Origin of the sequence: Okeania sp. (genome assembly GCF_035285525.1) — a bacterium.
Taxonomy (GTDB): domain Bacteria; phylum Cyanobacteriota; class Cyanobacteriia; order Cyanobacteriales; family Microcoleaceae; genus Trichodesmium.
Map to the genome: position 1 here is coordinate 1 of NZ_JAYKGW010000028.1, position 44,882 is coordinate 44,882.

Sequence of the window (44,882 nt, forward strand, 5' to 3'; positions counted from 1 at the left end):
TTCAAGTTGAATGCCATTGTACTGATTCCTAATGCTGTGAACCAGATTCCTACTACTGGCCATGCTCCTAAGAAGAAGTGTAAGGAACGGCTGTTGTTGAAGGAAGCATATTGGAAGATTAAACGACCGAAGTAGCCGTGAGCTGCTACTATGTTATAAGTTTCTTCTTCTTGACCGAACTTGTAACCATAGTTCTGAGATTCAGACTCGGTTGTTTCACGTACTAAGGAAGATGTTACTAAGCTTCCGTGCATGGCACTGAATAATGAACCACCGAATACACCTGCTACACCTAACATGTGGAATGGGTGCATTAAGATATTGTGCTCTGCTTGGAACACTAACATGAAGTTGAATGTTCCAGATATTCCTAATGGCATACCATCGGAGAAGGAACCTTGTCCGATTGGATAGATTAAGAATACTGCTGTTGCTGCTGCTACTGGAGCAGAGTAAGCTACACATATCCAAGGACGCATACCTAAACGGTAAGATAGTTCCCACTCACGACCCATGTAGCAAAATACACCTATTAAGAAGTGGAAAATTACTAACTGGTATGGACCGCCATTGTATAACCATTCGTCTAAGCTAGCTGCTTCCCAGATTGGGTAGAAGTGAAGACCAATCGCGTTGGAGGAAGGTACTACTGCACCAGATACGATGTTGTTACCGTATAGTAAGGAACCAGCTACTGGTTCACGGATACCATCAATATCTACTGGAGGTGCTGCTACGAAAGCGATAATATAGCAGATAGTAGCAGTTAAGAGGGTAGGGATCATTAATACACCGAACCAGCCGATGTAAAGACGGTTATTAGTGCTAGTTACCCAAGCACAGAACCTTTCCCATACGTTAGCGCTTTGGCGCTGTTGTAAAGTAGTGGTCATAATTTATGATTGCTATGTATTTTTCAAGGTTCTCGGCAGCTTTTTTGCTACCTTGTTTACTATATTAATCATCTAATTTAGTTTTGTAAAGGGTTTTCATAAAAGTTTATTGGAATTTTTGAATAAGTTAGACTTATGCTTTGGAGGTAGAAGGCATTTCAATGATCAGTATTGTTTGAGGGAACAGGGAATAGGGAATAGGGAATAGGGAACAAGAAAAATAACTGTACTTCAAATAGTGCGGAAACTGCTGTAAGTCGATTTAGTATCATTATTTACCTTGAGGGTGGTTACCCAAGACAGGATTTTTTTATTAGAAAAAAACTGAATCTAGGTTTAGATATCATTTGAAAAGGCTATATAGCAACCCTATTTGATTCGTGTAAAAGTTTCCGTTTTTTTTTATTTACTTTTTAATTTGTCACAACCTATTTAGGATTGCTATAAGTAATTGAAAGTTAAATTAAGATAGAAAATGCTATTAGACTTTTCAACCTAAAAACCTAGACTATTGAATATTAATATCTTCAAGCACTCTATCAAATAAATGTTGACTATTTAACCCAAATAAAGGATAATTAAATAATAAATAGATTAAATAGATTAAATAGATTAAATACATTCATCTAAAGCTTTTTTTAAATCCCTAAATAATATATGAAAAAACCATGCTAGAAAATCTAATTAAGTTTTTTGTTTACGAGACAAAAGGACATATTACAAAGATACAGTTAATTAAGTTCTTATATCTTGCAGATATTTACTCCGTTAAGTGGACAGGAAAACAACTAACTGAATTAGATTGGTATTATTATAAACACGGTCCTTGCCATGAAGATATAGATACTGTTCTATAGCCCATGAATGGTAAAGAGATTTGTCAAGAATTAGAAGGACGGGTAAAATTTATTAGACTTGGCGCTGAAGCAGGAAAAACAGAGGACTTAAACTTACCTAGAAGTCTAATGTTAATGCTAGATAATATTAGGATAGAATGGGCAAGTTCAGGTTCAGATCAACTTAAGCAATTACTCGATTATGTTTATGAAACTGCTCCAATGGTAGTGGTGAAAGATATTCATAAACAAGAAAAAATTAAACTTAACTTGCCAAAAGAAAGAGAAAAGCTAATTGAGGAGTTAGCTCTTTAAAGTAGTTGAACAAAAACCCCAAAAATCTAGAAAAGGAATGAATAATTAATAATTAATAATATCTCAGACTATATCTAATTATTAATTGAAAAGGAGAGGCTTTAAATCTCTGACAATTAATTATCAATTATCCATTTAAGAAGATGAATTTACTTCTGAATTACCGTTAAAATATTATAAATGCTATACATTAAAAACCTAAACTATCATCCACCAGCTAGTGTCACCCCTATCCTCAACAATATTAATATGGAACTAGCACCTCAACAGATGGGCTTAATTATTGGTCGTAGTGGTTCCGGCAAAAGTACATTATTAGAAATATTAGCTGGTTTAGCTCAATTTTCCAAAGGAGAAATATACTGGAGAGAGCAACAATTAACTTCTGAACATTTACAACAATTGGGTGGTTTAGTATTTCAATTTCCAGAAAGACATTTTTGTGGTGCTAGTATTCTAGAAGAATTACGATTAGGTCATCCAGAATTAAGACCAGAACAAATATCTTCTGCTTTGGAAGAAGTAGCACTTCAGCACTTACCATTAAATACGTCGCCCCAAGCATTAAGTGGTGGTCAGCAACGTCGTCTCGCTTTGGCAGTACAATTAATTAGACAACCTCATTTATTAATGTTAGATGAACCAACTGCTGGATTAGATTGGTCAATAAGGAAACAATTGGTAAATTTATTAGCTAAACTAAAAAATCATTGGAGTTTATTGGTTGTCACCCATGATTCTAGTGACCTTTTACCTATAGCTGATCAATGTTGGACTTTAGATAAAGGTAATTTAGAGAAGTCAGAAATTAGGACTGATAATTAATAACTGATAACTGATTTTAGGGTACTAAATTTGTGACTGAAACTGTATATATCAAAACCAGTATAAGTATAATTGGCTATTACCAAACAATTAATAATTAATAGTTAATAATTAATCATCAAGAGTTTATAGTTAATAATTATTCATTCAACAATTCAGATTGAAAGCCTCCCTTTTGAGGGGATAAATAAAAAATTTTCTTTTTACTCAATCCCCTTCTTAAAAGAAGGGGTAATTTTTAATTGTTAATTGCTGAACAACTATTTGTACTCCTTTGGAGCTAACAGGAGATTAAATAAATATGTGGCATGATGAAGTATTAGCAGAAATTTATAAATACCGACAAGAATATGCTAAATCTTTTAATTATAACTTACACGCTATGGTTGAAGATTTAGAAAAAAACAAGTTGCTCGTGGCAGAAAAATCATTGCTACACCAGTCAAACCTGCCCAACAAAAAAAACAAATCTTTAGTTGAAACTTAAAATTATGTACATCTTAAATGTTATATTATAAAAAAAGGAGGATAAAAATGAGTCTAAATATTCAAAGTATAGTTAGTTCCATTAATCAAGAACTATCTCCTCAGTTCGAGGAAAAATTACGCAGTTATTTAATAGAACAAGATCAGGAATGGTTGATAGAGCAAATTGTACGTTTAACTTTAGATTCTTTCTATATAAAAAAGAAAGATATTAAAGCTATTCAAGAGCAAAAAGCTCAAGAGCGACTTTCAAGAATAGAACGCCTAAAAAACATGGCATTAGACAGAGAAAAATTAAATGATTTTATCAAAAAGTATGACAAAATAGATCGCAATCAATTAATTGAAGTTGGATATTTAATTAATAATTCTCCAGCAAAAGGAACTGACTTAATAACAGAAAAATATAGGAGCGAAAAGGGAAATGAATTACTGATTCTAGCTAAAGATATGCTTTTTGCACTACTATTTGGAGATGAAAGTAATCATGTTAAATTTACTAGAATTGAACAGGAGTTATTAACATTAACTTTGCCTAGATTCAAGTCCGAATCATTAAATTTTATGAAAGCAACAACAGAAATGAGTGGTTTAGGAACTTGGCAAGATCCAGATAGTGTATCTAATGATTCACGGGCAGATAATATTATTTTGCAGGTCGAGTATGGAGAGATAGAAGGAGAATTAATAGGTGATGGTATTGTAACTTCCTTGAGCTTAATTAATAATCTAGAAATTAATGAGCAAATTCTCTATGCAAGAATGATAAATGTCGAACAAAGTACCTTAATTACTTAGGGCTTCCTGATTAAATATCAAATAATTTAACAGATAAAGGTTTGAGTTTTTTTAGGGATTTAAAAAGTATTTAATTTTCAACTATTCATGCTCAAAAAATTAGTATTTTTGGCAAGAGTTAGAAAAAAAAATACTTCCCTACTCTTTCACTCCCAACTCCTTAAAAAAGACTTTTTCAGCCAACCCTAATTAATATTACTACTCTCCAATAATTTTTAGTTCTTCAACAGTCAACTCATGCAAACTTTTAACCGTTTTCTTCCGGCAAATCAGTCAACCTCATAAACTACTTTTCCCTCAATATTTCTCAACGTCACATTCATTACCTCTGTACTACGATCAATTTTCACCGTACCAAAAAATTGTCAACCCTTGCTTGGAGAAAAATTGCTCGCCTTATCCTCAACCTTAACACTTTGATACTTCACCACCAGACCAAAAGTTTCAGAATTTAACAGTCCACTCACAAATTCCCAGATTGGAACACTATAAATTTTAGTATCTGATAAATCTTGGAAACTTACACGATAAAATATTTGTTCAGAAGTGGGTAGAATAGAAAGGTTGACCTTAGCAGTAAAATCGTTAGTCTCCAAAGCAGCAAGTCCAATAATTTTTGGGGCATTTTAGGAAGATTCATGATATGGCATATTCCACTATCATTCGAGTTGGGCGATCGCTCCGACTCCAAATGACCACCTTTCCTAAACCAGAAATATCCCCACTAGCAAAGCAACTCCGTAGGGAACTTGGACGTATCTTGTCTGAAGTAATAATCTCTGGTGTAGATGATTGGTTTGCTTTTGATTTTAGTATTGAATTATTAGTAATTAACTGACCACTAACTAAAGCAGAAGTAAGTAAAAATTGAGGACGGTTGACCATTTCTATTATTAGTTGAAGTCAAGTATAGTTGACCAAAAAGTAAGGTTAATAGACTCCTTTTTAGCTGTATCTTATTAAAGAACTCCTAAAATATTGTGGGGAGCAGGGGAGAAGGCAGTAAAGAGTTATAGTAGCCTGGCAAAACTACTTAAATTATCAAAAACAGGACTTACGCCAAGGTACTATATATAGAGTTAAAAAACTATTGCGTATGGGGTTTTCAGCACTATATCCAAGGTCGTTGCGTAAGTCCTGAAAAAAATGTATTTTTTCAATACATTACATTTTTCTCCTGAGAAAACCTTTTCAAGGCTAATACATAACTTTTCTATTTTGTCAAGTTTTATTTTAAATAAAGATGTTGATAAAGCATAGTATTTTAAAAGAATCAAGAAAATCAACTTCAGTATTTTCAACCCAATGCTTTCGCCAAAGCTACTAATAACTGATAACTGATAACTGATAGAGGTACTTAAGAGCCAAAAACTGAAAACTGGCAACTAACCACTGATAACTGATAACTGAAGACAGGGGAATAATTTAATATGGAATGGCACATCACAGATGCTCAAAGCTTAGGAATTATTGATAGGGAAATTGGTCTTCATGCCTTATCTCCTGCTGAGTATGAAATAGTTCGGCGGGTAATATATGCTACGGCAGACTTTCAATATAAGTCTCTAATTAGTTTTTCTGAACACGCTTTACAGTCTGGAGCTGCTGCTTTAGCTGCTCGTACAACTATTGTAGTCGATGTGCCAATGGTACAGGTGGGTATTACACCAGTTATTCAAAATACTTTCGCTAACCCTGTTTACTGTTCGATGGATGCTATAACTAGGCCCCAGAAGGAAAAAACTACTGCTGCTTGGGGACTTGAAACTTTGGCTAAACGTTATCCAGAAGGAATTTTTGTGATTGGTGAAGCTCAGACTGCTCTCTCTACAATTGTTGATTTAATTGAAGCGGAAGAAATTAGGCCAGCTTTGGTTGTTGGGACTCCTTCTGGTTTTGTCGGGGTGGATGTAGCTAAGTCACGTTTAAATGATTCAATGGTTCCCCACATTAGAATTGATGGCCGTAAGGGTAGTGCTGTTGTCGCAGTTGCTATTGTTAATGGTTTAGTAGATTTGGCCTGGCAAGCTTATGGACAACAAGAACAAGGTAATTAATGGATAATTGATAATGGATAATTGATAATTAGGGTTTTTGGAAAAAAAGTAGACTGTGAGGAGGTTGGGAAGTATGGAGAAAATTAGTAAAAGCATCTTGCTCACGACTCAGTAAAAAACATGGTTTCAAGCATAATATAAAAAATATAAAAACAAGTTAATATAAGTATATTGCTAATAGATGAGTAATAAAGATAGTCGAAAGAATTATCTCTTGATTTTTGTACAGTTATTATGCTAAGAGTTAAATGCTTACTTGCCGTATCATATTATTTACTCAAATTTTAGATTATATCATATCCAGATTCAGTTATAAAAAACCTTTTCCCTTTCAACCAATATTCCCTTCTGCCTTCTGCTTTCTGCCTTCATTTCTCCAAAGTGTTTAACTACTCAAAAGAACTATTAGATGTTTGCTGTTGTTTATTACTTTTACGAGATGAACGGACTTGATTAATAACATCAATAAACGCATCTCTTCTAAGATATGGATAATCACTAACCCATAAATTTGCCGTAGGAAGATAAACATCTGAATATTTAGCAATTGTTTCTAAATTTTGCTGATAAGACATTACTAACATTACAGCAACTTGACCTCTAGAAATACCTTGATGATGACGACGTAAAGGAGCTTGCATTTCAACTGTAAATCCTGTTTTATCTCCCAATTCTAAATTGATTCGTTGTTCTAAATTTTCTACTATTATTAACTCTCCTTTTTTATTAACTTTTTCTTCTTGACCAACTACTTCTTCAGTAAGATATACATCAAAAACTTTTCCTTGCCATAAACCACTATATGGATAGCGTCTAAATTCTGCATTACGAAAACTAGCTAATAAAACAGGTCCCCAAAACCAATAAAGACCTGCGGCAATACCAATGGGTAAAAATAAAGGATCTCCATCATCGTGAATAAATACGTTAATTAAAATAAGTGCGAGGACTGAAATAGCAGAAATTAAAGCTCGTTTCAAAACATCAGATAATTTGCCCCAATAATAATTATATTGATTTGCTGTAGCTACAATTGGAATTAATTCTTCAAACGTTTTACGAGTTAAAGGAACTAGCATTTATTAGTTTAAAATTTGAGGTTAATTGATTTATAAGTAAGGCAAAGAGTAGGGAGTTTTAGAGAAGTTGCAAAAGAAGGAAAAACCTTACATAAGTAAGGTAGATATTTCCCCTGATTTTACACAAATGATACCAATGGATATTATAATAACAAAAATGAATAAATGATAGAAATAACTGTCTAAAATTAATTGGAGTAGCTATTTTTCAGCATTTGCGATCAACATCTACTTTTAACAACGGAAAGTGCTGTATTATTTACTTGCCGTCATTTTGATTTTTGTAGTTATTCATATTGTTATAATTGTTAGTTAAATATTATTATGCAAAATTAATGCAAAAATTCATACCGCCAATTATAATTAGTTTGATTATAGCACTTTGGGTAAGTAGTATTGCCATTCTTTCAATTCAGAATGCTACCCCAGTATCTTTAAAATTTATTGGTTTTCAGTCGATAAATATTCCTATAGGAATTATCTTATCTTTCAGTGTGAGTATTGGCATTATAATTAGTTCTCTAGTTATGCCACCTCTTTTTTATTTGAAAGATATGAAAGATAATCAAGAAGATTTTTAATTTACTCAAAGACAGAATATCTCTGAGTAAAGTCATAATCATTTATAATTATAATTTGTACACCTGACCATCAATAAGTAGTCGAGTAATTCCTTTCGCTTGCAAATAAACTGTAGTTTTCTGTAAAATTCTACCATCAGGAACTTTCAGTACCTTTTGATTATGGGTAGAAAATCTGTGAGCTACTCGGTGATTATCAAAAACTGGTAAAGTTATTTCCTGAGACTCTTCCGCAGGTATTTGTCCTAATTCTCCAAAAGCTATTAAAGGTTTAGTAACTAATTCTGTAAACTTATCTACTACTAAGTAACAAGTTTTTGGCAAAACCGACGCAGTGAGAGTGTGAATTTTAATTTCAGACTGGCTAAAATTATTGTATATAGATAAATCATAAGAGTTGTCTATATCTTCCTCTCCATCGAAATTATCTTCATCATCGAACTCTTCCTCAAAATCTTCTAAATCATCATTTTCAAACTCATCTAAATTTTGAGGTTGCTCCTCTAAATCTACTGCTAAAATCTCTTCTATCTCTTCAGTCTGCGAGTAATTATTTTCTAATTCATCATTTGATTTCTGATGATTTTGAGGAGCTAAAGATAACTCAGCAAGTTCTGTGGGTTGCTGTTGCTCTGTCTCATCATTATTAAATGCAGAAGAACGTCGGCGTCGTCTTTTGACAACCCCATCTGTTTCAACTTCTTTATTGTCTGATTTTTCTGCTTCTAAACTTTCTCTAACTACTGGTTCATCTAAATCTTTAGTATCGTCATTTATTATATTATTATTATTTTTTTTTTGGGAACGAGATGGACGTTTTTGCTTTTGTTGAACTAGCTCTTTATACTTATCTTCTGGTATGCTACTTTGTAATAACCGTCTAATTGTAGAACTACTGACTCCATAGCGGTCTGCTAAAGTAATAGTATTCTCTTCTGTAGTTTGATACAGTTCAATAATTTCTAATTTTTCTGAATCTGACAGCTTTGTAGGTGTCATACCACCTTCCCTAAAAAATATTTAACTAATTAATAAGATATACGCTATTTTCCAGCTTATACTAATATCTACGTTATAAAAATGCTAATTATAATGTTTTACTAAAAAAATTTTTGACAGTAAAGCTTATTTTAATTTATTCTTAAGTATTTTAGGAAATGCTTTAGCAATCTTGATTAGATGTTAAGAGAGAACATAATCAAGCTAGAAAAAGAATCCTTTTTTTCAATTTATTTACTCTTCGGGAAGCCCGTGACGAGGATTGAACTCGTGACCTCACCCTTACCAAGGGTGTGCTCTACCACTGAGCCACACGGGCATTTATAGTCATTCTGGTTTAGACTAAGACAATAATTTATTACTATCAAAGAGTTTCAGCTAAAAAAATTTCTCATTCTGATTCAGAATAACTATATTTTCCAATCCTTTGAATTTTAGTGAGTGGGCCGAGCTGGATTTGAACCAGCGTAGGCGTAGCCAGCGGATTTACAGTCCGCCCCCATTAACCACTCGGGCATCGACCCTTGCTACTCACATTTATATATAGTAACACAATAAATATTTTTGGCAATAGTTTTGTGAAAAAAAATTTAGAACCCGGGTTGATGGCCATGATTAGGGTTTACTGAAAAAGTCTTTTAGTAGCGGGGAGGATCCAGAATCCAGCCATCCAGCCATCCAGAAATCCAGGAGGAATGAGAGCTATAGAAGAGTAGGGAAGTTCCATGGAACTTCCCTACAGAATAATCATCAGAGTGATTTTCTTCCCTATCTTGCCCAAAATCCTAGATTTTTGATTTTTCACCGATTTTTCGGGAACCGTACCGTATCGAAATTACCTAAAAGCTGATACTTTATTAGTACCAAAAAGGTTTAAAACCTTTACCTGTCAATGCTTTGATATTTAATCAGCAAACCCTGATTATGGTTTTTCAAATGAGGAAATTTCCTTGGAACACCCGGTTTCTGGATAAGTTCTGACGAGGTTCAACCTATCATCTTGCTATTAGTTTCTTGCAATGAATGTAGTCGTTGATAAATACCCTTTTGGCCTAATAACTCTTCATGGCTACCGAGTTCCACAATTTTCCCTTGGTCAAGTACGACAATTTTATCGGCCTCTCGGACTGTACTGAGTCTGTGGGCAATAATAATTGTGGTGCGAGTCCCAAAAATATTGTGCATTGCTAACTGAATAGAACGCTCACTTTCATAGTCTAAACTAGAAGTTGCTTCATCAAAAATTAGTACATCTGGATCTACTAATAAAGCTCTAGCTATTCCGATTCGTTGTCGTTGACCGCCGGATAATCGCACTCCTCTTTCTCCAACAATTGTATAATAATTTTGAGGCATTTGTTGAATAAATTCATCGGCTTTAGCAATTTTACAAGCTTCTTTTACTTGCTCAAAATTTGCTTGAAGATTACCGTAAGTTAGGTTGCTTAATAAGGTACCATTGAATATATCTACTTCTTGATGAACAATTGCTAAACGACGTCGATAACCTGTAATATCCAGACTATTAATATCTTCTCCATCTATTAAAATTCTGCCTTGGTCTGGTGAAAAATATCTGAATAATAATTTGACTAAAGTTGATTTTCCTGACCCAGATTTTCCGACTAAAGCAATAGTCTGACAAGGTGTAATTAAGAGGTTGATATTTTTTAAAACTGGTTTTTCTGGATTGTAACCAAATGTCAATTTTTCAAACTCTATTTTGCCTGTGAATTTATAGGAATTAATATTTGGCGATTTAGTAGTTACTTTTGTTAAATTAGCAGCATCATCACCTATTGGTAACTGCATAAATTCATGGAAACGAATCATCGAAGCATAGCGACGGACAAATTCTTCAGTTAGTTGACTAATAGGAGTAATCTCTGCATAAGCCATACTTGCTAAAGTGTATATAGTCACAAAATATCCTAGAGAAATTTCACCAGATAATGTGGCAAATAATGTCAAACCAAGAATAAAAAATAGGCAAAATTCAACAATACTTGTCTGATACATTGATAGCCAAACATAGCTTTTATGAATTTTACCGATAATAATTTTTAGGGAACGGTTAATTCTAGTAGTTTGTCTTTCCAATTCTTGAGTTTCTGTGGCAAATGCTTTGACCGTTTTTATATTAGTAATAATTTCTGAGTTGCGACTTTCTGTGTTTTCGTCATATTTATCAAAAGCTATTTCTTTTTTGGCAATATTTTGCAGGGTTTTGATAGTAAAAGTCAGGATAAAAATAAATGAACTAAGGAATAAAAGAGCAATTGGTGTTTCTATTAAAAATATGACAATAAAAATGCCGAATACTCGCACTAATTTGGGGATCAAAATACCTGCAATTTCTGGGTAAGTCCAGGTGTGGTTTAAGACTCCTTTAGAAATACGATTGGCAATACGTCCTGGATTATTTTCGTCGTAAAATTCTAGAGGTAGGGTAAGAATTTTTTGGACGGCCTTTTGGGAATGGTCTCGACGTGCTTTGAGGGGGACAAACCAATGATACCAGTGGCCTAGCCAAGCTATACTTGGACCTTTGGTGATGGTGACTAAAAATATTAGTCCTAATGGCACTGATAAGGATAATTGTTGATTAGTGGGTAGTCCAGTTAAGTTGGAAATTGTCCCAATTAATTTTTCCATTGGCCAGTCTGTCGAACGTCCTGAGAGTACATTCAAAATTTGGCCGATGGCATAAGGAACTATGAGGTCTGTTAATTCTAGGACGCTTGATGCTGTAATGGTGAAGATGGACAGTGGCAGATATGCCTGGTAATATTTAATGATGTCCCGGAAGGTGGCCATAATTCTATTTCATTTTTAGAACTACGGCTATTTATATTAATACAAAAATATTACTATTGTAGTGCAAAGGTGAAAATTTCCCGGTTTAGATTTTAGATGATAAAAGTAGATCGTTATAGTTGAGGAGTTGCGATCGCGAAAGTAACTTTATGCTGAGTTACAACTATAAATTAGGACTTACCCAAAGAAACCCGGTTTCTAGGAGAAACCGGGTTTCTGGGTTCACCTGTGTAAGTCCTGTATATAGAAATCTTAAATGATTTGTGGAAAAAAAACGATCATTTCAGTTATCAGTTATCAGTACCTCTTCTTATCAAGAGATAATTATTAATTATTGAATAGTTTGTAGTAATTTTATATGCAAAGCTAATTAATCTTAAAACTAATTAGAGTTTGCGTTAATTAATCTAATATTCACTTGAATACTAGCAATCGTTATTAGCGAAATAAAGCTAGAAGATTATTACTTTCTAGAAAAGCAAAAATTGCTGATTATTTTAACCAAGAATTGATTAAAGAATGGTTGAATTATCAAGGAGATGTTTGGGGGCGTTATGGTTGGAAATTATGGTTATTGGTTAGTTTATAAATCTGGTTAAAAGTTAATCAAAAATAAATCAGCATTTAGCTATTAGCTCTTAGCTATCAACTATTAATTTTGGATCAAGTAAAAGCAATCCTTGAAATTGAGAAAGAATAAAAAGTTACTATAGAAGTTTCCTTCCTAAAGCTCAGAAGTAATGAATAATTACTAATAACTGTTTGCGCAGCATTCCGCAGTAAATGCTGACATAAAGTTTAACCGAAACTATCATCATTCAAAACAATTATAGTTTTAGTGTCAACACCATAATCTAGTCTATATTTTTGCCAAGTTTATGATGATTATTCTTGATTTCATGGAGTTTTAATTGTTTGATTAATTCCTTGTTTAACTAATCTTAATAAAAACTTTAGACTAAAAGATTCTAATTCTAGATAATATCCATTTTCTAACCATTCAACTGCTAATGATGATAAATATTGACGCACTTCAAAAAGTAATTCTCTCTTTTGAGAATCACTATCTTTTCTGATAAAAAGATTCTCCATGTTCATAGGTTGCTGATAGGATAACCCTAAATCATAAATTTGTACTTGATGATTTAAAAACCAATTAGGTTGAGTTTTAAGGTTGTATACTAAGTTCATTCCTACATAACTATAATTATGTAAAGTATAAACTTTTAAATTAGAGTTTTGTTTAGCCATATCTAAAATTGTTGGAAAGGTGTTTTCAGGATAACCAGTAATACTAAGAATGGCGCAGTTATTTTCGAGGTGAAAATTATTGGCAATCATAAAATAAGCAATTTCATCTTTATTGACAGACAACTAAGCAGTCAAAACTATAATTATTTAACTCAAAATCAAGGATTAAATTTTGATTTGATGTCAGAGGCGGTAATAATTTTTCTGGTGTACCATTAACAGATTTCCATTGACATTGCCATTCTCTTAATTTAGATTCTTTAACTAAAAATTCTTGAACCACTGGTTCCTTATTTAAAAGTCTAATTCCACCAAAAGAAATAGATATTATTCCTAATATAGTTGTGCAAACAAATGCCCAAAATATATTTAGTAAAAATAATGCGATCGCTCCCTCCAAAGTTAAAATGATACTTCCAATCAAAGTTAATTATAAACCACATTTATAAAGGGCTTTATTATCGTTTTTTTATCTATAATGTATAACGTATTCAGTAACAAGTTAGGAAGAATAAATCTATATTGTTCCGTTGATTCAGTAATTAAAATAAAACCCAAATGATCGATAATTATACCTATTATCAAAATCATAAAATAACCTAACAGAAACTACTTTCGTTAAAAGTTTGCCACATTCAGTACTCGTTGCTCTACCTGGTTCAATAATTAGTTTAATTTTAGATTCTAATTTATTTTATCTAAAGCTGCCGTTAATTGTTCTCCAAATTTTTGCCAGTCAAAAGCAACTTTATTGTGTTGATAAGGATAACCAAAACCTCCACCAAAATCTAAATATTTCCAGTCTGGTAATTGTTTACCAATTTCTAATAATTGATTAATAACTTGAGTAAAAGCTTGAGTTGCATTAGTACCCGTTCCTCGATAAAAATGCAAACCTGTTAACTTTAAACCATATTGTTTAGTTAACTCAATTGCTAGAGGAAATTCTTGGGGATTAACTCCGATACGACTTTCTCCAGTTAATTCTGGTAAATTTAATCGTAAACCTAATGCAGGAGGAGTTATTTTTTCTGCTAATTCCTGATAAATTTGACAACATAATTCTAGTTGAGAAATACTATCTAAATTCAAGGTTTTCAGACCCCAAATTAAAACTTGTCGCATTTATTCTTGATTTAGATTACTGCCACTATAAACAATCTGTTTAGGTTCAAATCCAGCTTTTAAACCTAAATAAATATCCCCAGGAGTATTAGCATGAATTCCCCAACCATAATCTTTAAATATTTTCAGTAAATTAATATTACCATTAGTCACTAAAGCAAACTTAAATTCTGCAAGAGAATAGCTTATAGATTGAGTAATTTTAGCAATTGTTTGAGCTAAAATATTTTTCTTATAAACATACAAAGGAGAACCATAAAAACTGAGTAATTCTTGAGCTAAATCTAAGCTAAAAGGAGGATTTATTTTACTATGATTACTGGTGGTTTGATTGAGAATTTGATTGTTCATAATTAATAAGACTTATCTAGATTTAATGAATTTATCCTAATAGAATTTCCTGCGGAAGGCTCGGCAAAAAAACACAGCATTTTCCGAATTTATGAGGTACAAATATTAATGATAAATCTTTGTAGTGCCCACATTTTGCCAGCACGAGAAAAATTTCATTATTAATTATTCATTATTAATTATTTATGAGGTACAAATATTAATGATAAATCTTTGTAGTGCCGACATTTTGCCAGCGCGAGAAAAATTTCATTATTAATTATTAATTATTAATTGTTGAACTTTATTCTACTTGAAAAGTCTGTTCTCTTAAGAGGCGATCGCCAGAAAAAATTTCAACTTTCCAAGTACCAGGAATTGAACTATTACCTATACGATAACGACAACGACTATGCCAAATTTCTTTTTCTACAGTCCGAGTTTGATAACGATTTTGATGGATAATTTCTCCTTGAGGATTAATCCAATCACAACCTAAAGATAAAGGTTTACCAACCGGAGTATCTTTAAAAGTTACTCGAAAATGTAATCTTGGTGAACCGTCACGATTAATAATTTCTAAATTATGTTTATTGTCTTCTTCCAAAGTAATTCTACTATCAATAGCCATCATTTTAGCCAAAGCTTGTTGATACTTTTGCCAACTAAATACCGAATAGAAAATACCAGCAACTACCAAAACACTAATAAAAGTAGAAACAAGCATAATTATTTTTCTTTATTATGGCTAATTTTTTCTGATTTTATACTGCTAAAATAGCCTCATCTAACAATTCAAAAGGCAAATTTAATTCGGTGATAATTTAGATTAATTGTTGGCGGTAATCCTGGGAATTTTTGTAGGAAGATAATCTTTCAATCTCTGAAATAATTAACTTTAATTCTTCATCATTTATCTGATTCATATAGCAGGGAATAGGGAACAATTAACTGGGAACAGTTTCAATAATATTTTCCTTGTCTAAGATTAATTAGGGCTTGCTGATTTACTTTGTACAAATTAACAATATTAAAGTTATGAAAAGCATTTTTCTTGTGCTACAAAGGTTATAAAACCTGATTCAATATTTTCTTGTGTTCTTCAACAATATTGTCAGGAATATAATCAAAAAATTGAATTTTTTCTCCCTCTTCATTTTCTGAAGGAAGAGGAGAATTTGGAGTACATAAAAACACCAATCCCACCGACCAACCAAAACCTCGTTGTTTAACTTCACTAGGATATTCCAAATATCCTAAAAACTCTTGTTTTGTAACCGAAATATTCAACTCTTCTTTAGCAATTCTCTGAATAGCATCTTCAGTATATTCTTGATAAAAAACTGTACCTCCAGGAATATGCCAAAGATTATTCCAAGAGGCATCTTTTCTGAGGGTTAAAACGACACCCATTTCAGTTTTTACAACTACTTCTACAACCAGTCTAGGAACACGAGAATATAAATATTGAAATTCTTCTGGAGAAAAAGGTTTTTTGCGACTCATTTCAGTTATTAGTTATCAGTTATAAGTTATCAGTATTAGGACTTACGCAAAGATATTATATATAGAGTTTTTTTAACTATTGCGCATGGGGTTTTAAGCACTATATCTAGGGTCGCTGCGTAAGTCCTGAATATCTCTGATTTCATCCAGAGGGTTGAAATACTGACAATAATTAATATTAATCAGGACTTACGCAAAGCCAGGAAATTTTGTCGTTCCGCGACTCGGAGCGCCAGCGACAGCATTTGCGGAGCATTCCAGACCGAAAGCAATCTCAAATGCCTAAAACTTGTTGCTCATGGGTAAATCCTGTTAATTTTATTTATCGGGAAATTACAAAATTAATTACAGCATTTTTCAGGTTAATGAACCACATACAGAAGATTCGAGGTAAATAAAGTATAGATATTCAGAATTAATCAAGACTTACGCAAAGGTACTATCTATAGAGTTAAAAAACTATAGCGCCATAGTTTGAAGCGCTATATGTAGCGTCACTATGTAAGTCCTATTAATTAAATGTCTTTAGTGTAATTTTGCCCGCGAGCGGAATCCGCTATTAAAAAATAGAGTGGTTTGGAAATAAAAATTTAAAATGCTCAATTACTAGGACTTACACGGGAGGCACTATATATAGAGTATGGCTCAGTTACGAGATACGCTTTTTCGTATAGGGAATGCTCCGCTTTCCATGTCGCGTAGCGTTTCGGCGCTTGAGCCGACATATAAAGGGGAGCTTTGCGGAACGCAAAACGCGCCCTACGGATAGCGTCCATGGGTAAGTCCTATATATAAAGCTTTCAAGATTTTAGGTTAAAAAAACACTATAAACCTTTATTTGTCAGGGTTTTAGCCATTTTCTTAGGCTTAATTCCCAACAACTATAATGATAATCTTGTAGAGACGTTGCATGCAACGTCCCTACTTTGGTCTACCCAAATCAAAACCGCTGTAAGGTTTGGTGAATAAGTGAAAACAGCCTTAGAGAGGGGGAAGTTTTGAATTGACTGTTTGGAAGTTTCTTGGTTCCCAAACTTCCCAGACTCTAATTAGCAGGTGTCAAAATAATCTCTGTGCGCTGGTTGACATCAGCAGTGGGATCGCTACCAGGGACTGGTTGAGAATAACCCTTTCCTTCGCCAACAACCTGATATGGTATATTCTGTTCTCTTAAATATTTAACCACAGCATTTGCTCGGTCTTGAGAAATTTCGTTATTTATCTGAGGATCACCAACTTTTGATGTATGACCTTCAACTCTAATAGCAACTTGATTAGGATCGTATTCCTTGATTTCTGAGATGAAGTTCTTTATAGTTTGTTCTGCTGCAGGAGATAAGTCAACTTCGTTGATACCAAATTTGATTTGACCTAAAGTTTTGGCTGTAGTCAAATCTTTTTCTTGTGACTCAGATGTTGTCGTTGTATCTGTTCTAGCAACAGGAGTCTCAGGTTCTAGAGTTTCAGTATTAGTTTCAGTATTAGTTCCTGCATCCACTGTTTCCCCAGTTGCTAGTTCTGTGGTAGTTCCTGCATCCACTGTTTCCCCAGTTGCTGGTTCTGTAGCAGTTGTTGTATCTGTTGTTTCCCCAGTTGCTGGTTCTGTGGTAGTTGTTGTATCCGTTGTTTCCCCAGTTGCTGGTTCTGTAGTAGTTGCAGTTATCTCAGTATCTTCTGTTTCTATAATTGTAGTTGAAGATTCTGGGTCAGTGGTAATTGTAGTTGTCTCAGTATCTATTGTTTCTGTTATAATGTCCTCTGCTTGAGAATCTGCATTTTCACTTAATTGAACTTCAATAGTAGGACGTTTAAAAGCATTAGGACTAGCAAAAGCCCAAGCACAAATTACCATAAAGCCCGTCAAACCTGCTAAGATGGCAGGACTTACAATACCTTGGTCATTTACTTCTTCTTGTTCTGTACTCATATCAATATAGCTCCAAATTTTAGATATTATAATACCAATTCACTTTAAAGATGTTACCAATAGTTTCAGAGCTTAAATGTCTAATAATTGCCTGAAAATATCGTCTTCAGGACTTACGCATTGAGAACGAGTATTAGGTATCTGAGATTGCTTTCGGTCCGGAATGCTGCACAAACCAAAACGCTGTCGCTTGCGCTTCGCAAAGCTGCGAGTCGCGCAATGACAGAAACACGTTATTTTGCGTAAGTCCTAGTCTTGTCAAAGTTTTGAGTAGATAAAATCTGACTTCTAACTTCTGACTTTTGTGAAAGGGTATAACTTTTATTGAAGAGTATATCCTAAATAACTTTAAAATTAAGGATTTTTTTGGGCAGTTCAATAACAAATGTGCAAATTAAATTTTCTAGCTCAGGAAATAGAAGAGAAGATTAGTAATTTTGTATAGTACAACACTTATCCAGGAACACTCATAAATTTGTAATTAATTTTGTTCCCCTACTTAATAAGACTTTAATTTTAAATTTTATCGATGAACCACATCGTCACAACCAAAATTTTGTAGGGACGTTGCATAAGGGCGTCCCTACAGTTGTCTACTCGAATAATAGTTATAGTTAGAGACGTTCCACAGGAACACCTCTAGAAAATTTTGATTAGTATTAACAGGACTAAAGCCATGTGAACCCAGAAACCCGGTACGAGGGTAGATTATTACCGCTCAAAACAACGATTTATCCTAGAAACCGGGTTCCTCCCGTGTAAGTCCTAATTAACTAACCAACTTGATAAGCGGTACTAAGTCCCCAAAAAAGAAGAAAGACTATACTACCCAAAATAATAATGGCAGAAATACTGATCGCTTTGGGGGTATCTGCTCCCTTAAATTTCATTATTCCACGGTCGAGGTCTGACATTGTATTTCTCCTAAACTTTACTATTGATTTTAACCGAGAATTTCTCGAAATATATTTACCTATTACTGTATTTTCTAATAGTTTGGTGACAGATTCCTCTGGAATTTTAAAATAATAATAAAGATTAACAATAGTCATTTAGGGAGTAGGGAGTAGTTAGGGTTTGCGCTTCTTAAGTCTTTTTTTTAGGAGTAGGGGAGCGCTTGAGTAGGGGAGCAGGAAAGTAATTTTTTTGCCCAACGATGTGCCTAAAATAGTAACTTGAGGAGCATTAAGCAGCTCAAAATCAGGTACTTTTTCCCGACCTAAAATGACTAAAACCTTTATATCTAAATGCTTTTATATTTCATCAGCAAATCCTACTTATGGGCGATTACATAATAACGCCAAGGAGCAGGATAACCTTCAATAGTTAGTGAGGGATCGTGAGGATGAAGAAATTCTGGTAAACTATCAATATTTGCCCAAGTAGTGCGTCGTTGCTCTTGAATGGACAAAGGTTCGGCAAAAAAACAATGGATATCGCTAAACCCTGCTCTCCCTATCCAATTTTCCAAGCAAGACTTAGTAGGAAGAAACCAAATACCCCGCGCTTGAGCATAACGTTTTTGGGGTGTGAGTGCCACTGGTAAATCTCCAGGAATACCCTGACAGTCAATAATAATTTCACCTTTAGGTGTTAATGCTTCTCGCATTTTGCGTAATAAACTAATAGGGTCGGTGTGATGATAGAGAATACCCAGGCAAAAAATGGTGTCAAAAAATTGGGGGTAGTAGTGAATGTGTTCAACTCCTAAAAGTTCAAATACTAGCATTTTTTGTTTGACAATATTTTGGATAAGTTGAAAATTCCAGAAATGTTTGGTGTAGGGTTCAAAACCGATGACTAATTCTGGTTGTTGCTCTGCCATCCGAAACATAAAATAACCGTTGTGACAACCAATATCAGCAACTTTACGATTTTTCAGAGAACTAATATGGGGTAAAATGCGTTCCCATTTCCAGTCGGAACGCCATTCTGCATCTATGGTTATGCCAAATAGTTCAAAAGGACCTTTTTTCCAAGGGCAAAATAATTGCAAGGAGTTGTGAAATATTTGTTTTTGCTCTGTGGAAAGTTCGTCAGGGCGACCAACTTTGATGACTGCACTGGAAAAGTCAAAAAAGTCACTTTGAATATCTGTTATTGTTTGTACTGCTTCGTAATATTTTTGAGTAGAAGGTTCAAATAATTTTGTTTTTCTTTCTTGACGAATTTTTAATATTTCTTCTGTGTTGATGGGGATGTTATATTTATATAAATAATCTGGGGAAATATAGTCAATATTTTTGTTAAACATAAGTTCAGAGAGGGAACAGGTAATTTCAGTTATCAGTTATCAGTTATCACTGGAGTTTAGACTAACAGTCAGAGGCTTGAAATACTGAGTTAAATATTTTTTCATCCCCGAATAAGGCGAGGCTTTATACCTCATTTTTTGGTAAGAGTTCCAGTTTTTTTTATTAGGACTTACGCAGAAACCGGGTTTATTTAGGGAAATTTATATAATTGATAATTTATGGATAAGATGAGAAATTTAGAGTAGAATATATAATTAATTTTGCATAAGCATTTAGTGATTAAATATGAAGTTTTTATATATAAGCATTCAGCTATTAGCATTCAGCTAGCTTCCTGGGGAAGAACTGCGTTAACAGCTTTTTAAAGAATCAAGCAAAGACTAAGGTTAGCTGACAAAAATGTTTCATTCATAACTTTTAATTCTCCTTGACTACTAATTCCTTCTTCCAAGATAATATGTTAATAACTCATAGCTGACGACTGAATGCTTACGTTTTTATTTGTCAATATCAATGGTTTTATATTTAATCACCAAACCCCAATTTATTCTAAAATTTTAATCAATCAAATTACCATATTTATTCATAAAATCTAAGAGAATTTTTTGATGAAACTCACCAAGCGATCGCTCCATTCCTGCATTTTCAGAATAAGCTTTACCTGCCTTAATTTCTCCGGTTGTTAATAACCCCATATCCCAACCTTCTCCCAAAACTAAATCTTTTAATTCTACAGTTAAAGGAGCATAAAATACATGACGAACAACATGAGTATCATAGTAAACACCAAACTCCCAAACTGTATCAGGAGCATAACTTATTTCTTCAATTAATTCTCGTTTCATAGCCACTTCTGGTGTTTCTCTTGGTTCAATATGACCCCCAAAAAAAGCCCATTTACCAGGATGAGCAATACCAGAAATATCATCTCGTAATTGTAAGAGAAATTTTCCTTGTCGGTAAAGAATAGCGATCGCCACATGAGGTAAATTATTGTTATTCATAATTCTGATTTTTCTATTCTTTCTAATTCTTGTATGTAAAAATCTCCAACATCTTGATTCCCCATTTCGGGAACTACAATACTTTGATAATGTACTTTTCCTTTAACTGTAATTTCTGTTCCTATTTTTGGTAAATTTGTTTTAGTAAGTATCCAAATACTCCCGGTATTATCTTTAAGTTCATAAGCACCTGTTTCTATAAACGGAGCAATACTTTCTACAGTACCTTTTAAATGTACTTGATTATCAATTTTACCTTTGCTTTTAATTTTCTCAATTCGACTGACATTAAGATTCAATTTTATAGCAGTTTGTTCAATTTGACTGCAACTAATTACTCCCATCACCAAAAACATAATCAAAATAGTTCTAAATTTATCAAATGATGAATTTAATAAACTAGAATTAAGCAACGAAAAGCTGAAGGAAAATTTATCTAATATTTTGATATAATTCATCTCAAAAGCTTTTTTCTTGGGCGGTCTAGTCATCATCAAAACTTTTTCCTTATTTACATCATAATTTTCTATTTCTTACTATAGGAATTAGCAATTATTACATCATATCAATATCAAGATTAAATTCCTGCATCTAATTTATTTGTCAAAATACAAAATACTTCTTTTCTCCATACCTATTCCCAGTTAAATCTTCCCTATTTAATATAATTCATCTCGAAAGCTTTTTTCTTGGGCGGTCTAGTCATCATCAAAACTTTTTCCTTATTTACATCATAATTTTCTATTTCTTACTATAGGAATGAGCAATTATTACATCATATCAATATCAAGATTAAACTCCTGCATCTAATTTATTTGTCAAAATACTTTTTTTCTCCATACCTATTCCCAGTTAAATCTTCCCTGTTCCCTAAAAGCGATCAATTTTTGGCTTTCTTCACCCATTGAGAACCACCCGACTAAACTCAACTTAAACCCTAAAAATTAAACATTATTTTTATTTACTTAAAACATCACAAAAACTACTTTTATATCTTGATAATTATAATATTATTATTCTGTTGATAATATACAGCATATTACCAGCTTATAACTTACCAATACTAACATTCAAACCTCTCTAGTCCAGAAATTTTGCTTCCTAGTAATGTACCCGACTAAAAAATCCAATTTTAAAAAATCAAAACCGAAAATAACAATGACAAATAAATTAGATGGTAAAGCACTGGCCAAAAAAATCAAAGCAGAACTCCAACAAAAAATTCAATCTCTACAAAATCGAATAGGTCGCCCTCCTGGTTTAGCAGTATTAATGGTTGGAGATAACCCTGGGAGTGCAGTCTATGTCCGTAACAAAGAAAAAGCTTGCACCAAGGTAGGTATTACCTCCTTCGGAAAACATTTTCCAGAGCAAACATCTCAAGCTGAACTAACCCAAGTCATTCAACAATTAAACCAAAACCGACAAGTAGACGGTATTCTGGTACAACTACCCCTGCCAAAACATTTAGATTCTACCTCATTACTTTACCAAACTGACCCTAGCAAAGATGTAGATGGACTCCATCCCATGAACCTTGGACAACTGATCCGTGGCGAAAAAGGTTTACGCAGTTGTACTCCCGCAGGAGTAATGCGCTTGCTACAAGAATACAACATTGAATTACAAGGAAAACAGGCCGTTGTATTGGGGCGAAGTATTTTAGTAGGCAAACCAATGGCATTAATGTTATTGGAGGCCAATAGTACCGTAACTATCGCTCATTCTCGGTCTCATAATTTGGCAGCCATAACTAAAAATGCAGATATACTCGTAACTGCGGTAGGTAGACCAGAAATGATTAGTGCTGAGATGGTCAAACCAGGAGCAGTAGTAATAGATGTAGGAATTAACCGAGTTACAGATGAAGCGGGTAATAGTCGATTAGTAGGGGATGTTGAATTTGAATCTGTAGCAGAGATAGCAGAATATATCACCCCTGTACCTGGCGGAATAGGTCCGATGACTGTAGCAATGTTATTACAAAATACTGTAGAACGTTGGAGCAGTTTGGTGGAATAATCTGATTTACACTAATTTTGATAAAAACAAAATCAAACCTGGAGTAAAACTTTACTTTCAACGTTATTCTCCAGGCATTATTTTTTACCTTTTCTTTGACTAATATCACCCCCAAAGAAACCGGGTTTCTAACTTTCCCCACTACCTACCCTAATAAAAAGACTACCTCCTACCCCCAAAGAAACTGATTTTCTAGCTTAGTCCCTACTCCCTACTACCTGCCCTAACAAAAAGACTTTTTTCAGCAAATCCTATTTAGGATTGAAACAATAAAGTGTATAATTTATGGTGCTAATGCCAAATAATGGCCACCAACTTAATCCTATGGTCTCTCAATTACAAATAGATACAACTTTTGACCTATCTACCTATTTAAAAGAGCAAAAAGCTCTAGTGGAAAAAGCTCTTGACAATTCTATTACTATAATATATCCAGAAAAAATCTATGAGGCAATGCGCTACTCTCTCCTAGCAGGTGGTAAGCGCTTACGTCCAATTCTCTGTTTAGCTACCTGTGAATTAGTAGGTGGAAATATAGAAATGGCAATGCCTACTGCTTGTGCATTAGAAATGATCCACACCATGTCCTTGATCCATGATGATTTACCCGCAATGGATGATGATGACTATCGCCGAGGCAAATTAACTAATCATAAAGTCTATGGTGAAGATATTGCAATTTTGGCAGGAGATGGTTTACTAGCTTATGCTTTTGAATTTGTGGCTGCTCAAACTAAAAATGTATTACCACAAAAAGTCTTAGAAGTCATTGCTAAGTTAGGAAAAGCTGTTGGAGCAGCAGGTTTAGTGGGAGGCCAAGTAGTGGACTTAGATTCCGAAGGTCTTGCAGAAGTATCTGAAGAAACCCTAAGTTTTATTCATACTCATAAAACAGGGGCTCTTTTAGAAGCTAGTGTGCTTTGCGGAGCTATACTGGCAAGTGCTTCTCAAGATAGTTTAGACAGACTTTCCTGCTATGCTCAAAATATTGGTTTAGCTTTTCAAATAGTAGATGATATTCTAGATATTACTGCTACTACAGAAGAATTAGGGAAAACTGCTGGAAAGGATATCGCAGCTCAAAAAGCTACCTATCCGTCAATTTGGGGATTAGAAAAATCTCGCTCTCAAGCTCAAATATTGGTTCAGAATGCCAAGGCAGAATTAGAAGTTTTTGGAGAAAAGGCAATGCCACTAACATCCTTAGCAGATTATATAGTCAGCCGTACTAACTAGAGGGGGTTAACATGGAGAATATTGGTGAAATTATGAATAACCATGTTCTATGGGTTGCTCTCCTAGCTTGTTTTATAGCTCAATTTTTGAAGATGGTTGTAGAGCTATTTCAATATCGCAAGATTAATCTCAAAGCTTTATTCGCAAGTGGAGGGATGCCTAGTTCCCATTCAGCATTTGTAGTAGCATTGGCAGTAGGTGTAGGTCAAACAGAAGGTTGGGGTAGTCCAGAGTTTGCCCTGGCTTTAGTTTTTGCTATTATCGTGATGTATGATGCGGCCGGAGTCCGTCAAGCTGCAGGTTTACAAGCTAAAATTCTCAATCAAATAACGGATGAATTGTTTCAAGAAGACCATCATCTTAATCAAGAGCGTCTCAAAGAATTGTTGGGTCATACTCCTGTACAGGTTATAGCAGGTTTTTGTTTGGGAGTAATTGTATCTTGGGTAGGGAGTTTTAGCTATTAAATAAAATCTTTTTCTGGTCAAACAACTATAAAGTTAAATTTTTTTTGCGTTACATTACTGCTTATGCAAAATTGATTGTATAAGTCTATTAGTAAGATTAATTACACATTATTAGTATTAGATATATCCAATCTAATCAAGAAATTATCAATTATTTCTCTATCTTTTCTATTCCTTCTCTCCAGTAGAAAATCAATTCTACACAACTACCTATTAATTAGGTAATTGAATTTTAGGACTAATTAATGTTACTTTACTACTATCTACAATAAAAACTAAAAATCCGCGATCGCTTAAATTGAACATACTATTTGTAGCAGTTTTATGTTTCTTGGTATAGGTTACTAATAAGAAAGGTTTTTGCCCATAAGCAACTAAACCAAGATTACGTCCCAAACTTCTTTCTAACTGTAAAGCTATTTCTGGTTGATTATTATAATCCACTAAAACAGCATAGCCACTTCCTAAAGGTTCAGGATTAAAACCTATTTCTGGAGGTGCAGCTAAACGGTTATTAGGAGGTTTAGTCTCCTGACTCGGTTTAACTACATAAGCAGGCAACCCGACAATATCTTGAACATATTTTGCCCAATCACTGGCTACATCTTTGTCATCAAAACCCCGAATACTACTAACAGTCAGACTAATGTAGCGACAGACATTTATTATAATATCTGGTGGTAAGGTGCGACGAACTATATCTTGATTTTCAGGTGTCGTTGTAACTATTACTAATAAGTATTCACCACTACCAGGAGATTGACAATCATCTATAGCAATAGCATATTTTTGCTCAAGTGTCAAGAATAACGAGCATAAAAAAATTGAGACTATTAATTTTTGTAGTCTCCCCAACCAAGGTTTGTTTTGTTGCAGTTGAGTATCAGTCATTTCAGTTTAATTTAGGGAGTGGGGAGTGGGGAATAGTTAGGGTTTGAAAAAAGCAGAGTGTAAGGGGTGAGAAGTGCGAAGTGTGGGAAAGGTGAGGAGAGTGGGAAGAGAGAGAAAGTAGGATGGATAACTTTACCCTGATTTTTCTGTGCTTATCTATCCAAAATCTGTTCCTTTTTGATTTTTCGCCGTGTATGAATAACTAAAAACCGTTTACTTTTTCACAACCTAAAAAGGCACTTACCTTTACCTATAAATGGGAGCGAGATTTAATCAGGAAGCCCTAGTTAGGAGAAATGAATGAATATTAATGATAGAGAAATGCGTTTCTGATCGGGAATTAGACAAAATTATTTATATATTGATATTGATATATATTGAACTAGATTTTGGTTTTTGATTAGCTCTTTGAGTAATCCTTACCAACCGACAATTTATATTGTATATAACTAATTTTATCCAAATACCTTAAGTAAGATCAAAGCTCATAATTTACAAAACCTTTAGCTCTTTAGATTACAGAACTCCTCTAAAAAATCTTAACTGAACTGTCTTGAATTTTAGAACAGGTGTTGGAAAAGTTGGCGTCTTGATTTTTCTCCCATAGTCAAGCTAGAATAAATAATTTTTGTAGCTATTTGAACCTAAAACCAAGTGCTTTTTAGTTACTAAAGCTCATGGATGTTAGTACACATAAATAGACAGATTCAATATTCTCACTTTTCCCTACTCCCTACTCCCTACTCCCTACTCCCTACTCCCTTAATTTGCTAGAGAAGCTAAAGGTTCAGGAATATTATCTGAAGGTGCTTGAAATTCTCCAGTAATTACAAACTCTAACCTTAACTTCAACCAAGTAATAAATTGAGGGTTAGTAGAAATAATCGCTGCTGCTGGTTGAGGAGATTTTTCTTTAATGCTAGCTATTTCGGGAGCTTCTAAAAAAGCAGGTTGAGGAACTAACCAAAAATCAATTTCCTTTTCCTTCTCGTGATAATCTCTTGTCCGTTCCCTCAAAACTTCTTCTAGAGGTTCTTCCTCCAGTAAGAATTTTTGACTAGCTAAAATGTAATAGTAAGTTTGCATTTCCATCAATAAAATTAGACCTTAATAATTATAACTTGCCATGAATAGCAAATTTCATTTCCCGGACAGCTCGTTCCATACCTACGAGTACCGCCCTAGAAATAATTGTATGACCAATGTTAAGTTCTTCCATACCCTCCAGACAAGCAACTGGATAAACATTCCAGTAAGTGAGGCCATGTCCAGCATTAACCCGGAGTCCAGCAGTGATCGCCATTTTACATCCATCTGCCAAAACAGTCAATTCCTGATGGCGTTTGGCCTCATTCTCCGCTTCCGCATAAGTGCCTGTATGGAGTTCAATAAACTTAGCCTTAATTTCGACAGAAGCCTCTATCTGCGCTCTTTCAGCATCAATAAACATACTTACAGGAATATCTGCACCCTGTAACTGGGCTACAACTTCTTTCATTTTCGCCAGATTTCCTGCTACATCCAAACCACCTTCAGTAGTCACTTCTTCCCGACGTTCTGGTACAAGAGTAATGTAGTCCGGTTTAATATCCAGAGCGATCGCCACCATCTCCTCAGTAGGGGCCATTTCTAAATTCAAATGAGTTCTTACTGTTTGTCGGAGAATACGAACATCTCGTTCTTGAATATGACGTCGGTCTTCCCGGAGATGGACAGTAATACCATCAGCACCAGCTAGTTCAGCTAAAACTGCTGCTGCAACTGGGTCAGGTTCTACAGTTTGTCGCGCTTGTCGAATTGTGGCAACGTGGTCGATGTTGACACCAAGAGTGGGCAATTTTTTTTCTCCTGATTAATTATTAAGTAGTCAAAGCTGATATTATATAGCAATCTTATAAATAGGTTGTAAAATTTTATAGTAGGGATTTCGTCTCCAAATCCCTTAGCGTTTGGGTTGGGAAACCAAACCCCTAAAGTTTTTCCTCACAAATCACTTTTTATGGCTGAGGTAATTATTAATTAGGGCTTGCTGAATAAATATCAAAGTTTTGATAGGGAAAGGTTTTAAGCTTTTCAGGTACTAATAAAGTATCAGCTTTTAGGTGATTTGAGTTGAAAAACCTAGGATTTTGGGCAAGATCAGGGCAGAAAATCAGGGTAAGATTCTTATGGCTACCTCTTCTATAATTCTTATTCCTCCTGGATTCTGGATTCTGACTCCTCCTTACTACTAAAAGACTTTTTCAGCAACCCCTAATTATTAATTGTTAATTTTGGTCTCCAAATCCCTTGGCGTTTGGGTTGGGAAACCAAACCCCTACAGTTTTTTCTCACAAATCACTTCTTATGGCTGAGTTAATTATAGCAATTCCCATACTTGTAAGGTACAGTTTTATATCCCCCCTTGCCCCCCTTTGAAAAGGGCGAAGTGAACAAAAAGTCCCCTTTTCAAAGGTGGATTTAGGGGGATTATCAATGTACCTTACAAGAAAAGGCAAATCCTATATTAATTATTAATTATTAATTATTAATTATTAATTATTGAGAAGCTCTTCTAACTTTTGCTTAACTGCCTGAATATCCTGCCACATTAACCATTTTGGTTTGCCTGGTTCCTTAGAAGGGTTGCGTAAAAGATATGCTGGATGAAAAATAGGCATACAAAGTCTTCCTTCCCATTCTATCCATTGACCCCGAATTTTAGTAATACCTCGCTTATCACCAGTTAAAGCTTTAACTGCTGTTGCTCCAGTTAACAGAATAATTTTCGGGTTAACAAGACGTATTTGCTCTAATAAATAAGGTTTACAAGCTTCTATTTCTTTTAGAGTAGGAGTTCGGTTTTCTGGTGGCCGACATCTAATTGCGTTAGAAATATAAATGTGGCGATCGCTACTCAGTTCTACAGACTGTAAAATTTTATCAAGCAGTTGCCCAGACTTACCCACAAAAGGGAGACCTTGTTCATCTTCACTTTGACCAGGTGCTTCCCCAATAATCATAATTTCTGCTTCGGGGTTGCCTCTACCAATAACAGCATTAGTCCGGTTTTTTCCTAGTTCACATCTCTGACATTGGTTACAATGAACTTTTATTTCCTCCATTGTTTGATATGTTCCAGATGGAATAGGAATTTTTGCATCTGTGGGAATGAGACTAAAATCGGAGGTAGAGTCAGGGGTAGATACTGAGGAGTCATTATTATTTGGCAAGTCAAAAAGACTAAGTTGTTTTTCGGTAGACATAATTTCAGTTATTAGTTAAGGGAGTAGGGAGTAGAGAGTAGGGAGTAGGGACGTTTCGCTGCGCGACATGAAACGCATTTTTGCCGGTGCAACGTCCCTACAGAGTCAAGAAGTTTTAGGTAGAAAGTCTTAAGATTCAAGGCCATTAGATATCTCTAAAAAGGGAGTAGGGAGTAGTTAAGAGTATAGAAAATAAAATCAATTCTTATTCATAAATTATGAATGATTTCTTCTTATTGCTCATTGCCCATTCCCTCCATACCTCTTTTCTGGAGAAGTTTATTAATTAGAATATAAATATAAAATAGATTGTAAGTTAGTTTGAGCCGAGCAAGTCTTATTTTTGACTTTTGACTTCCGTAAAACAGTATTAGTCTAGTACAACAGTCGAAGCAAAGGGTAAGGACATTTCTAAATCCTGAAACTCTTTCATATTCTTCTGTTCCCACTTAAGTGTTCCCTATCAGTAGTTCCAGGACAGAATTATGTCATCTATCCATATCTTTAGCGATCGCGCTGATGCGGGGGAAAAATTGGCCGAAGTTGTTTTTACCGAATTTTGCCATCAACAGTTGACCAGAGATTGGCCACTTAAACCTATTGTTTATGCTCTACCAAGAGGGGGGTTGCCAGTAGCAGTACCAGTTGCTCGTCGATTAGGTTGTCCATTGAATGTGGTGGTAGCTAAGAAAATTACTTTACCGTCTAATCCAGAATTAGCTCTTGGTGCTGTGACGGTAGATGGTTGTTTAGTTTGGTCAAAGCAAAAACCACACAGTTTAGGAGTTCAATATTCTCTAATTGAAAAAGCACAGCAAAAAGCGTTCTCTCAGTTAGAAAAACTGAGTTCTGGAAAACCTAGAGTTAGTTGTTTAGATAGGTTAGTAATTTTGGTTGATGATGGTATAGCTACAGGAATGACGATGGTAGCTGCAGCAAAGTCTATTCAGTTACAGAAACCGAATGCTATTTGGATATGTGTACCACTTGCACCACAAGAGTTGCTTGCAGCGTTGAGAGAATGTTGCGATCGCTTAATTGTGTTAGAGAGCCCGCACCCATTTTTGAGTGTAGGTAGATTTTATTATGAGTTTACTCAAGTAGAAACTGAGGTTGCTTTGACTTGTTTGCAGCAGCAAAGGGAATGGTTGTAATCAGTTATCAGTTATAAGTTACGATCAAACTTACCCATGAATGTTATTGATAGTAGACTGACACAGCTAAAACTGTGCATTAGCTTTTTTAATATAGGACTAAGGCGATGAATCCTAGTGTTAGTAGATGTTTCACTTTAAATGGTGCAATAGCTGTAGGTTGGGTTGAGGTACGTAGTGGACCGTTTCACCTAAAATAGTACATGATTGTTTGTGATTGCGAACGAATGTGAAGCAATCTCCAGACACTTTTCTATTGTACAGTTTTAGATGAAGCAATGCAGTAGGGTGTGTTTTTGCGCTTGGCAAAGCTCCGCTTTATATAGCAGTGTATTTTGGCAAAGGAACTTTGTATACACTTTTATAACAAACATTTACCATGCTTAGTATAATAGAAGAAAAATTAACTACAGGACTTACGCAAAGGTACTATCTATAGAGTTCAAAAACTATTGCGCAATAGTTTTAAACGCTATATATGTGGTCTGGTGGGTAAGTCCTCAACTAAAAAAATAGGTAGGTTATGACACAAGTAATCCTTACACAAATTATAAATCAACTTGAGATGCTTGAGCGATAAGAACTGCAAAAACTTAATCAAAAAATTCAACAATACCTAACTAAAAGAAATCGATTAGACCCGGAAGATGCTTTGTCATAAATCTTTAATAAATTCTGGGACTGTAAAGGAAATTAAAACTCCATCTTATCAACCAATAACTGAACGACAACTGGTTCAAATAGAGGAAAAACCTATTTCTGAAACAATTATTGAGGAACGTCGTTAAATGACAATTTATTTTTTAGATAGTAGTACATTAGTCAAGCGTTATATTAGTAAAATTGGTTCTACTTGGGTTTTGGGTTTATTCGATTCTGATTTAGATAATAAAATATTTATTACTGCTATTACCCAGGTAGAGATTATTGCTGCTATTACCAAGATATCGCGTGGTGGAAATATTAGTGCGACAGATGCAGCAAAAATTAATCATCAACTTAGACAAGACACTCTTCAGGAATACCAAATTATTGAAATTACTGAAAGTATAGCGCTGCGCGCAGGGAACAGGGAACACAGAAGGTGGGAACAGGGAGAATAAATGGCCGATAATATAACGCTTTTAGCTATTGGACAGCTCCTGCAATTTGTAAAGATTAAGTGCGCACATTGCTATATTATTAATTTGGGAATGACATTTGCTGAAACTTAAGGTTTAAGGGGTTATGATGCTATTCAGTTAGCAGCAGATTGTACTATTAATTCTCTCTGTTTAGCTTATAATTTACCTATTATTACTTTTGTCTCAGCGAAAAAAGAACTAAATTTAGCTGTTTTGAATGAGGGATTATTGATAGAAAATCCTCAGAATTATTCATATTAATATGTTGAAAACTGAATAAATAATTAATCATTATGCCTACAGAAACCTGAGTTGTTGGAATTAATTTTTATCCTTGTAACCTACCATTTTTAATTAACCGGGTATCATAATCATGGTGCGTTATGCTTTTAGTCCGGAATGCTACGCCAACGCGGTTCACACCCTACTGGACTGAAATATTAAGAGCGATCGCGCCATTCATTATTTCAAAAACAGGATTTACGCAGTGACTCTAGATATAGTGCTAAAAACGACGGCCTCATCGTTTTTCAACTCTATATGTAGTACCTTTCCGTAATGAAAAAGATAGTTCATGTTGGTTATTTACAGAATCTTGAAGATATAAATCAATTAATTGTTGAGCAGTTATGCTTACTTTTTTGTCACTCTCAACAGTTTCCTCCCAACCAAAGATTGAAATTCCCATTGCTTCCCTTTTATTGCTTCCTCCAGTCTTTCAGAGGGTCGAAATACAAAAATTTCCGACTCATCTGCAACCATTTCTAAATTAGGCGACCTACTCAATAATAACAGTCGCACCTGATCATCCAACAAATAACTAAGTGAAATCAAATCTCCCGTATTAGTATAATTATCGCCTATATCACTCAACAATATTGGAGTATCCCTAGCATTAAGTTTTTTTGCAATCTCCGCATTAGAATAACTCAAACCCTTATTCCACCAAGTATCAGAAAAAGCACTGAGGGTACAGGATGCAATACTAGCAGTTAACAATATTGCTAAAACTACTCGCCAGTATTTTTGACTCAAGTATCTCCCCAATAAATAAGCAACTGATAAATATATTGCCGGAAAACAAGAAATTAGATAACGGGTGACAGCAGAGTGTCGTCCACCCGACACTAAATCTGGTATTACTAATATCATAAAAGGTATGAAAATAGAAGTCAGGATAAATAATTTTGTGGAAAGATTACAAGAACGACAAACTTTATAAATTCCACAAGTAATAATAATTAGAAATAACAATCTGAGTAAATATATGCCATTATTATCAAAACTAAAATCTCTAAAATTTACATCAATAAACAAGGATGAAAAACTCAAAACCCAGTTTTCTACTAAAAAATTGAAGCTGACTGATTCTCTTACCCAATTTGTTCTATCATAAACTCTTTGCAGATTATTAATTACTATAATTATCCAAGGAAGATAAAGAATTATTATTACTACTGAAGCTCTGAAAAAATCCAGAGGTAACGTTTTAATTAAAAGCTGAAATTTTGATAAATTAGCTTTATTTTTAGAAGAATTTATTTTTGTATAATTTGATAAAAAACAATTGCTAATCACAAATATCCCATGAGAAATAAGAGTTAAAGAAAAAAACAAATGGGTATATAAACCAAGAGCCGAAACAATACTATATAATCCCCATTTTTTCCAACTCCGAGAATCTAAAGCTTGCCATAATAAAATACTGCTAGCAATAGTTAAAACAGTAACTAAACTATATTGTCTTGCCGTTTGAGCAAATAAAATTTCAACAGGGGATAAAGCTAAAAATATAGTTGCCAGTAAAGCAGTTAAATGGGAATTAAAAAGTTGTCTACCTAGAATATATATTAATGGCAAAGACAATAAACTAATTAATGCTGGTAAACTACGAGATGCAGTGATAGAACTACCAAATTTTTGCATCCATAACCGACCTATTAAATAATATAAAGGTGGATGATGGGGATTTTCAAATGCTAGAGATTTGAGAGTACCTGCAAAAGTGCTTTGCGGTTTAATTTGTTGATATTTTTGTAGTTGTTGAGCTGGAATAATTTGGTTTTGATATAATTCTGGGTCAATATAACCCCGGCTAAAACCTGCAACTCTTAAAGAAGTATGTACTTCGTCATACCAATAGACTTTTTTATCAAGGTGGAAAAAACGGAATCCTATTCCTAAAGTTATGGCAATAATTAACAAGATAATTAGGGGTTGAAAAAATACTTTATGGTTAAATTTAAGAGTCATTCTAGTTATAAATTATTAGTTATCAGTACCTTGATTTAGATTTAAAATCGGAGGCTTCAAATACATATAGCAATCCTAGATAAATAGGTTATAAAGTTTGATTGTAGGTTTGGTCTCCAAATTCCTTAGCACTTGGGTTGGGAAACCAAACCCCTACAGTTTTTTCTCACGAATGATTTCATGTTGCCATAATTTTTTGGTTTTTTCCTAGAAATAAGAGAATTCAAACCTTCTTTATTATGTCAAGTATATAGATACAGCGCTTTCCATTTCAGTAAACCACAGTAGATATCTCCAGAAAAGAGGGAACAGGAAACAGGAAGAAAGAATTGATAATTTATGGATAAGAATTGATTTGATTTTTGATTTTTGGAGATGTCTAGTGGGGATGTTCCATGGAACATCCCTACAAAGTTTTGATTATGACAATATGGTTGATTTTGAATATATTTTTTACTTAACTTTAGGTAATACTAAAAGATCATATAAGTAGGTCAGCGCTATCCAATATATCTGAGTTATACCATTTAATAGAAGTTAAAATTAAAAACTTAAAAGTCAACACTTTCTAATGCCGAGAACAAATTTATCTAAATTTACGTCAACAAGTATAGTCAATAGATATCCAAAATATTTAACTTGTCTAGATTATAGCACTCTAAAACTATGATTTTCTCTCAGTCTAATTCTCTCAATAATTGTTTACTTGGTACTGCAACTGTAGCAGCAATTATTATTACTATCCCGACCATAGCAACTGCCAAAACTGCTCAAGAAGTAGCAGAAATTGCAGCACCAATTACTGTACAAATTAATAGTAATTTAGGTGACGGTTCAGGAATAATTATTGCTAAAAATGATCATATTTACACTGTCCTAACTGTTAATCATGTTGTTCAAGATTCTACTATTAAATATACTGTTAGAACTAATCAAGAAAAAGACTATCCAGTAATTGATATAGTCAATTTACAAACAACTGATGAAGAACCAGATTTAGCAATAGTTAAATTTAAAAGTCCCGATCCTTATCCAGTAGCAACTTTAGGTAATTCTGAACAATCAGTTATTGGTTCCCAAATATATGTTTTTGGTTATCCGGCAACTGGTGGTTTATTTGGTACAGATAGAGCCCCAGAATTATCTCCAGGATTAGTAACCAGTCGCCCAAAAACTCGCCCCGCAGGTTATACTTTACGTTACCAAGCTGTTACTTGGAGTGGCATGAGTGGAGGTCCGGTTTTTGATGCCGATGGTCGTGTTATTGGTATTCATGGACAAGGTGAATTTGGTTTTGCTCAAACTAATTCTGGGGATGTAGCACCAATTAAAACTGGGTTTAATGCAGCAGTTCCTATTAATAGTTTTATTAGAAAATTATCTGCTGCTGGTATTAATCCATTAGACTTAATTTTGGATGATACTCCCACAGATAGTAATCCTATTTCCATCGTTAATCCTCAAAGTTCTGAAGCTCTATATTTTAAGGGTATAACTTATTTGGATCAGGGAGATGCTTGGGAAGCGATCACTAATTTTAATCTTGCTTTACAAAAAGAACCTAACAGTCCAGAAATATATTTTAATTTGGGTATTGCTCGAAGTTCATTATTGAATCATAACGAACTAATAACTAGAGGTCCTAATCCAATTAAAGATTATACTAAAGCTATTGAACTTAATCCTGGTTATGCTGATGCTTATTATAATCGTGCTATTGCTTATTATCATAATAGTGTAACTTATCAAAAAATTGAAGATAAGGAACAAGCAAATAAACAACTTCAGCAAGCAATAAAAGATTTACAAAAAGCAGCAGAACTTTATCAGCAAGGTGGCAGATTTAATGCTTATCAAGACACCATAATTTTAATTCAAAAGTTTAAGGATAGGGAGTAGGGAGTAGGGAGTAGGAAGTAGAGAGTGGGGTAGTAGGGAGCTGGGGAGTAGGGACGTTCTATGGAACATCCCTAAAAAGTTAGGAGCAGCGGGAAGTTATACCAATTCCCATGCATTATTGCTATATTTGAGGAATACTTCAGTTATCAAATAATTACCACAAACCAAATCATTTTTTACCAATTTCAGCTAAGTTAATGTTAATTTTTATGATGTTGACTTCTCCTCCACTCCCTTGCTCCCCTACTCCCCTGCTTAATCAAATGTAGAAAAGTTTTTGAGAAATGGTATTAGTATAGTGGGGTATCTAATAAACCTAGTTTCTCTGCTATAACTCCCCGCTTCTCCTGACTCCTAACTACTCCCTAGTCGATTGTTTCACCTTAAATGGTGCAATAGCTGTAGGTTACAAAAATGTTTCTCCCCTACTCCCCTACTCCCCTACTCCCCTACCTCCCTACTCCCTAATGCACCATTTTAGATGAAACAGTCCATTACTCCCTACCCTAATTATTTTGATTTTGTCAGTACATTAATTTGATGTTGATGCTTAATTTTAAGAGATTTAACAATTCCTTGAAGCTGAATTTCATAGTTTTGTTTTAATTCTTGAATTTTTTGCTGAAGCTGACGATCATGTTCATTAGTTATATATTGTATAGTTTTTAACCTTGATTCTTGATGACTTGCTTCTAATTCCTTGATTTTATTTTGGAAATGATGTTGATGTTTTCCTTCTAAAGATTTAATAGTTTCTGTCAGCCTTTGTTGATGTTTATTCTCTAAAAGAGCAATTTCTTGCCGATATTTTTTGGCCAAAGATTTAGTTAACTGTTTAATTTTTTGCTGATTAATTGCTTCTAATTCTTGAAATTTTTGCTGATATTCCATTTGCCAAAATTGATTATTTTCTTGAAGTTTCTGTTGATAACTTATTTCTAAATCTGTGATTTGATGAGAATATCTATCTGTTAACTCTTCTATTGTTTCTTGGGTTTTAGATTCGGTTAATGCTAATTTTTCTATATGTTTAGTTTCTAATAATTTAATTTTCTCCTTTAGTTGATTTTCAAGTTTAACTGTCTCTATCTTATGTTTCTGATTATCTATTTCTAATTGTTTTATTTTATCTTGATATTCAGTATGTAATAATTTAACTTCCTGTTTTTGTGCGTCCTCGATATCGTAGATTTTATCCTGAGTTTCTCGTAATTTTTTTTCATAATTTTTAGTTTGTTTTTTTAAGCGCTTTTCCAATAACCAATAAGCAAAACCAACACCTGCTAGACAACCAACAATTGTACTGAGTATAAATAATATGGTGGGCATAATTCTGACTATCTCCTTATTGTTCTTCTAAATATCTATAAACTATTTAACCGGAAATGATATAATATCTATACGTAGGGCGTTTAGTTTCCAAATCCCATTTTTGAGCTTGGTTTGGAGACCCAACCACTACAATTTTTTCAGAAATCATTTCTTATGACTATATAAGTAAATTACTTAAAAAAAAATAGTATTGTCAAAAAAATTATGTAAGCATTTCCTGCGAAATACTGTGCAAAAGGCCGTTAATTACAAGCCAGCCTCCAGGGTAGTAACTGCGGAATTAAGCTATTGCTTTTAGTTTTTGATACAGCCGTTTATTATTCAGCAATTTTATCTTACTACAAAAGCCTATTTTCAACTCTATACTCGTTTAAATCTCCTCCTTAAAGCTGATAGCTAATAGCTGAATGCTCTTACAAAATTATAGGGGCAAGTCTACCTAAAAGTATGGAAAATTAGCCATGCCATTTAGTTATCAAAACTTACCCCTATCAAATAGGCTAGATTGTCAAAATTTCTTGCCAAATTTATTGCCAAAATAAAATTACATTTTGCTTCGTGATCGCACAAACCTATCTAACCTTGCCATCCCTTTTTTTATAGTTTCTAAGTCAGTAGCATAAGATATCCGCACATGATCGTCAGCACCAAAAGCAATACCAGGAATAACAGCTACATTTTCCTCTGCTAATAAAGCTTGACAAAAATCCAGAGAACTGTTATAAATCTGACTAATGTTGACAAACATATAAAAAGCTCCCTCCGGTTTAGTGCAGGAAAGACCAGGCATATTATTAATTAACTCATAAATTACCTCTCGCCTTTCTGCAAAAGCTTGACGCATCTGTTCAATAAAATCTTGCGATGATTCCAATGCTGCGATCGCTCCATACTGAGCAAAAGTACAAACATTGGAGGTACTATGACTTTGAATTTTCACTGTAGCGTTAATTAATTCTACAGGTGCTGCCAAATATCCGATCCGCCAACCAGTCATGGAATAAGCTTTAGCAAAACCATTGCTAATAATAGTATTTTTAAATATATTTGAGTTAAGCGCACCAATACTCAGATGTTGAACATCATCATAAATAATCTTTTCATAAATTTCGTCTGATATAACTAAAATATCTTTCTCTACTATTACTTCTGCTAATGCTTTAAGTTCTGCTGGTTGATAAACCATCCCAGTTGGGTTAGATGGTGAGTTAAGCACAAATAATTTTGTTTGATCCGTAATAGCTTGACGCAGTTGTTCCGGTGTAACTTTATAACCAGTTTCTCGATCAGTATTTAAAATTATTGGTTCTCCACCTGCTAGTTTAACCATCTCAGGATAACTCAACCAATAAGGTGCTGGAATAATCACTTCATCTCCTGGTTCGATTAATGCTAACATCAGGTTAAATAAAGAATGTTTTCCTCCATTTGTGACAATAATATTTTCTGCTTTGTAGTTTAGGCCATTTTCCTCAGAGAGCTTATGAGCGATCGCTTCTCTCAATTTAGGTTCTCCTGCTGCTGGGCCATATTTTGTTTTATTTGCCTCTAGCGCCTTTTGAGCTGCTAGTTTAATATGTTCTGGAGTATCAAAGTCAGGTTCTCCAGCACTAAAACTACAAACATCTATTCCCTCAGCTTTCATTGCTTTTGCTTTAGCTGAAATAGCCAAAGTTAGGGAAAGTGGTACTTTGTCAACTCTTGTTGCCAGTTTCATTTTTTATCTATAATTTAGGTAATCAAATCTTTTATTTTAAATTGAATTTAATCATTATTCAACCTACAATGAAGTAAGGCAGAAGGCAGAAGGCAGAAGGCAGAAGGCAGAAGACAGAAGGCAGAAGACAGAAGGCAGAAGGCAGAAGACAGAAGTAAAGAAAAGGTTAGAAGGAAAAAATTTTTTGATTATTGCAGTGGGTTCCACCTTGATGAGGTACAAATATTAATTGTAAAGCTTTGTAGTGTGTGGATATTGCCCGCACAACTGTACCGCACAAAGAGGATAGAAGTCAACCCATCCCTAACTCGTCCTAAGAGACGAAGACAGGAGAAAGAATTATTACTTAATTTTTCTGCCAAAGTCAACCAAAATCCTAACTTTTTTAGCATATTGAAGAGCAAAAACCTTGTGCTTTTTCCAGACCTAGAAAGCCTACAATCTTTATATATCAATGCTTTTATATCATGACTTACATATTGAGAACGAGTTTTGGGCATTTGAGATTGCTATCCTGACGGACTGCGACCCATTCATGTCGCCGAGAGAAACGCTGTCGCTCGCAATGACCTAAATACGTTGCTTTGCGTAAGTCCTGTATATTTAATCAGCAAACCTTAATTACGTCAATCCATCTTCCCCACTCCCCTACTCCCCCACTCCCCTACTCCCCACTCCCTCTTAATAAACATATAGTCCAAAATCTTACGGTAAACTATTTGAAGAAAGGATAATATAGCAACCGCCAAGGCGGTTAGGACATGGACTAATGATGAATCAAAGACCACGGGAACAGTTGAAAAAGTGTTTCCTGTTCCCCGTTCCCTGTTCCCTGTTCTCTGTTCCCTGTTCCCTGTTCTCTGTTCCCTGTTCCCTGTTCTCTGTTCCCTGTTCCCTGTTCTCTGTTCCCTGTTCCCTGTTCCCTGCTATATGTAAGGATAATATAGCAACCGCCAAGGCGGTTAGGACATGGACTAATAATGAATCAAAGACCACGGAAACACTTTTTCAACTGTTCCTTATTCCCTGTTCTCTGTTCTCTGTTCCCTGTTTCCTGTTCCCTGCTATATGTTTTGAAAAATCTATAGGACTCAAACAAATTATGACATCTTATGCTACTACTACAGCTAGAGCCGAAATGACGGAAATTCGGCGTTTGAAAGGCTTACTACCCCCAGAATTACAAAGTTGGGTCATGGTAGAAAAGTCCATTGAAGTTAATCCCACACTAATTCGTAGTGAGGAAATAGGCAAAGACCAAGTAGAAATATCCATTGACCTAGTACGTTGGGAACAACTAGCATTAGACCAACGTAACCTATTATTCTGGCATGAAGTAGCCAGAATTCAAAACGATACAATTCCGAGAGATGGTTGGGAAATGGCTGCCCTCGCCATTGGTTTAGGAGGTGCTGTTGGTGAATTATGGGTTCAAGATGGCCTTCTTTTAGTTTTGGCCTTAGCTTTGTGCGGCATATCTGGGTTTAGACTGTACCAGAGAAATAATGGAGAGCGTAATCTAAAAGAGGCGATAGAAGCGGATGATAAGGCGATCGCCCTAGCTACTCGTTTTGGTTATTCACTGCCTAATGCTTATAAAAGTCTAGGTAGTGCCCTAAAAACTCTTATAGAAGAAACTCCTAAAAAACGGCAAAGGGCAAAATATGAAGCACGACTTCAAGCTCTCAAGCGTGGTGCAGCTAAAGCTAAAGCTAGGGTTAAAGGTAGCCGTGAAACTTCACGTTCTGAAAATATATACAACTAGAAAGGAAATATTGGGTGGGTTAGTTGGAAATTAATCAAAACTAAACTTGATAGGGAGTAATAACCCACTCAAATTTATCCTGGTTATTTTTGATGTTATAATAAAGAGGAAATAACTAAATTAATTGAAATAGTAGTTTGGCTTAGTGGCTATATACATTTTCTTTTTCCAGGTGGTAAGCATAGACTAATCTATGGTATTTCTCAAGCTAATGAGGTATTTATCTTAATTTATTTCTATTCTATTTCTTGTTCCCTCAAACCTAGATTTTTTTTTTACCTCAGCAGCATGAGAATTACTATATTAAAGAGATATTAAATAGAGTATATTAGTATTAAGTCATTAGACTAAAATTTTAAACTAGGGGATGGTCTAACCATTTAAGTGATTATATAAAAATCGCTTAAGCATAATTTGGTAATAATTATGAAGCTGATTATAGTAGGAAATCTCTAGTCAGAGACCTCAAGTTTTCATCTTCTCAGAAATAACCCTCGTAGAAACAATAATACTGTAGAAAAAAGGAACCAAGATTTTATGGTCAGCCAAACCTCAGAAACATCACAAACAGATATAAAAGTAACTTTTAGAGGAAAAACTCCTGTCATTAATTTGCCTGTTCGTTTTACCGTGTCAAAGGCAGAATCATTTCGGTTAACTTGCCAAGAACTTTTCTCTCAAGAAAATACTACAGGCAAGATTATTCTTAATTTTAGCAATACTAATTTCATAGATAGTTGTGGTATTGGTTCCTTGGTTACCAACCTCAAAAAAGCCAAAGAAAAAGATACAGATTTTATTCTTTGTGATGTTAATTCTCAAGTTATGAGTGTATTTACTCTAACTGGATTAGATAAAGTTTTGACTATCGAAAAATCCATACAACCAGAGGTTAAAAATAATCGTAAATCTGATGAAAATCAACTACCTATTACTCATCCTTCGATTAAATCTTGGGTGAAACGACTGATTGATATTGTTGGTGCTTTGGTAGGGTTATTTATTACATTTATTTTGTCTATACCAATAGTTATTGCTATTAAGTTTGATAGTCCTGGTCCGATATTTTTTGCTCAAACACGATGTGGTTGGATGGGAAAGCGCTTCCGAATGTGGAAGTTTCGCTCTATGTGTCAAAATGCAGAAGAATTAAAGAGTAAAATTAAAAATCAAGCTCAAGGTGCTATTTTTAAGAATGAAAATGACCCACGAATTACAAAAGTTGGAAAATTTTTGAGACGTAAAAGTTTAGATGAATTACCTCAGTTTTGGAATGTATTAAAAGGAGATATGAGTTTAGTAGGAACTAGACCGCCAACTCCTGATGAAGTAGAACGTTATGAAGTTCCTCAATGGCAACGTTTAGATGTTAAACCTGGTATGACAGGAGAATGGCAAGTTAATGGTCGTTCTCAAGTGAAAAATTTTGAAGATATTATTAGATTAGATTTAAAATACCAAGAGAATTGGAGTTTAATTTATGACATAAAATTAATTATTAAAACTGTAGTAATTCTCTTCAAAAAAAGTAGTGGAGCCTATTAGAATAATTTGATAGATTTACTGTGGGAGTTTATTTAATAATTTATAGATTTAAGCTTTACTTGTTGATTTTAAACTGAAATTATTTCCGGATATTTTACGCCTGAAAATTGTTTTGGCAAAATCTAATAATTGATAACTTCAGTAGTTCATAAAAACTTAGCTCAAATAGATTATTTAGTATTGAATAATTTTGTGGGATGACAAGAGTTATAGATATTTATTGAGTTGGATGAATTACTGAAGATTAACATCTGACAGTAAGGGATTATTTATCAGCTTTATTGTAAGCATTCAGCTATTAGCACCTCAGCAATCAGCTTTTTAATGAAGCAAACATTCCCTTAATTTCTCCTATATTTATCACTAAAGAATTGAAGCACAATAATAAAGAGTTTTAGAGTAAACTCTCTATTTCAAAGGATTACTCAAAAATTCAGGTTTACCAAAACTTTCTGAAAATGTTATAGGATATTTCAATTTGCTTTTAACCATACTTGAGCATGGAAATTAAACCTGGGAAATACTGCGATTCTACTTCATTTCATCTTAAGTTAATTGCTGATAGCTGACGGCTGAATGCTTACGCTTTATTATATAGCTATAAGAAATCTATTCGTAAGAAAAAAATTGTAGGGGTTTGGTCTCCAAATCCCTGATTAGTATTCCGCAAGAAATGCTGAATGTTAGGCAAAGAGCTTTTGTAAATAATCAAATAATTAAATCATACCTGATTTCTCCTAAAAAAGATTATTACTTTTGCAGAGTAGCAACAATAATTAGTTAAATTATGCGTATTCTTATCTATTCTTACAATTATCACCCAGAACCAATAGGTATTGCTCCTCTAATGACGGAACTTGCAGAAGGTTTTGTGAAACGCGGACATCAAGTTCGTGTGGTGACTGGAATGCCAAATTATCCTGAACGAAAAGTATATGATGGGTATCAAGGGAAGTTTTTTTTAACAGAAGAAAAAAATGGCGTAACAGTTCAACGTAGTTATATTCATGTTAGAGGTTCTAAACCAGGACTTTTAGATAGAATATTGTTAGATGGTAGTTTTATTTTATCTAGTTTATGGCAAGCTTTTAATGGTTGGAAACCTGACATAATTTTTGCTACTACTCCTCCTATATTAATTTCTTTACCAGTTACTTTTTACGGATTATTTTCTAACTCTTTTGTGGTCTTAAATATTCAAGATATTGTTTCTGAAGCGGCTGTCAGAGTTGGTTTGGTGAAAAAGGGTAGTTGGATATTAAGTATAGCTCAAGCAGTTGAAAAATTAGCTTATTTCAAAGCTGCTAAGATTAGTGTTATTGCTGAAGATTTTGTTACGAAATTAGTAGAACAAGGGGTTAAGAAAAATCGAATTGTTTGTATTCCTAATTGGGTAGACTTAAATTTTATTAGACCTTTGGAAAAAAATAATTCTTTCCGAGAAGAACATAATCTAAAAGATAAATTTGTAGTTATTTATTCTGGTAATATTGCTTTAACTCAAGGTTTGGAAACAGTAGTTAAAGCTGCTGCTAGTCTAAAAGAAAAATCTCAAATTGCTTTTGTTATTTTAGGGGAAGAAAAAGCTCGTCAAAAATTACAAGAATGTTGTGATAGTTATGAAGCAGATAATGTAACTTTATTGCCTTTAGTTCCACGAGAAAAACTACCAGAAATGTTAGCTGCTGCTGATGTTGGTTTAGTAATACAAAAAAAGACTGTTACTGCTTTTAATTTACCTTCAAAAATTCCTGTTATTCTTGCTAGTGGTCGTCCTATAATAGCTTCTGTTCCAGATACAGGTACGGCAATGAAAGTTGTTAAAGAAAGTAATGGTGGAATAGTAGTTACTCCAGAAGATTCTCAAGTTTTGGCAGAAGCTATTTTAGAATTATATGAAAATCCAGAAAAACTTGAGCAACTTGGTCAACAAGGAAGAAAATATGCAGAAGAAAATTTTGGATCAAAAAGTGCTTTAGATAGTTATGAAGCTTTATTTTCTGAAATTTTAGAGTCGAGGAAGTAGGGAGTAGGGAGTAGGGAGTAGGGAGTAGGGAGTAGGGAGTAGGGAAAAATAAAAAAGTAAGCATTGAGCAGTCAACTATCAGGTTTTAGTTATTAACTTAATTATCATAAGGAAGGAAAAAGTAGTCTTTCAAGCAGAATTAAAATTGTCCTCCTTCTTAGTTTTTCTTTGCGGCTATACCTTATTTTAATTTTAGACACCAACAATGACTGCCATAAGTTCACGATTTTTAAAAAATTAACTGGTCTTTTTAAAAAATAGGGGTGGATTTTCATTTGAGTAAAATCTCTCGAAAACCCACCCCTAAATTTTTTGTAGTTCTGAAGATAGTATAATTACTACTTACTTGCTGCTTTAACGAATTTTTCTACTAATGGCATTACATGATCAACATCTTTCCAACCAAGTATTTCTGTCACCTTTTTTTGTAAGTTTTTATATGTTCTAAAAAACTCGGCAATTTCTTCTAGTCGATGAGGTGCTACATCTTTGAGAGATTTAACTTCTGTGTAGCGTGGGTCTTTATCTGGAACACAAAGAATTTTTTCATCTCTATCTCCCCCATCAATCATTTCTAACATTCCGATAGGTCTAGCTACTATAACACATCCAGGAAATGTTGGTTCATCCATAATTACCATTCCATCAAGGGGATCGCCATCATCTGCTAGGGTGTTAGGGACAAACCCATAGTCATAAGGATATTGTACAGAAGAATATAGTACACGGTCAAGGGCAAAAGCTTGTAAATCTTTATCAAATTCGTATTTATTTTTGCTTCCGCCAGGAATTTCTATTAGGACGCTTAATAGTCCGGGTTTTGGTTGAGCTGGAATTAGTGATAAATCCACAGAATTTCTCCATATTAACTAAAAATGAGTATATCAAGAGTTGGTTAGAAGTCAGAAATTAAATTTGCAGCATGGGCTAAAGGGGTAGAAAGGAAAGTCTGGGAAAGGAAAAATTGATTTCTGGGCAAACTGCTCGGAACAGATGATTAATATTTAGGCAAACTTTAAATAATTTTATTCACCAGATATTTATCATCAAACTTTCCAGCCCAAGAGAAATTTATCTAATTCTAATTCTGAGACTTTCTACAATCAGAAAATTTCAGTGACT

The 44,882-nt window shown here is 34.1% G+C and carries 42 protein-coding genes and 2 tRNA genes; 17 read left to right on the top strand and 27 right to left on the bottom strand.

What is annotated here, in order from left to right:
- Nucleotides 1-893: photosystem II q(b) protein (gene psbA / locus VKJ25_RS02810; protein WP_324235107.1), on the bottom strand; the 893-nt coding region annotated here is incomplete at its 3' end.
- A gap of 668 nt (nt 894-1,561) precedes the next feature.
- On the opposite strand from psbA, the gene VKJ25_RS02815 reads away from it, so the two are divergent.
- The 5 genes from VKJ25_RS02815 (at nt 1,562) to VKJ25_RS02835 (ending at nt 4,153) form a co-directional block, all read left to right on the top strand.
- Nucleotides 1,562-1,750 carry a type II toxin-antitoxin system antitoxin SocA domain-containing protein gene (locus tag VKJ25_RS02815; protein WP_324235108.1) on the top strand — a complete coding sequence of 63 codons (189 nt, stop codon included), beginning with the start codon at nt 1,562-1,564 and terminating at the stop codon, nt 1,748-1,750.
- Between the two features lie 3 nt (nt 1,751-1,753).
- Nucleotides 1,754-2,044 carry a hypothetical protein gene (locus tag VKJ25_RS02820; RefSeq protein WP_324235109.1) on the top strand — a complete coding sequence of 97 codons (291 nt, stop codon included), beginning with the start codon at nt 1,754-1,756 and terminating at the stop codon, nt 2,042-2,044.
- Between the two features lie 180 nt (nt 2,045-2,224).
- Nucleotides 2,225-2,869 (top strand): ABC transporter ATP-binding protein, encoded by a 645-nt coding sequence (locus tag VKJ25_RS02825; RefSeq protein WP_324235110.1) that lies wholly within the window; start codon nt 2,225-2,227, stop codon nt 2,867-2,869.
- Nucleotides 2,870-3,170: 301 nt separating this feature from the next.
- Nucleotides 3,171-3,356, top strand: a complete 186-nt coding sequence (locus VKJ25_RS02830; RefSeq protein WP_324235111.1) for a hypothetical protein — start codon at nt 3,171-3,173, stop codon at nt 3,354-3,356.
- A 47-nt stretch (nt 3,357-3,403) separates the two neighbouring features.
- Entirely contained in the window at nt 3,404-4,153 is a 750-nt protein-coding gene (locus VKJ25_RS02835) for a hypothetical protein (protein ID WP_324235112.1), read from the top strand.
- Between the two features lie 365 nt (nt 4,154-4,518).
- Here the strand turns inward: VKJ25_RS02835 and VKJ25_RS02840 are convergent, their stop codons facing one another.
- A complete protein-coding gene (locus tag VKJ25_RS02840) occupies nt 4,519-4,749 on the bottom strand; it encodes a hypothetical protein (RefSeq protein ID WP_324235113.1) in 231 nt (76 codons plus the stop codon).
- 40 nt (nt 4,750-4,789) lie between these two features.
- A complete protein-coding gene (locus VKJ25_RS02845; protein ID WP_324235114.1) occupies nt 4,790-5,038 on the bottom strand; it encodes a fibronectin type III domain-containing protein in 249 nt (82 codons plus the stop codon).
- Between the two features lie 545 nt (nt 5,039-5,583).
- On the opposite strand from VKJ25_RS02845, the gene VKJ25_RS02850 reads away from it, so the two are divergent.
- Nucleotides 5,584-6,210 (top strand): precorrin-8X methylmutase, encoded by a 627-nt coding sequence (locus VKJ25_RS02850; protein ID WP_324235115.1) that lies wholly within the window; start codon nt 5,584-5,586, stop codon nt 6,208-6,210.
- Between the two features lie 389 nt (nt 6,211-6,599).
- On the opposite strand, the gene VKJ25_RS02855 is transcribed toward VKJ25_RS02850, so the two are convergent.
- Entirely contained in the window at nt 6,600-7,289 is a 690-nt protein-coding gene (locus VKJ25_RS02855; RefSeq protein ID WP_324235116.1) for a phosphate ABC transporter permease, read from the bottom strand.
- 335 nt (nt 7,290-7,624) lie between these two features.
- On the opposite strand from VKJ25_RS02855, the gene VKJ25_RS02860 reads away from it, so the two are divergent.
- Nucleotides 7,625-7,870 (top strand): DUF1049 domain-containing protein, encoded by a 246-nt coding sequence (locus VKJ25_RS02860; RefSeq protein ID WP_324235117.1) that lies wholly within the window; start codon nt 7,625-7,627, stop codon nt 7,868-7,870.
- Between the two features lie 48 nt (nt 7,871-7,918).
- Here the strand turns inward: VKJ25_RS02860 and VKJ25_RS02865 are convergent, their stop codons facing one another.
- The 15 genes from VKJ25_RS02865 to VKJ25_RS02935 all read right to left on the bottom strand — a co-directional run bounded on the left by VKJ25_RS02865 (nt 7,919) and on the right by VKJ25_RS02935 (nt 21,578).
- A complete protein-coding gene (locus tag VKJ25_RS02865) occupies nt 7,919-8,869 on the bottom strand; it encodes a transcriptional regulator (protein ID WP_324235118.1) in 951 nt (316 codons plus the stop codon).
- Between the two features lie 247 nt (nt 8,870-9,116).
- Nucleotides 9,117-9,188: transfer RNA gene (locus tag VKJ25_RS02870), tRNA-Thr, on the bottom strand.
- Nucleotides 9,189-9,311: 123 nt separating this feature from the next.
- Nucleotides 9,312-9,393 (bottom strand) — tRNA-Tyr (locus tag VKJ25_RS02875).
- 463 nt (nt 9,394-9,856) lie between these two features.
- Nucleotides 9,857-11,686 carry an ABC transporter ATP-binding protein gene (locus tag VKJ25_RS02880; protein ID WP_324235119.1) on the bottom strand — a complete coding sequence of 610 codons (1,830 nt, stop codon included), beginning with the start codon at nt 11,684-11,686 and terminating at the stop codon, nt 9,857-9,859.
- Between the two features lie 897 nt (nt 11,687-12,583).
- On the bottom strand, nt 12,584-13,060 hold the full coding sequence (locus VKJ25_RS02885) for a toprim domain-containing protein (protein ID WP_324235120.1): 477 nt from the start codon (nt 13,058-13,060) through the stop codon (nt 12,584-12,586).
- Nucleotides 13,047-13,361, bottom strand: coding sequence for a hypothetical protein (locus VKJ25_RS02890; protein WP_324235121.1), 315 nt, complete (start codon nt 13,359-13,361; stop codon nt 13,047-13,049). The genes VKJ25_RS02885 and VKJ25_RS02890 overlap by 14 nt, the downstream gene beginning before the upstream one ends.
- 260 nt (nt 13,362-13,621) lie before the next feature.
- Nucleotides 13,622-14,062, bottom strand: a complete 441-nt coding sequence (locus VKJ25_RS02895; protein WP_324235122.1) for a hypothetical protein — start codon at nt 14,060-14,062, stop codon at nt 13,622-13,624.
- On the bottom strand, nt 14,063-14,413 hold the full coding sequence (locus VKJ25_RS02900) for a type III PLP-dependent enzyme domain-containing protein (RefSeq protein ID WP_324235123.1): 351 nt from the start codon (nt 14,411-14,413) through the stop codon (nt 14,063-14,065).
- Nucleotides 14,414-14,696: 283 nt separating this feature from the next.
- Nucleotides 14,697-15,119 (bottom strand): hypothetical protein, encoded by a 423-nt coding sequence (locus VKJ25_RS02905; RefSeq protein WP_324235124.1) that lies wholly within the window; start codon nt 15,117-15,119, stop codon nt 14,697-14,699.
- 341 nt (nt 15,120-15,460) lie between these two features.
- A complete protein-coding gene (locus VKJ25_RS02910) occupies nt 15,461-15,898 on the bottom strand; it encodes an NUDIX hydrolase (protein WP_324235125.1) in 438 nt (145 codons plus the stop codon).
- 1,045 nt (nt 15,899-16,943) lie between these two features.
- Nucleotides 16,944-17,825: an OmpA family protein gene (locus VKJ25_RS02915; RefSeq protein WP_324235126.1), complete on the bottom strand. Its 882-nt coding sequence runs from the start codon at nt 17,823-17,825 to the stop codon at nt 16,944-16,946.
- 773 nt (nt 17,826-18,598) lie between these two features.
- A complete protein-coding gene (locus tag VKJ25_RS02920) occupies nt 18,599-18,877 on the bottom strand; it encodes a hypothetical protein (RefSeq protein ID WP_324235148.1) in 279 nt (92 codons plus the stop codon).
- A 221-nt stretch (nt 18,878-19,098) separates the two neighbouring features.
- Nucleotides 19,099-20,079: a tRNA 5-methoxyuridine(34)/uridine 5-oxyacetic acid(34) synthase CmoB gene (cmoB, locus tag VKJ25_RS02925; protein ID WP_324235127.1), complete on the bottom strand. Its 981-nt coding sequence runs from the start codon at nt 20,077-20,079 to the stop codon at nt 19,099-19,101.
- A gap of 558 nt (nt 20,080-20,637) precedes the next feature.
- A complete protein-coding gene (locus VKJ25_RS02930) occupies nt 20,638-21,084 on the bottom strand; it encodes an NUDIX hydrolase (protein ID WP_324235128.1) in 447 nt (148 codons plus the stop codon).
- The gene (locus VKJ25_RS02935) at nt 21,081-21,578 is read right to left on the bottom strand and encodes a hypothetical protein (RefSeq protein ID WP_324235129.1); all 498 of its coding nucleotides are present in this window, start codon (nt 21,576-21,578) and stop codon (nt 21,081-21,083) included. Before VKJ25_RS02935 ends, VKJ25_RS02930 begins: the two co-directional genes overlap by 4 nt.
- Before the next feature lie 664 nt (nt 21,579-22,242).
- Between VKJ25_RS02935 and folD the strand changes: the two genes are divergently transcribed.
- From folD to VKJ25_RS02950, 3 genes are all read left to right on the top strand, one after another.
- Nucleotides 22,243-23,106 (top strand): bifunctional methylenetetrahydrofolate dehydrogenase/methenyltetrahydrofolate cyclohydrolase FolD, encoded by an 864-nt coding sequence (gene folD, locus VKJ25_RS02940; protein ID WP_324235130.1) that lies wholly within the window; start codon nt 22,243-22,245, stop codon nt 23,104-23,106.
- Nucleotides 23,107-23,391: 285 nt separating this feature from the next.
- Entirely contained in the window at nt 23,392-24,342 is a 951-nt protein-coding gene (crtE, locus tag VKJ25_RS02945; RefSeq protein ID WP_483143728.1) for a geranylgeranyl diphosphate synthase CrtE, read from the top strand.
- An 11-nt stretch (nt 24,343-24,353) separates the two neighbouring features.
- Nucleotides 24,354-24,809, top strand: coding sequence for a divergent PAP2 family protein (locus tag VKJ25_RS02950; protein ID WP_324235131.1), 456 nt, complete (start codon nt 24,354-24,356; stop codon nt 24,807-24,809).
- Between the two features lie 213 nt (nt 24,810-25,022).
- Here the strand turns inward: VKJ25_RS02950 and VKJ25_RS02955 are convergent, their stop codons facing one another.
- The 4 genes from VKJ25_RS02955 to VKJ25_RS02970 form a co-directional block, all read right to left on the bottom strand.
- Complete coding sequence (locus VKJ25_RS02955) at nt 25,023-25,700, bottom strand: hypothetical protein (protein WP_324235132.1); 678 nt, start codon at nt 25,698-25,700, stop codon at nt 25,023-25,025.
- 762 nt (nt 25,701-26,462) lie between these two features.
- Nucleotides 26,463-26,786: an MgPME-cyclase complex family protein gene (locus VKJ25_RS02960; RefSeq protein ID WP_324235147.1), complete on the bottom strand. Its 324-nt coding sequence runs from the start codon at nt 26,784-26,786 to the stop codon at nt 26,463-26,465.
- Between the two features lie 28 nt (nt 26,787-26,814).
- Complete coding sequence (locus tag VKJ25_RS02965; protein ID WP_324235133.1) at nt 26,815-27,537, bottom strand: pyridoxine 5'-phosphate synthase; 723 nt, start codon at nt 27,535-27,537, stop codon at nt 26,815-26,817.
- A gap of 697 nt (nt 27,538-28,234) precedes the next feature.
- Nucleotides 28,235-28,945, bottom strand: a complete 711-nt coding sequence (locus tag VKJ25_RS02970) for a uracil-DNA glycosylase (RefSeq protein ID WP_324235134.1) — start codon at nt 28,943-28,945, stop codon at nt 28,235-28,237.
- A 485-nt stretch (nt 28,946-29,430) separates the two neighbouring features.
- Between VKJ25_RS02970 and VKJ25_RS02975 the strand changes: the two genes are divergently transcribed.
- From VKJ25_RS02975 to VKJ25_RS02985, 3 genes are all read left to right on the top strand, one after another.
- Nucleotides 29,431-30,099, top strand: coding sequence for a phosphoribosyltransferase (locus VKJ25_RS02975; protein WP_324235135.1), 669 nt, complete (start codon nt 29,431-29,433; stop codon nt 30,097-30,099).
- A gap of 647 nt (nt 30,100-30,746) precedes the next feature.
- The gene (locus tag VKJ25_RS02980) at nt 30,747-30,887 is read left to right on the top strand and encodes a hypothetical protein (RefSeq protein ID WP_324235136.1); all 141 of its coding nucleotides are present in this window, start codon (nt 30,747-30,749) and stop codon (nt 30,885-30,887) included.
- Entirely contained in the window at nt 30,888-31,202 is a 315-nt protein-coding gene (locus tag VKJ25_RS02985) for a type II toxin-antitoxin system VapC family toxin (protein WP_324235137.1), read from the top strand. It abuts the gene before it with no gap.
- Between the two features lie 654 nt (nt 31,203-31,856).
- Here VKJ25_RS02985 and VKJ25_RS02990 read toward each other — a convergent pair.
- Nucleotides 31,857-33,476 (bottom strand): glycosyltransferase family 39 protein, encoded by a 1,620-nt coding sequence (locus VKJ25_RS02990; protein ID WP_324235138.1) that lies wholly within the window; start codon nt 33,474-33,476, stop codon nt 31,857-31,859.
- Nucleotides 33,477-34,142: 666 nt separating this feature from the next.
- On the opposite strand from VKJ25_RS02990, the gene VKJ25_RS02995 reads away from it, so the two are divergent.
- Nucleotides 34,143-35,375 (top strand): tetratricopeptide repeat-containing serine protease family protein, encoded by a 1,233-nt coding sequence (locus VKJ25_RS02995; RefSeq protein ID WP_324235139.1) that lies wholly within the window; start codon nt 34,143-34,145, stop codon nt 35,373-35,375.
- A gap of 510 nt (nt 35,376-35,885) precedes the next feature.
- Here VKJ25_RS02995 and VKJ25_RS03000 read toward each other — a convergent pair.
- Nucleotides 35,886-36,704, bottom strand: a complete 819-nt coding sequence (locus tag VKJ25_RS03000) for a hypothetical protein (protein ID WP_324235140.1) — start codon at nt 36,702-36,704, stop codon at nt 35,886-35,888.
- Nucleotides 36,705-37,251: 547 nt separating this feature from the next.
- Nucleotides 37,252-38,424: a pyridoxal phosphate-dependent aminotransferase gene (locus VKJ25_RS03005; RefSeq protein ID WP_324235141.1), complete on the bottom strand. Its 1,173-nt coding sequence runs from the start codon at nt 38,422-38,424 to the stop codon at nt 37,252-37,254.
- A 1,102-nt stretch (nt 38,425-39,526) separates the two neighbouring features.
- Here VKJ25_RS03005 and VKJ25_RS03010 point away from each other — a divergent pair.
- The 3 genes from VKJ25_RS03010 to VKJ25_RS03020 all read left to right on the top strand — a co-directional run bounded on the left by VKJ25_RS03010 (nt 39,527) and on the right by VKJ25_RS03020 (nt 43,760).
- On the top strand, nt 39,527-40,189 hold the full coding sequence (locus VKJ25_RS03010; RefSeq protein WP_324235142.1) for a DUF3318 domain-containing protein: 663 nt from the start codon (nt 39,527-39,529) through the stop codon (nt 40,187-40,189).
- Nucleotides 40,190-40,726: 537 nt separating this feature from the next.
- Entirely contained in the window at nt 40,727-41,734 is a 1,008-nt protein-coding gene (locus VKJ25_RS03015) for an exopolysaccharide biosynthesis polyprenyl glycosylphosphotransferase (RefSeq protein ID WP_324235143.1), read from the top strand.
- A 787-nt stretch (nt 41,735-42,521) separates the two neighbouring features.
- A complete protein-coding gene (locus VKJ25_RS03020) occupies nt 42,522-43,760 on the top strand; it encodes a glycosyltransferase family 4 protein (RefSeq protein WP_324235144.1) in 1,239 nt (412 codons plus the stop codon).
- Nucleotides 43,761-44,098: 338 nt separating this feature from the next.
- Here VKJ25_RS03020 and VKJ25_RS03025 read toward each other — a convergent pair whose 3' ends face one another.
- Nucleotides 44,099-44,611 (bottom strand): inorganic diphosphatase, encoded by a 513-nt coding sequence (locus VKJ25_RS03025; RefSeq protein WP_324235145.1) that lies wholly within the window; start codon nt 44,609-44,611, stop codon nt 44,099-44,101.
- Nucleotides 44,612-44,882 lie beyond the last annotated feature (271 nt).

Coding starts and splice junctions, on each gene's coding strand:
- VKJ25_RS02815 (WP_324235108.1), top strand. CDS start 1,562: ATGCTAGAAAATCTAATTAAGTTTTTTGTTTACGAGACAAAAGGACAT.
- VKJ25_RS02975 (WP_324235135.1), top strand. CDS start 29,431: ATGTCATCTATCCATATCTTTAGCGATCGCGCTGATGCGGGGGAAAAA.
- VKJ25_RS02845 (WP_324235114.1), bottom strand. CDS start 5,038: ATGGTCAACCGTCCTCAATTTTTACTTACTTCTGCTTTAGTTAGTGGT.
- VKJ25_RS03005 (WP_324235141.1), bottom strand. CDS start 38,424: ATGAAACTGGCAACAAGAGTTGACAAAGTACCACTTTCCCTAACTTTG.
- VKJ25_RS02900 (WP_324235123.1), bottom strand. CDS start 14,413: ATGAACAATCAAATTCTCAATCAAACCACCAGTAATCATAGTAAAATA.
- VKJ25_RS03015 (WP_324235143.1), top strand. CDS start 40,727: ATGGTCAGCCAAACCTCAGAAACATCACAAACAGATATAAAAGTAACT.
- VKJ25_RS02865 (WP_324235118.1), bottom strand. CDS start 8,869: ATGACACCTACAAAGCTGTCAGATTCAGAAAAATTAGAAATTATTGAA.
- VKJ25_RS02825 (WP_324235110.1), top strand. CDS start 2,225: ATGCTATACATTAAAAACCTAAACTATCATCCACCAGCTAGTGTCACC.
- VKJ25_RS02830 (WP_324235111.1), top strand. CDS start 3,171: ATGTGGCATGATGAAGTATTAGCAGAAATTTATAAATACCGACAAGAA.
- VKJ25_RS03010 (WP_324235142.1), top strand. CDS start 39,527: ATGACATCTTATGCTACTACTACAGCTAGAGCCGAAATGACGGAAATT.
- VKJ25_RS02960 (WP_324235147.1), bottom strand. CDS start 26,786: ATGCAAACTTACTATTACATTTTAGCTAGTCAAAAATTCTTACTGGAG.
- VKJ25_RS02855 (WP_324235116.1), bottom strand. CDS start 7,289: ATGCTAGTTCCTTTAACTCGTAAAACGTTTGAAGAATTAATTCCAATT.
- VKJ25_RS02980 (WP_324235136.1), top strand. CDS start 30,747: ATGCTTTGTCATAAATCTTTAATAAATTCTGGGACTGTAAAGGAAATT.
- VKJ25_RS02955 (WP_324235132.1), bottom strand. CDS start 25,700: ATGACTGATACTCAACTGCAACAAAACAAACCTTGGTTGGGGAGACTA.
- VKJ25_RS02820 (WP_324235109.1), top strand. CDS start 1,754: ATGAATGGTAAAGAGATTTGTCAAGAATTAGAAGGACGGGTAAAATTT.
- VKJ25_RS02995 (WP_324235139.1), top strand. CDS start 34,143: ATGATTTTCTCTCAGTCTAATTCTCTCAATAATTGTTTACTTGGTACT.
- crtE (WP_483143728.1), top strand. CDS start 23,392: ATGGTGCTAATGCCAAATAATGGCCACCAACTTAATCCTATGGTCTCT.
- VKJ25_RS02850 (WP_324235115.1), top strand. CDS start 5,584: ATGGAATGGCACATCACAGATGCTCAAAGCTTAGGAATTATTGATAGG.
- VKJ25_RS02905 (WP_324235124.1), bottom strand. CDS start 15,119: ATGCTTGTTTCTACTTTTATTAGTGTTTTGGTAGTTGCTGGTATTTTC.
- VKJ25_RS02880 (WP_324235119.1), bottom strand. CDS start 11,686: ATGGCCACCTTCCGGGACATCATTAAATATTACCAGGCATATCTGCCA.
- VKJ25_RS02910 (WP_324235125.1), bottom strand. CDS start 15,898: ATGAGTCGCAAAAAACCTTTTTCTCCAGAAGAATTTCAATATTTATAT.
- folD (WP_324235130.1), top strand. CDS start 22,243: ATGACAAATAAATTAGATGGTAAAGCACTGGCCAAAAAAATCAAAGCA.
- VKJ25_RS03000 (WP_324235140.1), bottom strand. CDS start 36,704: ATGCCCACCATATTATTTATACTCAGTACAATTGTTGGTTGTCTAGCA.
- VKJ25_RS02860 (WP_324235117.1), top strand. CDS start 7,625: ATGCAAAAATTCATACCGCCAATTATAATTAGTTTGATTATAGCACTT.
- VKJ25_RS03020 (WP_324235144.1), top strand. CDS start 42,522: ATGCGTATTCTTATCTATTCTTACAATTATCACCCAGAACCAATAGGT.
- VKJ25_RS02950 (WP_324235131.1), top strand. CDS start 24,354: ATGGAGAATATTGGTGAAATTATGAATAACCATGTTCTATGGGTTGCT.
- VKJ25_RS02990 (WP_324235138.1), bottom strand. CDS start 33,476: ATGACTCTTAAATTTAACCATAAAGTATTTTTTCAACCCCTAATTATC.
- VKJ25_RS02935 (WP_324235129.1), bottom strand. CDS start 21,578: ATGATGACTAGACCGCCCAAGAAAAAAGCTTTTGAGATGAATTATATC.
- VKJ25_RS02985 (WP_324235137.1), top strand. CDS start 30,888: ATGACAATTTATTTTTTAGATAGTAGTACATTAGTCAAGCGTTATATT.
- VKJ25_RS02970 (WP_324235134.1), bottom strand. CDS start 28,945: ATGTCTACCGAAAAACAACTTAGTCTTTTTGACTTGCCAAATAATAAT.
- VKJ25_RS02895 (WP_324235122.1), bottom strand. CDS start 14,062: ATGCGACAAGTTTTAATTTGGGGTCTGAAAACCTTGAATTTAGATAGT.
- VKJ25_RS02915 (WP_324235126.1), bottom strand. CDS start 17,825: ATGAGTACAGAACAAGAAGAAGTAAATGACCAAGGTATTGTAAGTCCT.
- VKJ25_RS02930 (WP_324235128.1), bottom strand. CDS start 21,084: ATGAATAACAATAATTTACCTCATGTGGCGATCGCTATTCTTTACCGA.
- cmoB (WP_324235127.1), bottom strand. CDS start 20,079: ATGTTTAACAAAAATATTGACTATATTTCCCCAGATTATTTATATAAA.
- VKJ25_RS02920 (WP_324235148.1), bottom strand. CDS start 18,877: ATGACTATTGTTAATCTTTATTATTATTTTAAAATTCCAGAGGAATCT.
- VKJ25_RS02835 (WP_324235112.1), top strand. CDS start 3,404: ATGAGTCTAAATATTCAAAGTATAGTTAGTTCCATTAATCAAGAACTA.